The organism is Faecalibacterium prausnitzii (assembly GCF_003287405.1).
GTDB lineage: Bacteria > Bacillota > Clostridia > Oscillospirales > Ruminococcaceae > Faecalibacterium > Faecalibacterium intestinale.
In genome coordinates this window covers 1-57,133 of record NZ_PRLD01000009.1, presented here as the reverse complement: position 1 = coordinate 57,133, position 57,133 = coordinate 1, and the positions used below count along the sequence as shown (strand labels likewise).

51 protein-coding genes and 4 pseudogenes are annotated in these 57,133 nt (G+C 55.2%); 23 read left to right on the top strand and 32 right to left on the bottom strand.

Translation table 11 applies throughout. The features are described from left to right. Window positions 1-147 precede the first annotated feature (147 nt). The 4 genes from C4N24_RS09860 to C4N24_RS09845 all read right to left on the bottom strand — a co-directional run bounded on the left by C4N24_RS09860 (window position 148) and on the right by C4N24_RS09845 (window position 7,470). Window positions 148-1,173: a hypothetical protein gene (locus C4N24_RS09860; protein ID WP_112091270.1), complete on the bottom strand. Its 1,026-nt coding sequence runs from the start codon at window positions 1,171-1,173 to the stop codon at window positions 148-150. 350 nt (window positions 1,174-1,523) lie between these two features. Then, window positions 1,524-4,472 (bottom strand): response regulator, encoded by a 2,949-nt coding sequence (locus C4N24_RS09855; RefSeq protein ID WP_112091269.1) that lies wholly within the window; start codon window positions 4,470-4,472, stop codon window positions 1,524-1,526. A gap of 5 nt (window positions 4,473-4,477) precedes the next feature. Further along, window positions 4,478-6,346: an ABC transporter substrate-binding protein gene (locus C4N24_RS09850; RefSeq protein ID WP_242983236.1), complete on the bottom strand. Its 1,869-nt coding sequence runs from the start codon at window positions 6,344-6,346 to the stop codon at window positions 4,478-4,480. Between the two features lie 317 nt (window positions 6,347-6,663). After that, window positions 6,664-7,470, bottom strand: coding sequence for an AAC(3) family N-acetyltransferase (locus C4N24_RS09845; protein ID WP_112091267.1), 807 nt, complete (start codon window positions 7,468-7,470; stop codon window positions 6,664-6,666). Window positions 7,471-7,964: 494 nt separating this feature from the next. On the opposite strand from C4N24_RS09845, the gene C4N24_RS09840 reads away from it, so the two are divergent. From C4N24_RS09840 to C4N24_RS15860, 6 genes and pseudogenes are all read left to right on the top strand, one after another. Continuing rightward, window positions 7,965-8,666: a GntR family transcriptional regulator gene (locus C4N24_RS09840; protein WP_112091266.1), complete on the top strand. Its 702-nt coding sequence runs from the start codon at window positions 7,965-7,967 to the stop codon at window positions 8,664-8,666. Window positions 8,667-8,784: 118 nt separating this feature from the next. Then, window positions 8,785-9,357: pseudogene (locus tag C4N24_RS15820) on the top strand (beta-galactosidase); the annotation flags it as partial. A 44-nt stretch (window positions 9,358-9,401) separates the two neighbouring features. Beyond that, window positions 9,402-9,797, top strand: coding sequence for a beta-galactosidase trimerization domain-containing protein (locus C4N24_RS09830; RefSeq protein WP_112091265.1), 396 nt, complete (start codon window positions 9,402-9,404; stop codon window positions 9,795-9,797). A 142-nt stretch (window positions 9,798-9,939) separates the two neighbouring features. After that, on the top strand, window positions 9,940-10,971 hold the full coding sequence (locus C4N24_RS09825; RefSeq protein ID WP_112091264.1) for a LacI family DNA-binding transcriptional regulator: 1,032 nt from the start codon (window positions 9,940-9,942) through the stop codon (window positions 10,969-10,971). Between the two features lie 84 nt (window positions 10,972-11,055). Next, entirely contained in the window at window positions 11,056-11,790 is a 735-nt protein-coding gene (locus C4N24_RS09820; RefSeq protein ID WP_112091263.1) for an extracellular solute-binding protein, read from the top strand. A gap of 371 nt (window positions 11,791-12,161) precedes the next feature. Next, window positions 12,162-12,299 (top strand): annotated as a pseudogene (locus tag C4N24_RS15860) (rhamnulokinase); the annotation flags it as partial. 250 nt (window positions 12,300-12,549) lie between these two features. Here C4N24_RS15860 and C4N24_RS09810 read toward each other — a convergent pair. After that, window positions 12,550-13,332 carry a ZIP family metal transporter gene (locus C4N24_RS09810; protein WP_097770701.1) on the bottom strand — a complete coding sequence of 261 codons (783 nt, stop codon included), beginning with the start codon at window positions 13,330-13,332 and terminating at the stop codon, window positions 12,550-12,552. Between the two features lie 306 nt (window positions 13,333-13,638). Between C4N24_RS09810 and C4N24_RS09805 the strand changes: the two genes are divergently transcribed. The 4 genes from C4N24_RS09805 (at window position 13,639) to C4N24_RS09790 (ending at window position 17,496) form a co-directional block, all read left to right on the top strand. Next, window positions 13,639-14,955, top strand: coding sequence for a penicillin-binding Tp47 domain C-containing protein (locus tag C4N24_RS09805; RefSeq protein ID WP_112091262.1), 1,317 nt, complete (start codon window positions 13,639-13,641; stop codon window positions 14,953-14,955). An 80-nt stretch (window positions 14,956-15,035) separates the two neighbouring features. Continuing rightward, window positions 15,036-16,139, top strand: a complete 1,104-nt coding sequence (locus tag C4N24_RS09800) for an FMN-binding protein (RefSeq protein ID WP_112091261.1) — start codon at window positions 15,036-15,038, stop codon at window positions 16,137-16,139. Then, the gene (locus C4N24_RS09795) at window positions 16,136-16,600 is read left to right on the top strand and encodes an FMN-binding protein (RefSeq protein WP_112091260.1); all 465 of its coding nucleotides are present in this window, start codon (window positions 16,136-16,138) and stop codon (window positions 16,598-16,600) included. Before C4N24_RS09800 ends, C4N24_RS09795 begins: the two co-directional genes overlap by 4 nt. Then, window positions 16,597-17,496 carry a 4Fe-4S binding protein gene (locus tag C4N24_RS09790; RefSeq protein ID WP_112091259.1) on the top strand — a complete coding sequence of 300 codons (900 nt, stop codon included), beginning with the start codon at window positions 16,597-16,599 and terminating at the stop codon, window positions 17,494-17,496. Before C4N24_RS09795 ends, C4N24_RS09790 begins: the two co-directional genes overlap by 4 nt. A 159-nt stretch (window positions 17,497-17,655) precedes the next feature. Here C4N24_RS09790 and C4N24_RS09785 read toward each other — a convergent pair whose 3' ends face one another. The 12 genes from C4N24_RS09785 to C4N24_RS09730 all read right to left on the bottom strand — a co-directional run bounded on the left by C4N24_RS09785 (window position 17,656) and on the right by C4N24_RS09730 (window position 31,228). Continuing rightward, complete coding sequence (locus tag C4N24_RS09785; RefSeq protein WP_242983235.1) at window positions 17,656-19,746, bottom strand: heavy metal translocating P-type ATPase; 2,091 nt, start codon at window positions 19,744-19,746, stop codon at window positions 17,656-17,658. A gap of 61 nt (window positions 19,747-19,807) precedes the next feature. Then, window positions 19,808-20,098: a DUF6110 family protein gene (locus tag C4N24_RS09780; RefSeq protein WP_112091257.1), complete on the bottom strand. Its 291-nt coding sequence runs from the start codon at window positions 20,096-20,098 to the stop codon at window positions 19,808-19,810. Between the two features lie 134 nt (window positions 20,099-20,232). After that, entirely contained in the window at window positions 20,233-20,370 is a 138-nt protein-coding gene (locus tag C4N24_RS09775; protein WP_242983234.1) for a hypothetical protein, read from the bottom strand. Between the two features lie 220 nt (window positions 20,371-20,590). Next, window positions 20,591-21,301 carry a response regulator gene (locus tag C4N24_RS09770; protein ID WP_005926942.1) on the bottom strand — a complete coding sequence of 237 codons (711 nt, stop codon included), beginning with the start codon at window positions 21,299-21,301 and terminating at the stop codon, window positions 20,591-20,593. Beyond that, complete coding sequence (locus tag C4N24_RS09765; protein WP_242983233.1) at window positions 21,294-23,072, bottom strand: DUF4118 domain-containing protein; 1,779 nt, start codon at window positions 23,070-23,072, stop codon at window positions 21,294-21,296. The genes C4N24_RS09770 and C4N24_RS09765 overlap by 8 nt, the downstream gene beginning before the upstream one ends. A gap of 384 nt (window positions 23,073-23,456) precedes the next feature. After that, the gene (locus tag C4N24_RS09760) at window positions 23,457-24,104 is read right to left on the bottom strand and encodes a potassium channel family protein (protein ID WP_005943335.1); all 648 of its coding nucleotides are present in this window, start codon (window positions 24,102-24,104) and stop codon (window positions 23,457-23,459) included. Between the two features lie 11 nt (window positions 24,105-24,115). Beyond that, window positions 24,116-25,453 (bottom strand): TrkH family potassium uptake protein, encoded by a 1,338-nt coding sequence (locus tag C4N24_RS09755; protein ID WP_112091255.1) that lies wholly within the window; start codon window positions 25,451-25,453, stop codon window positions 24,116-24,118. A 175-nt stretch (window positions 25,454-25,628) separates the two neighbouring features. Beyond that, a complete protein-coding gene (locus tag C4N24_RS09750) occupies window positions 25,629-25,865 on the bottom strand; it encodes a DUF6061 family protein (RefSeq protein ID WP_112091254.1) in 237 nt (78 codons plus the stop codon). A gap of 246 nt (window positions 25,866-26,111) precedes the next feature. Continuing rightward, on the bottom strand, window positions 26,112-27,587 hold the full coding sequence (locus C4N24_RS09745; protein ID WP_112091253.1) for a glycoside hydrolase family 32 protein: 1,476 nt from the start codon (window positions 27,585-27,587) through the stop codon (window positions 26,112-26,114). A 24-nt stretch (window positions 27,588-27,611) separates the two neighbouring features. Next, window positions 27,612-29,285, bottom strand: a complete 1,674-nt coding sequence (locus C4N24_RS09740) for an extracellular solute-binding protein (RefSeq protein WP_112091252.1) — start codon at window positions 29,283-29,285, stop codon at window positions 27,612-27,614. 76 nt (window positions 29,286-29,361) lie between these two features. After that, window positions 29,362-30,297, bottom strand: coding sequence for a carbohydrate ABC transporter permease (locus C4N24_RS09735; protein ID WP_112091251.1), 936 nt, complete (start codon window positions 30,295-30,297; stop codon window positions 29,362-29,364). After that, window positions 30,281-31,228 (bottom strand): ABC transporter permease, encoded by a 948-nt coding sequence (locus C4N24_RS09730; protein WP_112091250.1) that lies wholly within the window; start codon window positions 31,226-31,228, stop codon window positions 30,281-30,283. Before C4N24_RS09730 ends, C4N24_RS09735 begins: the two co-directional genes overlap by 17 nt. Before the next feature lie 333 nt (window positions 31,229-31,561). On the opposite strand from C4N24_RS09730, the gene C4N24_RS09725 reads away from it, so the two are divergent. From C4N24_RS09725 to C4N24_RS09705, 5 genes are read left to right on the top strand one after another with little or no spacing between them, the layout of a single operon-like run. Continuing rightward, window positions 31,562-32,617: a LacI family DNA-binding transcriptional regulator gene (locus C4N24_RS09725; RefSeq protein WP_112091249.1), complete on the top strand. Its 1,056-nt coding sequence runs from the start codon at window positions 31,562-31,564 to the stop codon at window positions 32,615-32,617. A gap of 18 nt (window positions 32,618-32,635) precedes the next feature. Beyond that, a complete protein-coding gene (locus C4N24_RS09720; RefSeq protein WP_112091248.1) occupies window positions 32,636-33,286 on the top strand; it encodes a YesL family protein in 651 nt (216 codons plus the stop codon). Continuing rightward, window positions 33,273-33,890 carry a hypothetical protein gene (locus tag C4N24_RS09715; protein ID WP_112091247.1) on the top strand — a complete coding sequence of 206 codons (618 nt, stop codon included), beginning with the start codon at window positions 33,273-33,275 and terminating at the stop codon, window positions 33,888-33,890. The genes C4N24_RS09720 and C4N24_RS09715 overlap by 14 nt, the downstream gene beginning before the upstream one ends. A gap of 36 nt (window positions 33,891-33,926) precedes the next feature. Then, window positions 33,927-34,859, top strand: coding sequence for a carbohydrate kinase family protein (locus tag C4N24_RS09710; protein WP_112091246.1), 933 nt, complete (start codon window positions 33,927-33,929; stop codon window positions 34,857-34,859). A gap of 3 nt (window positions 34,860-34,862) precedes the next feature. Further along, window positions 34,863-36,692: an amylosucrase gene (locus C4N24_RS09705; protein ID WP_112091245.1), complete on the top strand. Its 1,830-nt coding sequence runs from the start codon at window positions 34,863-34,865 to the stop codon at window positions 36,690-36,692. A 182-nt stretch (window positions 36,693-36,874) separates the two neighbouring features. Here the strand turns inward: C4N24_RS09705 and tnpA are convergent. The 7 genes and pseudogenes from tnpA to C4N24_RS09665 form a co-directional block, all read right to left on the bottom strand. After that, a pseudogene (tnpA, locus tag C4N24_RS09700) lies at window positions 36,875-37,381 on the bottom strand (IS200/IS605 family transposase). 248 nt (window positions 37,382-37,629) lie between these two features. Next, window positions 37,630-38,970, bottom strand: a complete 1,341-nt coding sequence (locus tag C4N24_RS09690) for an MATE family efflux transporter (protein WP_112091244.1) — start codon at window positions 38,968-38,970, stop codon at window positions 37,630-37,632. Between the two features lie 153 nt (window positions 38,971-39,123). Then, entirely contained in the window at window positions 39,124-40,152 is a 1,029-nt protein-coding gene (locus C4N24_RS09685; RefSeq protein WP_112091243.1) for a siderophore ABC transporter substrate-binding protein, read from the bottom strand. 29 nt (window positions 40,153-40,181) lie between these two features. Continuing rightward, complete coding sequence (locus C4N24_RS09680) at window positions 40,182-40,934, bottom strand: iron ABC transporter ATP-binding protein (RefSeq protein ID WP_112091242.1); 753 nt, start codon at window positions 40,932-40,934, stop codon at window positions 40,182-40,184. Between the two features lie 4 nt (window positions 40,935-40,938). Next, the gene (locus tag C4N24_RS09675; RefSeq protein WP_112091241.1) at window positions 40,939-41,907 is read right to left on the bottom strand and encodes an iron chelate uptake ABC transporter family permease subunit; all 969 of its coding nucleotides are present in this window, start codon (window positions 41,905-41,907) and stop codon (window positions 40,939-40,941) included. Beyond that, window positions 41,904-42,875, bottom strand: coding sequence for an ABC transporter permease (locus C4N24_RS09670; RefSeq protein WP_112091240.1), 972 nt, complete (start codon window positions 42,873-42,875; stop codon window positions 41,904-41,906). The genes C4N24_RS09675 and C4N24_RS09670 overlap by 4 nt, the downstream gene beginning before the upstream one ends. A gap of 387 nt (window positions 42,876-43,262) precedes the next feature. After that, window positions 43,263-43,766 carry a CarD family transcriptional regulator gene (locus C4N24_RS09665; protein WP_112091334.1) on the bottom strand — a complete coding sequence of 168 codons (504 nt, stop codon included), beginning with the start codon at window positions 43,764-43,766 and terminating at the stop codon, window positions 43,263-43,265. A gap of 400 nt (window positions 43,767-44,166) precedes the next feature. Between C4N24_RS09665 and C4N24_RS09660 the strand changes: the two genes are divergently transcribed. Next, window positions 44,167-45,567, top strand: coding sequence for an MATE family efflux transporter (locus C4N24_RS09660; RefSeq protein ID WP_112091239.1), 1,401 nt, complete (start codon window positions 44,167-44,169; stop codon window positions 45,565-45,567). Beyond that, window positions 45,567-46,145, top strand: a complete 579-nt coding sequence (locus C4N24_RS09655) for an AAA family ATPase (RefSeq protein WP_112091238.1) — start codon at window positions 45,567-45,569, stop codon at window positions 46,143-46,145. Before C4N24_RS09660 ends, C4N24_RS09655 begins: the two co-directional genes overlap by 1 nt. 268 nt (window positions 46,146-46,413) lie before the next feature. Here C4N24_RS09655 and C4N24_RS09650 read toward each other — a convergent pair whose 3' ends face one another. The 4 genes and pseudogenes from C4N24_RS09650 to C4N24_RS09630 form a co-directional block, all read right to left on the bottom strand. Further along, window positions 46,414-46,764 (bottom strand): hypothetical protein, encoded by a 351-nt coding sequence (locus C4N24_RS09650; RefSeq protein ID WP_112091237.1) that lies wholly within the window; start codon window positions 46,762-46,764, stop codon window positions 46,414-46,416. Next, on the bottom strand, window positions 46,761-47,015 hold the full coding sequence (locus tag C4N24_RS09645) for a flavoprotein (protein ID WP_347475219.1): 255 nt from the start codon (window positions 47,013-47,015) through the stop codon (window positions 46,761-46,763). The genes C4N24_RS09650 and C4N24_RS09645 overlap by 4 nt, the downstream gene beginning before the upstream one ends. 229 nt (window positions 47,016-47,244) lie before the next feature. After that, window positions 47,245-47,997: a carboxymuconolactone decarboxylase family protein gene (locus C4N24_RS09635; protein ID WP_112091235.1), complete on the bottom strand. Its 753-nt coding sequence runs from the start codon at window positions 47,995-47,997 to the stop codon at window positions 47,245-47,247. A gap of 2 nt (window positions 47,998-47,999) precedes the next feature. Further along, window positions 48,000-48,140: pseudogene (locus C4N24_RS09630) on the bottom strand (flavodoxin family protein); the annotation flags it as partial. Window positions 48,141-48,230: 90 nt separating this feature from the next. On the opposite strand from C4N24_RS09630, the gene C4N24_RS09625 reads away from it, so the two are divergent. Then, window positions 48,231-48,698 carry a MerR family transcriptional regulator gene (locus C4N24_RS09625; RefSeq protein ID WP_112091234.1) on the top strand — a complete coding sequence of 156 codons (468 nt, stop codon included), beginning with the start codon at window positions 48,231-48,233 and terminating at the stop codon, window positions 48,696-48,698. Between the two features lie 38 nt (window positions 48,699-48,736). Here the strand turns inward: C4N24_RS09625 and C4N24_RS09620 are convergent, their stop codons facing one another. From C4N24_RS09620 to C4N24_RS09605, 3 genes are all read right to left on the bottom strand, one after another. Then, window positions 48,737-48,988 carry a DUF6061 family protein gene (locus tag C4N24_RS09620; RefSeq protein ID WP_112091233.1) on the bottom strand — a complete coding sequence of 84 codons (252 nt, stop codon included), beginning with the start codon at window positions 48,986-48,988 and terminating at the stop codon, window positions 48,737-48,739. 606 nt (window positions 48,989-49,594) lie between these two features. Further along, window positions 49,595-50,959: a sensor histidine kinase gene (locus tag C4N24_RS09610; protein WP_112091231.1), complete on the bottom strand. Its 1,365-nt coding sequence runs from the start codon at window positions 50,957-50,959 to the stop codon at window positions 49,595-49,597. Beyond that, complete coding sequence (locus tag C4N24_RS09605) at window positions 50,956-51,675, bottom strand: response regulator transcription factor (protein ID WP_112091230.1); 720 nt, start codon at window positions 51,673-51,675, stop codon at window positions 50,956-50,958. The genes C4N24_RS09610 and C4N24_RS09605 overlap by 4 nt, the downstream gene beginning before the upstream one ends. A 166-nt stretch (window positions 51,676-51,841) precedes the next feature. On the opposite strand from C4N24_RS09605, the gene C4N24_RS09600 reads away from it, so the two are divergent. The 5 genes from C4N24_RS09600 to C4N24_RS09580 all read left to right on the top strand — a co-directional run bounded on the left by C4N24_RS09600 (window position 51,842) and on the right by C4N24_RS09580 (window position 56,349). Continuing rightward, the gene (locus tag C4N24_RS09600) at window positions 51,842-52,768 is read left to right on the top strand and encodes an ABC transporter ATP-binding protein (RefSeq protein ID WP_112091229.1); all 927 of its coding nucleotides are present in this window, start codon (window positions 51,842-51,844) and stop codon (window positions 52,766-52,768) included. Between the two features lies 1 nt (window position 52,769). Beyond that, window positions 52,770-53,519, top strand: coding sequence for an ABC transporter permease (locus C4N24_RS09595; protein ID WP_112091228.1), 750 nt, complete (start codon window positions 52,770-52,772; stop codon window positions 53,517-53,519). A gap of 4 nt (window positions 53,520-53,523) precedes the next feature. Beyond that, entirely contained in the window at window positions 53,524-54,258 is a 735-nt protein-coding gene (locus C4N24_RS09590; protein WP_112091227.1) for an ABC transporter permease, read from the top strand. A gap of 388 nt (window positions 54,259-54,646) precedes the next feature. Further along, on the top strand, window positions 54,647-55,630 hold the full coding sequence (locus C4N24_RS09585; RefSeq protein ID WP_242983232.1) for a site-specific integrase: 984 nt from the start codon (window positions 54,647-54,649) through the stop codon (window positions 55,628-55,630). Between the two features lie 470 nt (window positions 55,631-56,100). Further along, window positions 56,101-56,349, top strand: coding sequence for a DUF6061 family protein (locus tag C4N24_RS09580; protein ID WP_097783552.1), 249 nt, complete (start codon window positions 56,101-56,103; stop codon window positions 56,347-56,349). Between the two features lie 83 nt (window positions 56,350-56,432). Here C4N24_RS09580 and C4N24_RS09575 read toward each other — a convergent pair whose 3' ends face one another. Beyond that, entirely contained in the window at window positions 56,433-56,972 is a 540-nt protein-coding gene (locus C4N24_RS09575) for a hypothetical protein (RefSeq protein ID WP_112091226.1), read from the bottom strand. Window positions 56,973-57,133 lie beyond the last annotated feature (161 nt).

The following is a 57,133-nucleotide window of genomic DNA, read 5'->3' as shown; positions in this document are numbered from 1 at the left end:
TTCACGGAAAGGGGTCGCAGCAAAAAGCGGCATCTGCAGCAGTGAATTTCTGATTTTATAAAGTTCAAAAACAGGTGTTGCTGTAATGCAAATAGGGCTGCTGCACATCGCTTTGTGCAGCAGCCCCGAATTATGTTCAGATTTTTATCAGCCGAACAGCTTTGCAAACCAGCTTACTGTGGTCTCGGCGGCGGTCTCTACCGTGGTCTCCACCTGCTGGACCGTCTGCTGCAGCTTGGTGCCCTCGGCGTCCTTGAGCGACCAGTAGGTCTGGGTGCTGCTTGCACTGCCGGATACCGTGAAGTCCGATGCAAAGCACAGGCTCTCGCCCGCAGAGTCGGTCACCAGCACCATATAGGTGTAGCTGCCCTCCGGCAGCTCCCCGAAGCGGATCTGGCTGTCCAGCATGTTCAGAGAGAAAGCGGCGGCGTTCACCTGTGCCGCCGCGCTCTGCACAGTCTGGTCAGCTGCGTCCAGAACCGCCACCTGCACACTGGTCAGGGTAGTACCGGTAGCGCTGTTGGCTGTACCGGTCAGCGTCATGCCGCTGCCGGTGCGAAGGTTTACCGGGTAGCGCACCCCTTCCAGCCGCAGGCCGTCGGCCTGTGCCGCCACGCTGTTATGATCTGCGGTGACGTACCAGTAGCAGGAAGATCTTGCAATGGACACGCTGGAGCTTGTAATAGGGATGCGGCCGTAGCCGATGTTCCCCGCCGGGTCGGAGCAATAGAAAATACCGTTGGTGTAGTCGGTCAGCAGCACCGCATGGGGCTGGGTACGGTCGTAAAGGACGATGCCCTCCGGGTGCTGCTCCAGCAGAGAGATCAGCACCGCCGTTTTGCTTTGCAGGCTGGAGGGCAGGGTGGCGTAGCCCACCTGCATTTCCTTATATGTAAAGCTGTGCGCAAGGCCGTTGGCCCATGCTGTGGAGCGCACACTGTTCTCGGTCACGTTCGTCCAATCGGTCAGCCCGTCAAAGTAGGCACGGCGGCGCAGCATCATGGCTGCGGAAGCCAGCGTGCAGGTGCCGCCCCGGCTCTGCTTGAAGTAGAAGCCTGCGTCCACGTTCAGATCCACTGCCAGTGCAGCGGGCAGACAGGTAAGCAGAAAGGCAAAGCTCAGTATCAGGGTCAGCAATCGTTTTCTCAGGGTGTGCGGTGCGGTGGTATTCACGGTTCGGTATTTCCTTTCTTGTTTCTTTGCGGATCTCATAGGGATCTACCGCTAAAAAGTATACCAGCTTGTAATCCTTTTGTAAACAATCTTCCGTCTATTTTCTCAATATCAACACGTTTTGGGGATATCCGTTGGCTGCTTTTCACAAATTTTTCTGCAATATTCCACGCATCTGACAAAATTTCGTCCTACCCACCGCACAAATATGAAAAGATATTTCTTTTTTCGCCCGTTTTTCGGGTGCCAAACTGCAAAAAGCACCCGCAGCATTCTCCCTGCATTTCATTGCAAAAAACGGGAAACTGCTGCGGGTGCTTTATTATTTATGCTTCTGACAGGCGTTCGGGTCACAAAATTTTATGCAGCTCCTGCACAAGGTCGCCGATCACGATGGGCTTTGACAAAAAGCCGTTCATGCCGCTTTCCAAGGCGTTGCGGCGGTCCTCGTCAAAGGCGTTGGCGGTCATGGCAATGATCGGGAGCGTTGCCCGGGCAGGGTCGTCCAGCGCGCGGATCTTCCGGGTGGCGGTATAGCCGTCCATGATCGGCATCTGCACATCCATCAGCACCAGATCATAGCTGCCCGGCGCTGCGGTGCTTACCTTTTCCACCGCCACAACACCGTTTTCAGCCGTATCGACAAGGAAGCCGTACTCCCGCAGGATCTCCTGTGCGATCTCACGGTTCAGCTCATTGTCCTCTACCAGCAGGATCTGCTTGCCCTTGAAGTCGGCGTTCTTTTCCGGCAGAAGCCCCTGCGCCGCATCCGTCTGTTTCTGGCCGAGTGCGCTCATCAGGGTCTCGCGCAGGTCGGACATGAACATGGGCTTGGAGCAGAAGGCGGTCACACCGGCGGCCTTTGCTTCCACCTCAATGTCAGACCAGTCGTAGGCAGTCAGGATGATAATGGGCGTATCATCGTTCAGGCTGCGGATGCGGCGGGTGACCTCGATGCCGTTCATATCCGGCAGGCGCCAGTCGATGATATAGGCGTGGTAGGCATCGCTCATCTCGATAGACTGCCGTGCACGCAGCACCGCTTCCTTGCCGGAAAGGGTCCACTCGGCGCGCATACCCACCTTGACCAGCATCTTTGTCACGCTGTCGCAGGTGTTGAAGTCGTCATCCACCACCAGTGCTTTCAGGCCTTCCAGCTCGGTGATCTTTTCCACCGGGCGCTGCTCAGTCTGTGCGCGCATGGGCACGCAGACGGTAAACTCGGTGCCCTTGCCCTGCGCTGTCTGCACCTCGACGGTTCCGCCCATCATATCTACGATGTTTTTGGTAATGGCCATGCCAAGGCCGGTGCCTTGAATTCGGCTTACCGTGGAGGTGCGCTCCCGCTCGAAGGGCTCAAAGATCTTTTTGGCAAACTCCGGGCTCATGCCGATGCCGTTATCCTTGATGCGGAACTCGTACTGCCCGCAGCCGCGCACCTTACCGGCAAGCTGCCGCACCCGCACCGAGACTGTGCCGCCCGCCGGGGTAAACTTGATGGCGTTGGACAGCAGGTTCAGCAAAATCTGGTTCAGCCGGGTCTTGTCGCAGTAGACGTCCTCGTCGGTCACGTCCATGACGTCCATATAAAGCTCCAGCTGCTTTGCGTAGATCTGCCCGCTGACGATGGTTTTCAAATCGTGCAGCACATCCGAAAGGTTGACCTCCACCTCTTCCAGATGGATCTTTCCGCTTTCAATGCGGCTCATATCCAGCACATCATTGATGAGGGAAAGCAGATGGTTGCTGGATGCAAGGGTCTTGCCAAGATAATCCTTCACCCGCTCGGTATCGTTGATATTGCTGAGCGCCAGCGTAGTAAAGCCGATGATGGCGTTCATGGGGGTGCGGATATCGTGGGACATATTGGAAAGGAAGGTGCTCTTGGCGCGGTTGGCGGTCTCGGCAGCAGCAACGGCATCGGAAAGCGCCTGATTCACCTGCCTGTCGGCGGTGCGGTCGGACAAGACAAGGATATACTTGGCTCTGCCCTCCACCTCGCTGCCTATGGCGATGACGTGGAACCAGCGGCGCTCCTTGGTCTCCCGATGCTCAAACTCGAAATCCCATTCGCGCTGCTGCCCGCTGAGCAGCCCTTTCAGATAGTTTTTGTCGCGCTCCGGGAAACCATTCGGGTGCAGCGCTGCCAGAACACGGGCATCCTGCCGGACTTCTCTCCACGGGATTCCCAGCAGCCGCTCAACGTTCGGGCTGACGTAATCCACCTTGGAAGTCTCTGCGTCCAGCATCAGGAAAACATCATCCACGTTACGCGAAAGCTTCTGGAACAGCTCATCCCGGTACAAGATCTCGGTATTCTTCCGGCGCAGGGTTGTATGGCTTATGCGCACGATGAGCAGAATGACCAGCAGCGCAAGACCTGCAACGATGCCCGCCACGATCTGCACCGTATGGAACCACAGTTCGTCCAGACTGGCATTGACGATCTTGGTCGGCACAAGCCCCACCATCGTCCAGTTCTGGACCGCAGTGCCCTCGTAGACCAGATAATAGCTGGTGTCGCTCAGTTTGACCCTCAGGTTTCCGCTGCTGCCCTGCGCAAAGGCATTGGACAGCTCCGTGATCTGTTCCTCGGAAAGGTCGGAATGGTCGCGCAGCATCGCAATGAAATTGTAAATGGTCTCCTTGCGGTTTACGGAGTTGTCGATGACCACCCGCCCATCCGGGTAGATGACATAGTTGCTGGCATTGCCCTCAAAGGCAGAGTTGTCCAGCAATCTAAGCACCGCATCATTATAATAAGAGATGGCAATGGCATCGTAGGCAAAGCCCCGGTAGCTGCCCTGCGTTTCGGGACAGATGAACGCAAGCATCTGGGGCTTGCCGGGCAGCGCCGTGTTCACAACGACATCCTCATCGTGGGCAAGCTTTTCGTCCAGATTGGTCTGCAAGCCAAGATAGCCGGTTTCCCCGGTCACGGTGATGTAGTTGCCGTCGTAGGTAAGAAAGTAAAAGTTGGCAAATCCGGTATTCTTCTGTGCTTGCTCGATATACGCCTGAATTTCATCCTCGTCCGAGGTATTTTCCAGAAAGCCGTTGTACAAATGCAGATAGGTCACATTTTTGCGCACCATCTCTTTTAGCATATTGTTGGATTTATGCAGCACTTCTTCCAGATGCGAGGTGCTTTCCTGATAGATGGTCTGCGACACAAACGAGATGTACCGCACGCTGAGCCCAACTGCCAGCAAGACCAGCAGAAGGATAGCGGCAGCAGCCGGGAGCCACTTTTGCCGGGGATGGCAGCTCCGTTTTGGTTTACGCTTTTCGTCTGCCATTCCGCTCACCTCAGTGTCATGTAGTTTTCAGGCTCTGCAAGCGCTGCGCCGCCGCCGGAAACATGATCGCGCCATGTGTTTTTCACCCACGCGTCTCCGTCCTCAGACGTGCCGCTCTTGCTCGCAAGCAGCGCTTCCATCTGCTTTGACGTTGCCAGACAGGTCACAGTAATGGTGTCGTCATCCCGCAGCGGCTGCCCGTTGCGGGTGATACCGGTCAGGGTATAGCTGCCGTTATTCTCCTTTACCTCCACGGCAATACCGCTGACTATCGGCAGAGAGCCACGATTGAAGGGCACAAAGCCGCCCTCGCAGCCTTCCACATAAGCGCGGACAGTTTCCTTCAGCTCAGCACCGGTCATGGTGCGTTGGCGGGATATCAGGCCGTTGGGCATGATCATGGAATCTACCATTTTGGGGGTATAGTCTGCTTTCAGCACACTGCCGGTAAAGCTGTTTGCGGTGGCAAGCAGCACATCCGTACCGTAAACGCCGCGCAGCGTGTTTGCCATAACCGAGAAGGCAGCGTTGCCGCCGTTTGCGTGGAACACGTTGGAATAGCCCTTCCCGCTGGTCAACACGATCTCGTCCGCAGCAGGCTCCTCTTCGGCGAGAAGCTGCGCATTGAACGCCCGGTAAGCCTGTTTTGCCGTGTACTCGCCCGCGATCATTTTGGAGACCACATCCTTAGAGATGGCAAAGAAATCGTTGGAAGCAATGCGGATATACATATGGTTTTCTTCCACCACATCGCGCACGTCCTTCATGTACTCGGTCAGGCGCAGGGGGACGTTCTGGCTGTAGCTCAGCACGTCCTGTCCGTCGGCAACGATGCGGTTCTGCGCCTCCTCAGAGAGCATGACGTTCAGCACCTTCATGGCTTTTTCGCGGCGCGCGGTGTCCTGCTCGAGATCTCGGTTCAGGGCAACTTGGAAATACGGGGTGGTCATGATCCACTTTTCGCCGTTCTGGCAGAAGAAGGGCATAAAAATGGTGTCGATGCCCTCATCCTGAAACATCTTCACGCCGGCAGAGCTGCCAAAGTACATGGCAACTTCCCCGTCCCGGAACATCCCGGTCACGTCGTCGTAGGTCAGGGCAAGGTCGTCCGCCGTAAGGTGGGTATCCTGAATGAACTGCTCCATCCGCTCAAAGGCCCCCGGCCACACGGCATCGTCCAGACCCACCCGCACGGTGCTGGCGGGGTCGCTGTAAGCGGTGCGCCACTTGCGCCCTTCCGTAGTGGTAAGCTCGGCGGCGGAAAGCCCCTGCAGCGTTTCCATGCAGTTGTAATCGTAGGCATAGTCAGCGGTAAAGCCCCGGATGCCTACCGCTTCAAACGCCTGACAGGCCGCCACAAAGCTTGCGTAATCGGTAGGCAGCGGGATATCGTACTGCTCAAAAAGGCTGCGGTTGACCACAAAGCCGTGGGCATCCGCACACACCGGCAGCCAGTTCACACTGCCGTCCTCGTTTTTAAAGCTGTTGAGGTAGGTGTTGTACACAGCGCCCGCCTCGTTGGTCAGGGCAAGGTTCATCAGACTGTCTTTCAGCGGGGCAGCATCGTGCAGCGAGAACCGGCAGCAGGTGATGATATCCGGCAGGCCGCCGTTCTGCTGCAAAAACTTGTAAAAATCCAGATCGTTGTTGCCTACGATGAACTCAATATTCACGTCCGGCAGCTGCGCTTGGACATAGGGAGCATAGCTTTCGTACAGGCTATTGCTCCACAGATACACCTTAATGGTCTGGGCATCCTCCTGCTCCTGTACCTGTTCCGGGCTTTTTGTGCCGCAGCCGGTCAGCAGGGACAGCCCCAGCGCCAGTACCGCAAGCACGGAAATAAGGCGGCGCAATGTTCTTTTGTTCGTCAAATTCATTCTCCTCACAACTCTTGGGCAGCTGCCGTTTTTGCGGCAAAGCTGCTATGGCTTACCAATCGTACATCACCGCCCGCAAGAGTGTGCGCTTTAAAACCCGCCCACGGAAATGATGCCGCAATTTTTTGTGTGCTTCCTGTTTTGCACTTTTCCTTTCCCGCGAAAAGGCACAGCGCAATAGAGACATACAATTATTTTACCATTATCAGGAAGTTTTTTCAACAAATTTTCACATATTTATCCATAAAAACCACGCGCATCCGATTTCTTTGCGGCAGCTCCGGCATCGTGCTGCAATGACCGGGAGGGTTTTAGGTTTTGCCGGTGCAAAGCGCCTGCCAGCGCCCCGCCGGGATGACAGGCTCTGTGACAAAGGCTTCGGGATTTGGGGCAAGAACATGGCGGGTGACCCGGAAAAGCCCCTCAGCATCGCACAAAATGCAGACTGCATCGCCGAATTTCGTGTTCCGGGCTGCGCCGCAGTCCAGATACGCCTGCTCCAGCTTGACGAAATCCTCCGAGATGTGCGGCTGCTGCGCGTTATAGTGGCGGCGCATATAGACGGTGTGCTGCGCCCCGGCTTCGTCCGCCACGGTCAGCTGCAGGGGCTTGTCGGTCAGGCGGTTCGGGACGTTCAGCACCTCCTCCACGCTGTGGATAAAGGTGTTGCGGGCGTGGGTCACCCCCAGCAGCAGCACCTTGCCGTGAGCTGCCCGCAACCGGTCGTAGCAGCCGCCGGGGGTGCAGGGGGTGTTGGCGTCCAGCTCCCCTTCTATGTAAGCAGCCGCGTCCTTGCCGTAAGCCGCCATGCTGTGGGTGGGGTGCAGCGAGCGCACCACCCCGGGGCGCTGCCGGAACAGCTCCGGCAGAATGCCCACACAGCACGGGCTGCGGCACACATCGAACATCCGGTTCTCCTCATTGATAAACCGCCATGTGTGGGTGGGCAGCAGCAGCAAGCCCTCCGCAAAAAACTCCATCAGCGCGTCCAGAACTGTGTCCGCACCGCCCTCCACCGGGCCGATGGACTTCATGGAAGAATGGATCAGGATGGTCTCGTTTCCTGTCAGCCCCATTGCCGCAAGGTCGTGCTTGAGGTCAGCCTTTGTATATGCCATGTCGTCTCTCCTTTTCGGGCGTTTTGCCTACCCTCAGTTTACCGCCTTTGGGGCAGCAAAGCAAGCCCGCAGCAGTACGGTACCCCCGTAATGCACAAAAAAGCACATTTCCTACTGTATTTTCCGGCAACGATCCGGTGTCTGCGGGGTATTTGTCCCTTTCAGCCTTTTTAGCGAAACCTTGTATACAGCATTTCATCCCGCAGTGCTGGCGCAAAACAAGCGCATTGCCTTGCAATTATAGCATTTGACCGTTATTTTCTGTTTTCTTTGTATATTCCGTACAGTATCCGCTTGATCACGGCATTCTATCAGCAATTTTCCCGTATCATAAAGTGATATATCAATTTTCTTGTTTCGTGAGCAGCTCCGTGTGCAAGTACAAAAACTTGTATACAAGTAGCTGAATAAAGTTCCGTTCCAGCATTGACATTCGTTTGCCGGGACGGTACAATGATATTAAGCTTAATTTACCGGATAAATGGAGAACGACTATGGCTACATTACAGCACACGGATGAGCTTTATCATATTCTCGAGGACGAGATCTGTGCCCTGAAGATCCTGCCCGGGGAAGCGCTGAGCGAAAACCAGCTGTGCAAGCGGTTCGGTGTTTCGCGCACCCCCATCCGCAGCGTTTTGCAGCGGCTGGAGCAGAACCGCTTTGTGCAGATCATCCCCTGCAAGGGCACCATCGTTACCGCCATCGACATCGGCGTGGTGGATCAGCTCATCTTCCAGCGTGTTGCCGTGGAGGGCATGGTGTTCCGGGATTTTGTGCAGAGCTGCTCGCCCATGGAGATCCTTGCTGTGGAGCACCTTTATAATATGCTGCTGGAGGCCGCTGCGGGGCGCAGTGACCCGGAAAATTTTGATTTCAACCACTTCCTCAGCTGCGACCTTGCCATGCACGCGTACTGGTTCCGCAAAACCAGCAAGGAGTACCTTTGGGAGCAGATGACCCGCCCGCAGGCAGATTACTCCCGCTTTATCCGTCTGGACATCGTGGGCGCACGCAACGTGTCCAGCGTTGTCAGCGAGCACGCCGAGATGCTGCGTATTCTGCGGGAGAAAGACCTGGACGCCATTGAGCCGCTGATGCGCACCCACTTGTACGGCGGCGTGAGCCGCATGGGCAGCAAGATCTACTCGGACGAATACCGCGTCTACTTCAAGCTGCCGGAAAGCAATAAATAAAGGCAGCTGCACAAAACGGTTTTCAATGCCCTCCGCTTGCGCTCTGGGCCTATTTAAAGGAATATTATTTTATCGCAATTTTCAGAAATAGTGTCTATCAAAACAGCATATTTGCGATATGCAGTTTGCGGATGTTGCTTGTGCATTAAAAACGCAAACTGCTATAAAATTTGTGGTTCAGAAACGCCTACGGGCGTTTCTGAACCACTTTTTTCACGAGAGGGGTCATTGCAGAAAACGGCAGCCGCCGCAAAAAGACCGTTTTGACGATTTGCCCATAAAACGTGCGCTGACATTGTGGAATCTTCCAGAGCAGCGGCGAGAAGTTTTTTGCATTGCATCAAATATTCAGATTGTTTCAACAAAACGCCATAAAGCCGCATTGCATCTTACGGGCGTTCTTGCTATACTCAGTATCGAACGCAACTTTATTCCGCAAAAATGTTGCGCAATTTGCGCAATCGAAAGAGGAACGATGATGCAACGCTTCCAATTACTTCATGGCGGCGACTATAACCCGGAGCAGTGGCTCGACCGGCCGGACATTCTGGCGCAGGATATTGCGCTGATGAAAAAAGCCCATGTCAACACGGTAACGCTGGGGGTGTTCTCCTGGTCGGCGCTGGAGCCGCAGGAGGGTGTGTTTGCGCTGGACTGGCTGGCCGACATCATCCACAACCTGTATGACAACGGCATTTCCACCATTCTGGCCACCCCCAGTGCGGCGCGCCCCGCATGGATGGCGCAACGCTGCCGGAAGCACAAGCCTCTGTGCTCTGCGAGGTGGCAGCGCTGCAGGATACCGACCCGGCAACGCCGCTCAGCGTCTACACCGAGGACTACTTTGCCGGCTGCCCTGCCGTGGCGATTCATTCTTACGGCGCAGGCCGCGCATACTATCTGGCAAGCCGCTTTGATGCTGCGTTTTATCGCGCATTTTACCGCAACACAGCGCAGGAGGCCGGTCTGACCCCGGCATGGCCGGAGACGCTGCCGGACGGTGTTCTGGCGGCGCGGCGCGGTACGTTCGTCTTTGTACAGAACTGCAATGAGCACCCGGTCGAAGTGGGTGGTGTTGCGCTGAACCGTTACGGAACGGCTGTCTGGAAAAACGGCGAGCAGATCTTATAAGAAGTAAAAATACCGGATTTCAGCGTTCTGCCGAAAAAGCAGGACGCTTTTTGTTTGCTTTCATACTTGACAAAGCGGGCTTATCCCGGTATGCTGGGGTGGCGCTCTGTTGCGCAGTTCTGTGAAAAGGAGAGGATATTCCGTGGCTGCAAAGGAAACCGAAAAAATGACGATCGAGCAGGTGGCCGATGCGCTTGGCGTTTCTAAAACAACGGTATCACGCGCACTTTCCGGCAAAGGGCGCATCAGCGAGGAGACCCGCGCCAAGATATACGCCTATATGGGACGCACCCGTTCCGAGCCGACTTTGGCACAGAGCGGTGAAAAGCTGCGCACCAACAACATCGCCATGATCGTGCCGCAGCGTTTTATTGCGCTGGATCTGCCCTTTTTGCGCAAGTGTATGGGCGGCATCTGCACCATGGCAGACCAGCGCGGCTATGACCTGATGCTCTGCTACTCCTCCAATACCGAGTACCCGCAGCTGCAGCGGCAGCTGGCCAACCACAAGGTGGACGGCGTGATCCTGACCTACGCCATGGCAGACGACCCCTGCATCGACCTTTTGCGGCAATACGAGACGCCTTTCGTGCTTATCGGACGCAGCGAGGACAAGACCATCCCGCAGGCAGACAACGATCAGGTCGCTGCCGCCTGCGAGATGACCCGCATTCTTTTGCAGCTGGGCGCCAAGCGCATCGCGCTGCTGGTGGGCAGCACCATCTACGCGGTCAACACCGACCGCACACGCGGTTATCTGCGTGGATTCGCAGAATTTGGCGTTCCGGTAGACCAGCGGCTCGTTCATTCCGGCGTGGAATCTTCCGGGCAGACCATTGATGCACTGGAGGCGGCGCTGGAGCAGAAAGCAGATTGCATCCTCTGCGGTGATGACGAGATCGCTTTTGAGGTCATGCGGGAGCTGCGGATGCGGCATATCCTCGTGCCCAACGATATGCGGGTCGCCAGTCTGTACGACAGCTCCATGCTCGCCAGCATTACACCCTCGGTCTCGGCAGTGCAGTATGATGCCGAGCAGCTGGGCAAGACCGCCTGCCGGATGCTGCTGGATCGTCTGGCTGGAAAGGAAACGGTCATGCGGCAGCTGGAAGGCTATCAGGTCATCCTGCGGGATTCTACCAAGTGGATGGAACGCTCCCGCAACATCAAATAACGCGTTTTCTGTGCCTGCTCCTTCCCTGGGAGCGGGCATTTTTGTTCTTTGTGCGGCGGAGGTTGCGCTAAAGTTGCGCAGACCATGGACACCATGCTGGAAAAGGCTGCCGCCGCCGGGAAGAAGTTCATGATGAGCGTGAACGACGCATGGTACATTTACAGCTTCTACGCCGGTGCCGGTCTGGTGGCAACGCTGGCAGACGACGGCATCAACACCGTCTGCAACTGGAATGAGGCTCCCGGTGCAGATGTCACGCAGGCCATTTTGGATATCACTGCAAACCCCGGCTTCAAGTCCGGCGCGGATGCTGACATCGCTTCCGCCATCAAGGACGGCAGCTGCTGTGCTGCCATCTCCGGCACTTGGAACGCCAGCACCGCCGAGGGCGCATGGGGCGAGGGCTACGCCGCCACCAAACTGCCCACCTACACCCTGAACGGCGAGCAGGTCCAGATGGGCTCCTTCTCCGGCTACAAGCTGGTGGGCGTCAACCCCCACAGCGCTAACGTGGGCGTGGCTATGATGCTGGCCGACTTCATCACCAACGAGGACAATCAGGTCAAGCGCTTCAACGACCGCAAGCTGGGTCCCTCCAACATCAACGCAAACGCCACTGAGGCTGTGCAGTCCGCACCCGCCATTGCCGCACTGGCTGAGCAGAGTTCTTACGCTACTCTGCAGCGGGTAGGTGCAAACTACTGGAATTCCGCTGCAAGTCTGGGCGAGATCCTTGTCTCCGGCGATACGCAGGGCAAGACCACCCAGCAGCTGGTGGACAACACTGTGGCCGGTATCACCGCACCTGTGGCACAGTAAGCTTTGGTTTTTCCGGCGGGCACGCGGCAGAATGCGGTGTGCCCGCCTTTTATCGCAAGAAAAAGCAGCATACTAAAATTGAGAATTATTTGTCAAATTTCGGAAGATGCGGATAGTGTGTACTCATAAGAACTGCACATACCGCATCTGATCCATGCATCCAGCGTTTCGCCCCTTTCTTTTTTCTGGTTTTCATACGTAAAACAGCCTATTATCTGCAGATTTTTCAGGGCAGTTCCCTGTTTATCTTTGCGCTGCGCTTTGCAGCGCAAGAGTAGACTTTTCACAAAGAATGTGTCACCTTTGCGGACAGAATCGGCAGCATTCTACCGCTATACTGGTAGCAGTCAAAGCCGCACAGGAGACGCATTATGCAAAAAAACTATCTTGCCATCGACATTGGTGCGTCCAGCGGGCGGCACATTGTGGGATGGATGGAGAACGGCGTTCTCCGCACCGAGGAAGTGTACCGTTTTCCCAATAGCGTCCAGCGGACGGACGGTCATCTGGTTAGTTTTGCAGTTGGCAGACCACATCTCTATTATAACAGAGGTTTTTCTTTTCTTCGTCATCCTTTAATGATTCACCGATAAAATCTTTATCGAACCACTCGCCTAGCGAGTGGTTTTAGAAATACAAAAAGCCGCTTCTCAGCGGTCCTTCTGGCAAAAGAATACGCCCTGCTGTTGCCTCTATCAAGAAGTTTAGGCATTTTCGGAGATTTCGAAAAAGATTTCGCTTTCGGGAGCCCTCAAACCGTCACCCCAGTGCCACATCCAGCACCATCATCACGCTGAAGCCTACCGCAAAAAACACCGTGCCAACGTTGGAGTGCTGTCCCTGCGACATTTCCGGGATCAGTTCCTCCACCACCACATACAGCATGGCTCCGGCGGCAAAGCTGAGCAGATAGGGCAAAGCGGGCACCACGATGCCTGCTGCCAGAATCGTCAGCACTGCCCCGATGGGCTCTACGATGCCGGACAGCACGCCGCCCCAGAACGCCCGGCCTTTCTTCATTCCTTCCGCCCGCAGCGGCATGGAGATGATGGCACCCTCCGGGAAGTTCTGGATGGCAATGCCAAGGGAAAGCGCCAGCGCCCCGGCGGCGGTGATCTGAGCAGTTCCGGCAAGATATCCGGCATAGACCACGCCCACCGCCATGCCCTCCGGGATGTTGTGCAGTGTTACCGCCAGAACCATCATGGTGGTGCGCTGGAGCTGGCTTTTTGGCCCTTCGGCCTGCAAACTGTTCTGGTGCAGATGCGGGATGAGATGATCCAGCAGCAGCAAAAACAGGATGCCCAGCCAGAAGCCCACCGCCGCCGGGAAAAACGCCAGTCTGCCCAGATCTGCGGCCTGCTCCATGGCCGGGATCAGCAAGCTCCATACCGATGCCGCCACCATGACCCCGGCGGCAAAGCCGGTGAGGGCGCGCTGGATACCGTCACGCAAAGAGTTTTTTAAAAAGAATACACAGCCTGCTCCAAGGCTTGTGCCCAGAAACGGGATCAAGATCCCCCAGAATGCGTCTTGTATCATGTAGTACCTCCTTGCGGTTATTCATAACTAACCATATGAAAAGTATACTGCGCTCCGGCAAAAAGGTCAAGGGCTTGCAGCATAAAGAGCGTAAACGGCACCTTTTGCCCACAAATTAACCTCTGTAAACATCCCCGTTTTTTCTTGACAACGCTTTGCAGGCGTGCTATTTTAGGTCTCGTCAATTAGCTTATCCTAACCATCTGAGGGGCTTTGCCCCGCGGGTTTTTCTTTGCGCGCAATGTTAGGTGATGCTAACTACATGATCCCTATCCCTTGCCAGTGTGATGAAAGGAGCATTTTTTCATGAGAACAAAGAAATTTCTTTCCCTGCTGCTGTCGGCGGCTATGGCGCTCAGCCTGCTGACCGCTACCGCCTTTGCAGCAGCCCCCGCCGAGGAGGAAAACGGCTTTTTCGATTTTCTGCTGGGCAAAAAGTACACCTACCTTTACGCTGCCCTGACTTGGGACGAGTACTGGGCAAACGAGAAGGTCTATGCTGCCGGCAGCACTGCCGCTTCTGCGCAGCTGGACAGCCACGAGGAGCACGACCTTGGCGCATTTGACGCCGTTTCCCGCGCTACCGCCAACCATGGTCTGCACCGCGGCAGCTTCCAGAGCACTGCTGTCATCTACGCCAAGGACGGCAGCACCTACACCGTTTCCCACTGGTCGGACGATGGCAAGACCATCTATCTGGCCGATGGCACTACCGTAGGCTGGAACCGCGGCACCATCACTAAGGCCGATGGCTCTACCGTGCAGATGGACCATTACGAGGTGCTGGGCACCAAGTATGTGCCGGTGCGCGTGGCTACCAGCGACCTTGCAGATTTCTGCTCCAAGTACACCGTTGTGGAAAACGGCGGCCAGCTGGTGGGCGGCTACTCTGAAAAGAACCTGACCGCCTACACCCTGACGGCTGCGGTGGACAAGAACACCAACGGCCTGAAGTATGCAACCAAGAGCGGCGATGGCTACACCTTCTCCGCCGCACACACCGGCACCGGTTCCGGCGTGGCTGAAGCCGCCCAGAAAGCTGCTGATGGTCTTACCGTGAACCTGCGCAGCGGCAGCGATGTGGGCAGCTTTGGCGAGTTCATCCGTGTGGACCTGAACGGCAACTACGGCGAGCTGGGCTCCCGGATGCAGTCCGTGGTGTGGACTTACTACGGCAATGACAGCACCTACACCCACGCCAAGGCCTCCTACGGCACTAAGTTTGCAGCCGACAACTGGATGCACAAGTCCATGGGCATCCAGCTGGGTCTGAGCGATTCCGCCCGCTGCCAGCTGCCGGAAGGCACCGATGGCACCGGCTACTGGACCATCACCATCCGCGCACTGGGCTACGCCGACACGGTGGTCAAGTTCCAGACCACTGCCGAGAACCTTGCCAAGCACGAGCTGGCAAGCGATGCCGACCGCGCCGCCCTGCAGGCTGTAGTTGCCGAAGCACAGGGCAAGGCAAAGGCCGCTTACACCGCCGACAGCTACGCCAATCTGGAGACTGAACTGGCCGAAAGCGTGGAGCTGCTGAGCCGCGAGACCTTGTATAAGGCCGCTGCACTGGAGCAGGTGACCCACCTGACCGATGCCGTGCAGAACCTGAAAGCTGCCTGATCCGGCAAAAAACAGAATACCCAAAAAGCAAGGTCGCTCTATGCAGGCGGCCTTGCTTTTCCGTGTCAGGAGGAGTTGGAATGAACAAAAAACGAAGCAACACGCTGCTGCCGCTGGTGCAGCTGCTCCCGGCGGTGGCGGCAGCGGCAGCGGTGCTTTTTGCCCTGCCGCGCACTGTGCCGGTGCTGGCTGCCGTGCCGGAAAGGCTGACAGCCGTGGTGGAGCAGCCGGTGGAAGCCGCTTCCTCCGAAGCGGAGGAAGAAGCGCTGCCCAAGCTGCCCTATGCTGACGGCGTTTACGTCGGCTCTTCCCGGGGCTACGGCGGTACCGTCCGGGTGCAGGTCACCATGGAAAACGGCAGCATCACGGAGGTTGAAATTCTGGATGCTTCCCACGAGACCAAGCAGTTTCTGCGGCGTGCAAAGCGGCTTTTGACTACTGTAGTGGATGCCCAGAGCTGGGAGGTGGATGCCGTTTCCGAAGCCACCTACACCAGCCGGGGCATTCTGGGCGCGGTGCAGAACGCCCTGACCGGCGAGGTGGTCAACAATCCCCTGCCGCCGCAGCCCAAGCCCGCCGCACCGCTGGTGGTGGAGGAATTTACAGCGCCATCCACCTACCGTGACGGCATCTACACTGCCGAAGCCATAGGCTTTGAGGGCAAAATTACGGTACAGATCACGGTGGCAGAGGATAAGATCACCGATATCACGATTCTGAGCGCTGAGGACGAGGAGGAATATCTTTCCCGGGCAAAGCGGGTCATTCCCGCCATTCTGGAAGGACAAAACCCCAATGTGGATGCTGTTTCCGGTGCCACCTACTCTTCCACCGGTATCCTGAACGCCGTCAAGCTGGCGCTGGCAAAGGCCGCTGTCGCCCCGGCAGAGGAAGCCGACCCGGAGCAGGCTGCATCGGAAGAAGTGGTGGAAGAAGTCGCACCGTCCGAAGCGGCAGAACCCGAGGAAACGCCGGTCACCGCGCCCACCGTGGAGGTGGTGCAGCCGGAGGAAAAGAGCGCTGTTTCCACGTGGTTCAAGGAAGTATGGCAGCAGCTTTTCCCGGCAGATGCACCGGACGATTCTGAACCGGCATCTTCTGAGGAAGTGCTGCCGGCATCCGAGACGGCGCTTCCGCCGGAAGAGACCGAAACCGAACCTGAAACGGAAGGAGCAGCGGAATGAAATACAAGAATTTTCTTCTCCGGGCAGTGAACCTGCTGCTGTTCCTTGGCATCCTGTGGCAATACCAGCAGGTAGCGCTGGTCCGGGCGGCGGCGGTAAGTCAGCGCAAGCAGGAAATTGCCGAGGTGGAAGCCTACAACGCTTCCGTTTTGCAGGCGCAGAGCGCAGCGCAGGCGGAGCAGAGCCAGAGCGGCTACCGGGACGGCACCTACGAGGGCAGCGCCTTTGGTTTTGGCGATGTCATCCGGGTGTCGGTAACCATTCAGAACGGAAAAATGACCGATATATCGGTGCTGGATGCTTCCGGTGAGGATAAGCCCTACTATAAGCAGGCGCTGCCTTTGCTGGACGAGATGCTGGCGGTGCAGTCTGCCGAGGTGGATACCGTTTCCGGCGCTACCCTCACGGCAGAAGGACTTATCGGTGCAGTAGCGGACGCACTGGGAAAGGCGGCAGGATGATGGAAAAAACACAGGCAAAGCCTTTAACTGCGGCGCAGCAGCGTCAGCGGGACAAAAAGCGCCGCATATGGCTGCGCGCCGGGGTGCAGCTGTTCTTCTTTGTGACCATGCCGGGCGCATTCGTGGCCGGGTTTTCCGGGGTAAAACAGATTTTTCTGCACATCGGTGCGGGCGAGGTGCTCTCGGCGGACAGCTTTACGCTTTCCCTGCTGGGGCTGTGCGGCTTCACGTTGCTGTTCGACCGGTTTTTCTGCGGGTACGCCTGCGCCTTTGGCAGCTTGGGCGATGCCGTCTGGGCGCTGTCCGGGCTACTCCAGAAAAAGCTGTTTCACCGCAAAAAGCAGCTCCGTCTGCCGGAGCGGGCGGTGCTTTGGGGGCAGAAGGTCAAATATCTGCTGCTGGCAGGGCTGGTAGCGCTGTATGTGACCCGGCAGGAAAAGCTGTTGACCGGCGCAAGCCCGTGGGAGGTATTTTCCCGCCTGACGGCTCTGCGTCTGCCGCCGGAGGGCTTCGGTGTGGGCATTGCGCTGCTTGTGCTCATTTTGCTGGGCATGGCGGTGCAGCCCCGGTTCTTCTGTCAGTTTCTCTGCCCCATGGGTGCGGTGTTCGCCCTGCTGCCGGTGCTGCCCTTTGCACGGCTGCACCGGCAGAGTGAGGGCTGCATTCCGGGCTGCAACGCCTGCAAGCAGCAGTGCCCGGTGTGCCTGAAGCTGGAGGAAAGCAGCCTGCGCAGCGGGGAGTGCATCGCCTGTGAAGCCTGCGTGGGCACCTGCCCCAAACAGAACATCCACCGGTGGGATACCGCCTTGTGTAAGCACCAGTGGCTGCCGGTGCTGGGTAAGGCGCTGCTCTTCTTCCTGCTGGGCTGCTGGCTGGGCTTCTGCCGGTTTATCTGAAACAAAAAGGAAGCCGCTGCGCAGTATTTGTGCATCAGTCTCCTTTTTTGACTAGGACGATTTTGAATGCCCTCCGCTATGCTCTGGGCATTTTCAGCGGAAAAACTATTTATAATTTCGGTACGCCGGAGCGTCTGCGGACGCTCCGGCGTACCATTTTCACGGTAAAGGCTTCTGCTCCAGCAGGTCTGTCATGCTGCGCAGGCTGATGCCAAGGGTGGAAAGGTTATGCAGCATCGCGCTGGTGGCAGGGGGCAGGATGCCCAGTGCGCCCAGAAGGATGAGCGCGGAGTTGAAGCTGAGGACAAAGCGGTAATTGCTGCCCACCCGCTTTTGCAGGGCGTTGGCAATGGCTTTTAAAGTCACCAGTTCTTCCAGACTGTCTGCACGGATGGTCACATCGGCAATTTCCCGGGCGATGGCGGCACCGGAATGGATGGCGATGCCGATATCTGCCGCCGACAAGGCGGGCGAATCGTTGATGCCGTCACCGATCATCACCACCGTATGTCCTTCGGCCTTGGCGTCACGGACAAAGGCGGCTTTATCCTCCGGCAACACCTCCGCAAAGCAGCGGTCCACCCCCACCTGCGCCGCAATGGCGCGGGCGGTGCGGTCGCTGTCGCCGGTCATCATGACCGTCTGGGCAATGCCCAGCTTCCGGAGCTTATGCAGCACCTGTGCCGCCTCCGGGCGCAGGGGGTCTGCGATGCAGATGACCCCCGCCAGCACCCCGGAAGCCGCCAGATACAGGTGGGAGTACTGCGGGTCCAGTGCATCGAACTTTGCCTGTTCCCCCGCCGGGATGGTGCAGCCCTCGTCCTCAAAAATGAAGTGGGCACTGCCGATGACCACCCGCGTGCCGCCCACCCGGCTGGCAATGCCGTGCGCCACGATGTACTCCACCTCGGAGTGCATCTCCTCGTGGGAGATACCCCGCTCTCTGGCAGCACGGACAACGGCGTTTGCCATGGAATGGGGGAAATGCTCTTCCAGACAGGCGGCAAGCTGCAATACCTCCTGCTCCTCACAGCCGGAGAAAGGCACTACCTGCACCACCTGCGGGGTGGCACGGGTGAGGGTGCCGGTCTTATCGAACACGATGGTGTCCGCCTTTGCCAGCGCTTCCAGATACTTGCCGCCCTTTACGGTGATGTGGTATTCCCCGCACTCCCGCATGGCAGAAAGCACCGCCAGCGGCATGGAAAGCTTCAGTGCACAGGAGAAGTCCACCATCAAAATGGAGATGGCGCGGGTGACATTGCGGGTAAAGGCGTAGGTAGCCACCGTACCGGCAAGGCACCACGGCACCAGACGGTCGGCCAGCTGCAAAGCCCGGTTCTCAGTGCCGGACTTGAGCTTTTCCGATTCCTCGATCATCGCCACGATCTTATCGTAGCGGTTGGCACCGCCTTCGGCTTTGGCCACAAGGACGCATTCGCCCTCTTCCACCACCGTGCCTGCGTAGACGGTGGCACCGGTGGTCTTGCGCACCGGCATGGACTCGCCGGTCAGGGCGGCTTGGTTCACCATGGCTTCGCCCTCCAGTACCATGCCGTCCAGCGGGATCATGTTGCCGGAGCGCACCACTACTTCGTCCCCTGCGTGGACGCGGGTCAACGGCACCAGCACCTCGCCCTGCGGGGTACGCACCCAGACCTTATCCACGTTCAGTGCCATGCTGCGGGCAAGGTCGTCCAAACTCTTTTTCCGCGTCCACTCTTCCAGCAGGCTGCCCACCGTCAGCAGGAACATCACCGAGCCTGCGGTGCTGTAATCGCCCCGCAGGAGGGAGGCGGTGATGCTGAGCGCATCCAGCACCTCTACTTCCAGCTTGCGGTGCAGCAGGCAGCGGATCCCCTTCCAGATAAAGGCGATGGAGCGCCACACCGTATAGGCCGCTGCGATGGGCGCGGGCAGGAACACCTTGCGGAACACCCGGCCCGCCACAAGGCTGACCATCTTTTCCTGATATTCCTGATTGATCTTCCGGCTGTCGTGAGAGGTGACCAGCACCTCCAGTTCTTCGTTGTCAAAGCGGTAGGCCGCCAGCAGGGCGGCGGCGTCCTTCCGGCTGCCCCGGTAGGTCAGCACCACATCTCCGGTGCGCTCGTAGACGGTGGCTTTCTGGATGTTGTCCTGCCCGTTCAGGTAGGCTTCCAGCACGTCTGCCCGGTGCAGGGTCATGCGCACAGCGCAGACGTGCACCCGCATCCGTCCCTTCCCTTCATGTAGGATCGTACATTTCATTGCTTTTCTTACCCCTCTGTGCAAAAAGAGCCGCCCAAAGCGGCGGCTCTGCTGCGCTATATCACTGTGCGGTCTGCTCTTCGGCCTGTTCTTCTTCAGCCGTATCCTCGATGACCTCCTGTGCAGCCTCGGCGGCGCGGCTCTCGTTGATGGCCTTTGCATCGGCAAGGATGTCCCCTGCTTCCTCCTGCACCTTATTCACGGTCTGCATGGTGCAGTCCTTCATCCGCAGCACCGCAGCGGTGGTCTGGGTGTAGACCTTTTTGGCATCCTTGCTGGACAGCACCTTGAAGCCGGCAGAGCCGAACACCACACCGCCCAAAAACAGTGCAAGCTTTTTTGCATCAAACATATTTACCCCTCGTTTCTGTATTTCCTATCTGTGTGCCCATCCCCTTGAGTGGGGCAGGCTCTTTATCTTTATATTGTAGCACGCTTTCGGGGTTTTTCAATATTTTTCGACGATGTTAGGACGTATTAACATTGTTAGCGGCTATGTTCAAGCCCCGGCAAGATGAAAAGCCAGCGGCTGCTCAGCATCCGCTGAATCGTGTTATATGCCATCTCCCCGCCCATAGAATTTTTGATGTTGTACGCCTTTAACCAATCCCGAAGGTCGGTCATGGCAGGCACCTCCTATTTATACATCATTGAACGGTGGAGCAGCCGGTTCAGCAGCCCTTCCCGGGGGTGCCGTCGTCCGGGACGCTGTTGCCACCGGAATTCAGGATCGCCGCGAACTGCTGCAACTGCTTGAGGGAGCTTACACCCAGTTTTTCGTAGATATCGCTATCGTCCGTAGCTTTTGGCAGGGTGCGTTCGCAGGACGCACCCTGTTTTTTTACTATGCTTCATCATTTTCTGCGCGCAGCATCCGGTATCCGACACCAACATGGGTCTGGATCAGATGCGGCGCATCCGGGTATCGTTCCAATTTTTTGCGCAGGGATGCCATGTAAACGCGCAAGGAAGCAATGTCATTTTCCTGCGTACTGCCCCATACTTTCTGCGTGAGGGAGGTATGCGTCAGCACTTTGCCCACATTATGCGCCAGCACACACAGCAGTTTGTACTCGATGGGGGTCAAATGCAATTCATTCTCGCTCAGCCAGACGCAGCCTGCCGAGAAGTCGATCTTCAAAGGACCATTGACAAAAACCGGGCTATTGATGCCGTCAGAAGCCAGCAGATTCAATCGGCGCTGCGTTACACGCAGTCTTGCCAGCAGCTCATCCACGGAAAACGGCTTTGTCAGATAATCGTCTGCGCCGTTGTCCAGTGCCTCGATCTTATCAGAATCTTCGCTCCGGGCACTCAGGACGATGATGGGCAGGTTCGACCATGTGCGGACGCTGCGGATGACCTCGATGCCGTCTATATCGGGCAGCCCAAGATCCAGCAGCATGATGTCCGGATTGTGGCTGGTAGTCATCATGATCGCCGTTTCCCCATTGGAAGCAGTCAGATATTTATAGCCGTGGGTTTTCAGGGTCGTTGTGATCAGACACCGTACAGGAACATCATCCTCTACGACCAGAATGGACGGCTTATTCATGAATGTTCACCTCGCTTTGCGGCAATGCAAAGGAAAAGACACTGCCGTTGGGAATGTTGTCACGCAGGGTCAATGTTCCGCCGTGAGCCGTCAGGATCGCTCGGCAGAGGGGCAAACCCAAGCCAAGGCTGCGGTGGCTGTCTGCGATGCGGCTCTGCCCGGTATAAAACATCTCGAACACCTGTGCTTTTGCGCGATCTGGAATGCCGGGACCGTTATCTGCAACCTCCACTACGACCTGATGGTCTTTCCGGTAAGCCGAAATCTGAATAACCGAGCCCACGGGGGTGTATTTGATGGCGTTATCCACCAGATTGACAACGACCTGCATGATCAGCCGTGCATCCACATTGACCAGGAGGATCTCGTCCCCATACTGTGTTGTGATGGTGTGTTCGCAGCTTTTCCGGTTGACATGATGCAGTGCTTCTTCGATCATTTCGTCCATCAGCTGCGGTGAGATCTGCAGATTCATCCGCCCATCTTCAATGCGGGTGATGGAAAGCAGATTTTCCACCAGACCGATCAGCCATTGTGCATCGTCAAAAATATCGGTGCAGATCTTGTTCCGGGTCTCTGTATCCAGCGTTTCTCCGTTGGAAAGCAGATTGCTGGCATTGCCGGAAATGGAGGTCAGCGGGGTGCGCAGGTCATGGGAGATCGTGCGCAGCAGGTTTGCCCGCAGTTCTTCATTCCTTGCCTGCAATGCAGCTTGCTCTTTTTCCAGCGCGTTTCTGCGGTTTTCGATGGCCAGCGCACCTTCGCCCAGAATGGAAAGCAGCACACTGTTTTCAAAGGCATCCAGCGGTTTTTCGGACAGATCGATTCCGATCACTCCAAACACGCCGCCTCCGGTCCGAAGCGCAAGATAAAGCCCCTTTGCATCCGGGTAGCTATCCGTGCCTGCGCCGGAACGCTTTTTGTTGGCAAACGTCCAGTTTGCTGCATCTCGTTCTTCCGGTGCAGAAAAGATGTTACACGGCACTTCCCCATCAATCCCAAAAACCTGTTCTGACCCAAGATCTCCGTTTTGTTCCGGGTAAACGATCAAACTCCGGTTCAGCAGCTTCATCAGCTGGGACGCTGTCTGAGAGAGGATTTCTTCCTCGTTTTTTGCTCTCTGTAAAAGCTGATTCGTATCAAACAGTACCTTTGTCCGGAATGCTGCCTGCGCAGACATTTTTGCATGATCCTTCAGCCGTGTTGTCAACGCACAGGTAATGATTGCAGAGGTCAGCATCAGGGCAAATGTAACCTGATAACCGGGGTCATACGCATGGAATGTCAGGCGCGGTTCCGTCAGAAAAAAATTGTACAGCGCAACACCGGCAACAGAGCCCAGCACACCGCAGGTGTAACCGCTGGTACACAATGCGGTGAACAGCACCCCCAGCATATAGAGCATGATAATATTATAGCGTGCAAAGTCCAGTTGTAAGAAAAAGAAGCCGATGAGCGTGATGCAGCTCAGGATGCCTGCGGTGATCAGCAGATCACGGACAGACGGCAGAAGCGGACGGGTGAACAGCTTCCGTCCTGAACCGTAGCCGTTCTCTGCAGAAGCATCCGGGATGATATAAATATCCAGATTAGGCGCAGTCAGCGTCAATTTTTCAGTCAGTGACGGTCCACTCCAGAAATGGCGGCGATGTACGCTGGAGCGCCCCAACACGATTTTTGTAATGCCGGAGATGCGGGCAAACTCCGCGATCTGCTGCGGAATGTCATCTCCGTAGATCGTAGAAATGTCGGCACCTGCCTGCTCTGCCATACGAATGTGCTGCTGCAAGCGCCGACAGTCTTCTTTTCCCATCTGATCCGAATCAGGAGTCCGGACATACAGAGCTGTAAAGGTCCCTCCAAACGCCTTTGCCATCGTTGCTGCCGTCCGCACGATCTTTGCATTGGAGGGAGAGGACGACAGACACGCCAGAATATGTTCAGTGGGTGGGTCGTTCTGATTCATAAAAATCACCTGCCTTGCCCACAGTATAGCACAATTTGATGGTCACGACCACCAGCCGCGTCTTTTTCCTTCCTGTCGAAGGATCTCCTTCCGCATATGATCCAGCGCATCTGCTGCCCGGAAACCACTCAACATGACTCCAAGAACCATCAATAACAAAGCGACATCCATACGATCCGTCCTATCTTTTTAGAGCCGGAAACACTTCTGGATCGATGCGTATTTTCCCAAAACCAGCATACTTTCATCCCGGCACAGCTGCGTATCCGGCGTAATGCTCATATCGAGCTTTCCGTCTTTTTTCAGTGCAAGAATGTTGATGTTATACTTTTTTCGAATATTGATCTCGCCGATCGTGCGATCCACCCATTCCGGCGGAATCGTCACTTCCATGATGGCGTGGTCGTCCTGCAGCTCGATATAATCGAGAATGTGTTCGGAGCTGTATCGGATCGCTGCCCACTTTGCCAGCTGCTTTTCCGGGTAGACCACTTCATCCGCACCGTTGCGCAGCAGAAACTTGGCTTGTACATCCCGCTCTGCACGCGAGACCACAAGCTTTGCCCCCAGCTCCTTGAGCAGTGATGTTGTTTCCAACGAGCTTTGAAAATTACCGCCGATGGTTACGATACACACATCAAAATTGCCAACGCCAAGGGAACGCAGAAAGTATTCGCTGGTGCTGTCACCGATCTGTGCATTCGTCACATAGGAAAGCACGGCGTTCACACGGTCCTCATTGCTGTCGATTGCCATGACCTGATGACCCAGCTCATTCAGTTCCTGCGCAATATGGCGGCCAAAACGGCCAAGCCCAATCAAAAGAATCGATTTCATACTTGTCTCCTTTATCCGATTGCGATTTTCTCCTGCGGCAGACGAGAGTGGGCAGGGCTGCTGCCAAATGCCGCATAGATCAATGTCAATCCGCCAACACGTCCTAAAAACATCAGTGCGATCAGCACCCCCTGCGAAAGGATGCCCAACTGCGGCGTGATACCCAATGTCAGACCTACCGTTGCCACAGCCGAAGCAGTCTCATACAAACAGACCGACATCGGCAGCTGCTCTGCCGTAGCAATGACAAAGGCTCCGAGGAAGAATAGCGTCAAATACATCCCTGCAATCGTGGCAGCATTCTTGACCGCGGAACCATCTATGCGCCGCCCGAAAAATTCGGCATCTTCTCTGCGGCGGAAGGTCGCCCACATATTGGCCAGCAAAACGGCGAATGTTGTGGTTTTCATGCCGCCTGCCGTGGAGCCGGGCGAACCGCCCAACAGCATCAGAACCACCATCAATGCCTGTGAAGTGCTGCCCATCGCAGCAAGATCAGCGGTGTTAAAGCCGGCAGTACGGGGGGTAACAGATTGGAACATCGACAATAAAATGCGCTGCCGGGCAGAGCCTGCCGTGAACTCGAAGCAATAAAAGTACAGCGCCGGCAGTACCAGAAGAAACGCCGTTGTAACAAGGATCACCTTGCTCTGCATCCGATAGCGGTGAAAGTCAAGGCGATATGTACAAATGTCCTCCCATGTCAGAAAGCCAAGGCCGCCAAAGACGATCAGGGCCGCGATCACTGTGGTAAGCAATGGGTCACCTGCATACCGTGTCAGCGAAACAAATTTTGCACCCTCTGTTCCCAGCAGGTCAAAGCCGGCATTGCAGAACGCCGAAATGGAATGAAACAGCGCGTACCAGATCCCGCGCAAACCATAATCGGCGCAAAACGTCGGAAGCAGCAGTGCAGCACCGACCAATTCAAACAGGGCGGTGATCCGCAGAATAAAGCCTGTCAGCCGAACGATGCCGCCCATCTGTGGGGCAGCCGTGGCTTCCTGCATCGTGCTGCGCTGCTTGAGGGAGATCTTTCGCCCGGAAAGCAGCGCAAAGGCAGCACCCACTGTAATGACACCCAATCCTCCGATCTGGATCAGAAGAAGGATCACACTCTGCCCGAATGCCGACCAGTAGCTGCCGGTATCCTGAACCACAAGCCCGGTCACGCAAAGGGCAGAGGTGGAGGTAAATAGTGCCTCATGGAACGGTGTAACGCACCGCTGCTGTGCAGCGATCGGGAGCATCAGAAGCAATGCGCCCACCAGATCAACTGCCGCAAAACCTGCAATAATGACCTGAAAAGAAGAAAAACGGTGCTGCCTGTAACGAGGATATTGAATCATAAAAGCTCCTTTACCTATCCGTGTGCATAAAGATTAGCATGGAATAGATAAAAGAGCCGTAAAGAAAATTGTAGAAGTATAAAGATTCCATTAAAATTGATCGGGCAACACCAAATAACAAATGCTGGACATCACCAGCTCAAAAAACGGTAATGTCCAGCATTCATTCAGATTTCTAACCCATGGCTCCATTCTCCAAATACTCCTCCGGGTCACCATTCAGAATCAAATCCGCATAGCCCAGTGGGTCATTGTAAATAAGGTAATCTAACTCTGACCTCTGCGCCATGGTCACATCCAGCGCATCCTCGACCCCAGTGCAGTCAATGGAGATTTTCCTCCCATCCCGGAACTGCAGCTCCACGCACCCGGTGTCCATGTTGAACTTGCAGGCTCTTGCATCGTACTTCATGTTTGTGTTCCTTCCGCCTTACGGCACTCTCACAGTGGTCTGTCGTGCTTTCTTATGATAAGGTCTAGGACGTTTTTGGATGGAAGCAAGGGATTCGTTCTGTTTTCCGAAGAGTCAAAATCACCGGCGGAACTGGTGGTTGTCGTTCGCTCAAGCTACCCAATACAAAAGCACAGCCCCGCTTTGGCGAAGGAGAAGCCAAAGCGGGGCTGTATTCAATGAAGGAGAAATGAAGGGAATATCAGGTTACAGATTCAGTTCAAACTGTTCTGCCGTGATGGTTGCTTTGCCATCGGCAGCAAAGGTGATATCCTCGGCGGACTGGGGCGTGTAGATCCATGCGGTCATGGTCTGCTCGCCATCGTTGGCGAAAACTTCGATGCTGTTCTTATCCAGCAGGATGCGGAGCTTGAGCGCACCGTTCTGGCTGCGAACCTTGCAGCTGCGGGTATGCACGATGTCGGCACGGGAACCGGCATAGCTGCGATCCAGCGTCAGCTGCGAGGTGTAGGGGTCGTAGGTCAGGCTGGTGTGATGGTCTGCGTCAGCAGCCAGCTTCAGGGTAAAGGAGCGGTACTCGCCGGGCTGCACCGTGACGGTCAGATCCGCCACACGGCCCTTGATGCCCTCCAGCGTTGTTTCGCTTTGCACCGTCACATTTTCGTGGAAGGTGCGCTTACCGTGGACGGCATCCAGCTCCCGCACGGGGGTCTGAATAATGCGTCCATTCTTAATGTGCAGCTCGCGGGGGCAGATGGTCTGCCCGAACCACTTGCAGCCCTGGGGCTTATCCTCGGTGTCCGACCATGTTTGCAGCCATGCGGTCATGATGCGGCGGCCATCCGGGGCAAGGGTGGTCTGGGTGGCGTAGAAGTCGATGCCGCCGTCCATCAGCTGCACGTTTTCCTTGGTGAAGGTGTGGGTGGCTTCGTCATAGCTGCCGATGAAGGCAATGACGTTGTGACCATTGTGGAACTCGCCCTTGGGCAGCATCTCCATGGGGCCGAGCATCAGGACCTGCTTGCCATCCAGCGGGAAGAAGTCCGGGCACTCCCACATTTTGCCGTACTGATTGTTGCAGCGTTCCAGCACCGTGACAAAGTGCCAGTCGAAGCCGTCCTTGCTTTGGAATAGTGCCGCTGCGCCGCTGTCGTCCTCGGCCCGGCAGACGGTGACGGCGGAGTAAGTGCCGTCGGCCTCACGCCAGATCTTGGGATCCCGGAAGTCAAACTTACTGAAGCCTTCCGGCAGGTCTTTCTGGGTCAGCACCGGGTTGCAGGCAGGCTTTTCGTAGTCGAGACCGTCACCGATGGCAATGCTCTGGGTCTGGATATCCCGCATCTCCCCATTGGGCTGCTTTTCTGCAATCACGCTGGTGTACATCAGCAGCTGCCTGCCGTCATCCATCTCGGTGGCAGAGCCGGAGAAGCAGCCGGGGCCGTTGTCCACCGGGGAATCCGGGGCAAGCGCACAGGGCAGATACTCCCAGTGCAGCAGGTCGGTGCTGACCGCGTGACCCCAGTGCATGGGCGCCCACCGCACATCGTAGGGGTTATACTGATAGAACTGGTGATACTTCCCTTTATAATAAGAGAAGCCGTTGGGGTCGTTCAGCCAGCCCACATAAGGGGTCATGTGGTAGGCAGGGCGTTCCGCCGGGGAAATGGCAGCGCCATGCTCGGCCTCGTAGGCACGGGCTTTTTGTAAAGTCAAATCGTTCATGGAATCCTCCAAAGGAAAGAATTCTTATGCGTAGTAAGCATCCAGATATTTCTGCATAATACCCAGATAGTCGGACAGGCCGTAGGCTTCCAGCTTGCTCAGATAGTCGTTCCACTCTGCATCCTTAGTGCCGTTCATGATCCAGTTCGCCTTCTGGGTATTCATGTAGGTCTGCAGATCTGCCTGCAGGTTAGAGACCTGCTCGGTGTCCTCGCTGCTCATAAAGACATTAGGATAGACATAATCGTTGTTCATATCCGGGGTGTAGATGTCCTTGATCCAGTCCAGACGGTACTGTGCATCGTCCGGGCAGGTAACGTATACACCATAGTACTCATCCAGAACCGCCAGAGGCCCGCTGACACACTGCGCTTCACGGACTTCCACGGGAGAAGCATCGCCCAGAGGAGCGTGCTTCAGCATGGGCTCGCCCTTATCGTTGGTGGACAGTTCAAAAATGTTAAAGCCTTCCGCATCGCCGTAGGTACCCCAGTTGTTCTGCGGAGACTGGAGGGGTGCGTACATCTGATCCAGCCATGCGCAAACCAATGCGGGGTTATCCGCCTTTGCGGTGACAACGCATCTGCCGCGGGCAAAGCCGCTGGTGAAAGAGCCGTTCTGCGGGGTGATATTGCGGGTATCGGCGGTCAGGGCAGGCAGCGGCTCCCAGTCGGTCAGGTTGTCAATGTTGGCAACATCCCAGCTGAAGCAGACACCATAGCGGCCAGCCTTGCCCTTGGAAACATAGGTGGACCACTCCTGCGTGAAGCACTCCGGGTCGATGAGCTTCTCGGCATACAGCTTGTGCAGCCAGTCCAGACCATCACGGTAGCCCTGCTGGGTGGCGGCACAGATAACTTTCCGGTCGTTGGTAACGGCGATATGGCGGTCTTTGTCTGCATCGCCGTAGCCTTCGCCAAAGCCATTGATGAGGATGCTGGGGTCCTGATCGCCGTTGTTGACGATGCAGGACATGGGGATGATGTCGCCGTCAATGCCATACTCTGCCTTGATAGAAGCGGCGTTATCACGGAATGCCATCAGCACCTGCTCAAACTCGTCCACCGTGGTGGGCATCGACAGACCGAGGAAGTTCAGCCACTTGGTATTGATGAAGCTCATGTTGCCAACGGTCTGGATGGCGGTCTTTTCTGCGCCGAGCTGCTCGATCCAGGGCAGTGCCCAGATGTGGCCATCGCTGTCGGTGCACATGGTACGGTACTCCGGGTACTTCTCAAAGACCTTCTGGAGATTCGGCATATTGTTGTCAATGTAGTCTTCCAGATTGAGGATGACACCCTGATCTGCGTAGCGCAGCAGATTGCTGTCGGTAAAATCAGCAGTAAAAACAAAATCCGTCAGGGTGTTGGGGTTGGACATATTCAGGGTGATCTTATCGCTCCACTGGTCGGACTGGATGGCGGTCCAGTCGATGTGCACATTGGTCTGCTCTTCCAGACGCTTGAAGATGGTGCGGTTGTTCGGCTCGGGTTCGCTGCCCACAGGGAAGCTGGTCATACCGGTAAAGGTAACCTTTTCGGACAGCGGAAATGTAACGGCACCGGTCGTGTCCACAGCTGCGGCAGCAGAATTACCGCTGCCGGTGGATTTGCCGCCGCCACAGGCAGACAGAGCAGCGGCAGAGCCTGCCAGAGCGCAGACCTTGAGGAAGTTGCGGCGAGAGATCAGCTTTTTCATGGTATTTTCTCCTTTTTTAAGTTTCTTTTTTCGTGTAACAGATGAGCGTACCTGCTTATAAAATTCTGGAATATCCTCAGCCTTTAATGGAACCAGCCATGATGCCGGCATCAAAATACTTCTGGAAGAAGGGATACATCACCAGCAGCGGCAGACTGGAAATAATAATGGTTGCATATTTGAGCAGCTCTGCCATCTTCGCACGTTCGGCAGTGCTCTGGATATCTGCGATCATGCCGGATTCCGGCTGGCTCTGGATCAGGATGGAACGCAGCACCAGCTGCAGCGGCTGCTTCGATGCGCTGTTCAGGTAGATCATGGCGTCAAAGTAGCTGTTCCACATTGCCACGAACTGCCACAGAGCCAGAACTGCCACAACCGGCATACAGACGGGCAGCAGGATCTTGAAGAAGTAAAGCATCTCGCTGGCTCCATCCACATCCGCAGCTTCACGCAGCTCACGCGGGATGCCTTGATAATAGGTGCGGGCAATGATCATGTTCCACACGCTGAATGCTCCCGGCAGAATGACCGCCCACATGGAATCCAGCAGACCCAGATTGTTGATGAGCAGGTAGGTGGGGATCAGACCGCCGCTGAAAAACATCGTGATCACAAACAAGGCGTTGAAGATTGCTTTGCCTTTGAAGTCCGGCAGCGACATGGGATAAGCGGCAAGCATCGTCACAGCTACCGAGATGATGGTGAAGATGATGGAGTAAAGTACCGCGTTCTTGAAGCCGACCCAGATCTGCTTGTCCGAAACGACACGCTGGTAAGCATCCAGACTCCACTTGCTGAAATCAAAGGAGATGCCCTTGTTTTGCAGAGTGACCGGGTCCATAAAGGACGCGATGACGATGTAGATCATCGGAACGATGATCGCCAGCAGAAACAAACCCAGAAGTGCGTAGCCGCAGTACAGGATGATCTTATCTTGTCTGGTGTAGAGGGCCATTTTTGATTTTTTCTGTTTTGCCATGGTAAACCCCTCCTTACAAGCCCTTGCCATCGTTCATTTTGGCAACGATCTTATTCACTGCGATCAGCAGGATGACGTTGACAACGGTGTTGAACAGACCGACTGCCGTGGAAAAGCTGTAATCGCCGTCCAACAGACCTTTTTTATAAACGTACGTTGCAATGATCTCGGCAGTGTTCAGGTTCAGGTCAGTTTGCAGGGCATAGGCCTTTTCAAAACCGATGCTCATGATGTTGCCTGCCTGCAGGATGAACTGAATAACGACCATATCCTTAATGGCGGGCCACTCCACTGTCATGATCTGCTGGATCAGGTTTGCGCCGTCGATCATAGCAGCTTCCTTCAGATCTTTGCTGGCGTTAGAAAGGGATGCGGTGTACATGATGGATGCCCAGCCGGCACCCTGCCAGATGCCGCTGATGATGTAGATGGGGCGGAACGCTTCCGGCAGCGTCATGAAGTTGATGCTGGTGTGAAGCAGGCCGTTCACCGGACCGGTGACACTCAGCAGCACCCGGACGATACCGCACAGCACGATGACCGAGATGAAGTTGGGCATATACAGCACCAGCTGCACCTTCTGCTTGATCTTCTTGCTCTCGATACGGTTGAGCAGGAATGCCAGCAGGATGGGGATCGGGAAGCCCCACAGCAGACCGTAGACGCTCAGCTTCAGGGTGTTGATCAGGTAGCGCTGGAAGTCCGGTGAGGACATGAAGCGGGTAAAGTTTTTGAAGCCTACCCACTCGCTGCCCCAGATGCCCTTGAAGGGATTGTACTTCTGGAACGCGATCAGCACACCGCCCATGGGAGCGTACTTGAACACCAGCGTCAGCACCACAGCAGGCAGCAGGAACAACAGGTAAAGCTGCCAATGCCGTTTGATGTAGACCCATGTGTTGTGCAGCTTGCGTTCTGCTGTCAGCACAGCCGTTTCCGGCGAGGCCGTCTTTGCTTTCATGAATCATTCTCCTCCTTTTTGATTTGCTTGCCGTTTGATTTGTGTTTTACATTTGCACCCTTGAATTTTACGTTTTCTTCGCTTCGATTGTGCAAATGTAAAACTCTGTAATTCATTTATACCACGCACACAAGCGAATGTCAACGATAATTCATGGTATACATCAAAAATTATTGTGGATTTGTACAGATGCACAAATTCGAAAGTTCGCAGATATGCAAAATGCTGATTTGCATTTTTGCATTTGACTAATTTGTGCATTTGCACTATACTGGAATCGCAAAGAATAAGATCCGTCGCCAGACTTTATCTATAAAAGAAAGAGGATGACTTATGGCAACCAAAGTCACCATTCAGGATATTGCAAACGAACTGCAGCTTTCCCGCAACACCGTTTCAAAGGCCATCAACAACACCGGTGTGCTGGCAGATGCCACACGGGAGAAGATCCTGCGCAAAGCCGCCGAAATGGGCTATAAGCAGTTTGCCTATCTGCCGCTGTTTCAGGAAAACACTGCAAAAACAGCAGAGCCTTTCATTCTGCCGAGTGACAAACGGGAGATCGCCATGCTGACGACCCAGTTTCTGAGCAGCTCTCACTTTTCCTCCATGATGCTGGATCGTTTCCAGTCGGAAATCAATCATCTGCACAGCGGCATGACCATTCATCGCATTTCTCCCATAGAGCTGAAAGAGAAAAAACTTCCATCTTCTCTCAACATCCAGTGCACAGCCGGCATTATCTGCATTGAAGTATTCGACTATGACTACGCACAGATGCTGTGCGATCTGGATGTTCCGCTGCTGTTTGTAGATACCCCTATGATGGATATGCGTCCTCCCCTTAAAGCCGACCGCCTTTATATGGAAAACCGCCTTGAGATCCAGAATGCGGTGACTCACATGGTCCAGCGCGGCAAAAAACGCATCAGCTTTGCGGGGGATAAAAACCACTGTCAGTCCTTCTTTGAGCGTTATATGGCTTATAAGGATGCCGTGGAGCACTTTGGTCTGACAGAGGGCCTGAGCACCTGTGCGATGCCATCTGGACAGCAGGACTATCCGGTATCCCTGTACGAAACCATACGTCGGTTCAAAACGATGCCGGATGCCTTTGTCTGCGCCAATGACTTTGTTGCCATGGATCTGATCAAGGCATTGAATGAGCTGGGGTATTCGGTTCCCGATGATATCTGGGTCTGCGGCTTCGATGACAGTCAGGAGGCTTCCTACTTTGCCCCCCGTCTGACTTCGATCCATATCCATGGACAGATCATGGGCTACACCGCTGCCAATCTGCTTATGACCCGCATCGAAGAGCCATCGCTGAACTATCGCACCGTCTATACGGAAACCAACCTGATCCTGCGCGAATCCACAGGAGATTGAGCGAAAGGAGAACCTCCCATGCGTGATCTGTTCAATACGGACAAGCCGCTGTTTGCTGTGCTGACGAAATTGACTTACAGTGCTTACCTGAACATCTTATGGCTCGTGTGCAGCCTGCCCATCGTTACCATAGGGGCTTCTACGACCGCATTGTTCTACGTCACGCTCAAAATGGCGGAAGATCGGGACGATGGTCTGACCCGGATGTTTTTTAAGGCGTTCCGGGAAAATTTTAAGCCCGCCACAAAACTCTGGCTTATCCTGCTGGCAGTCGGCAGTTTTCTGGCTGTGGATGGCTTTGTGCTGCGCCGAATGTGGAGCGAAAACATTTTCTGGACGCTGCTCACTGCAGTGCTTATTGGTGCGGCAGTTCTGTACGGCATCGTTCTGCTGTATGCCTTTCCTCTGCTGGCACGGTTTGAAAACACCACCTTCGGCATCCTGAAAACAGCGCTTCTCGTGGGTGTCCGGTATCTGTTTTGCACCCTGCTGATGGCGGCGATCTATGGCATCATGGGGTACGTCATTGTGTTTGTGTTCACGCCTGCATTCCTGCTGGGCATGGGCTTGTGCGCCATGCTCTGCTCCTTTCTGATGCTTCGGATCCTCTATCTGATCGGTGGAGACCCTGATGCAGTACACGAGGAATACGACCATGACAAAAACTGACCGGGATACGCTCCGCTCCCTCCATGGGTGCAAAAAGTGGGAGCACATCTGGGCATATTACAAGCTGCCCATTGCGATCGTGCTCATCATCGTCTATATCCTTGGCTATGCAGCCTACCGTCATGTGACGAAAAAAGAGGATGTGCTTTACCTTGGTCTGGTAAATATCACTGCCGGGTCTGATCTGACGGAACAGCTTACCACCGGCTTTGCCGAGGCGCAGGGTCTGACCAAAAAGCAACAGGTCGATCTGCTGTCCGGCTTGCTGCTCAGCGAAAGCGAACGCGCAGAGGAGCAGTATGTATATGCTTCGGAGATGAAGCTGCTGGGTGCAGTCAGTGCCCAGCGGTTAGATGTTGTTCTGATGGACGAATATGCACGGGATCGACTGTTGGCAGATGATTATTTTCTCGATCTGCGGACGCTGGATGCGTCTTTCAGTGCACTGTCGGGTCTGAACGCCGGTGGGACCGTGCTGGATATTTCGGACACGCCGTTTGTCAGGCAGGCAGGTTTTTCTGGCAGGGTCTATCTTGGGGTGGTGCAGAATGCACCGCACCCGGAGCGTGCAGCCGCTTACATTCATTATCTGTTCCAGCGGTAATCGTTGGGTTTCACATCATGAATAAGGAGAAGTATCATGGACATTTTAACGATTGGTGAAGTTTTGATCGACCTGACCCAGACCGGCAAGGATGCGCGCGGCATTCCTCAGTTTGCCGCAAACCCCGGCGGTGCACCGGCCAATCTGGCGGTGGCTGCTTCCAGACTGGGCGCACAGACCGCCTTTATCGGCAAGGTGGGTGCGGACGCCTTTGGCCGCTACCTGAAAGAGGTTCTGGCAGAAAACAAGGTGGACGTTTCCGGCATGGCGGTGGATGCAGACCACCCCACCACCATGGCAGTCGTGTCGGTGGATGCCACCGGCGAGCGGGATTTCAGCTTCTACCGCAGTGCTAACGCTGACGTGATGCTGAGCAAAGAGGACATTTCGGACGAGGCTCTGAAAGCTGCCAAAATCGTCCACTTCGGCTCTGTCAGCCTGACCGCCGACCCCTCCCGCACCGCTACGCTGGACGCTGCCGCCCGTGCCAAAAAGCTGGGTGCTGTCATTACTTATGACCCCAACTACCGTGCCAACCTCTGGAAGAACAAAGAGGACGCCATTGCCCAGATGAAAGCTCCCCTGCCGCTGGTGGATATCCTGAAAGTGTCCGATGAGGAGCTGCCCCTGCTCACCGGCACCACCGACTGCGAAAGCGGCACGGCACAGCTGGCACAGAACGGCATCCGGCTGATTTTTGTCACCTTGGGTGCAAACGGCGTATTCTACCGCTTTGGGGACAAGACCGGTCATGTGGCTGGCGTTCCCTGCAAGGTGGGCGACACCAACGGCGCAGGCGATACCTTCTTTGGGGCTGCTCTGTCCAAGCTCTGCAAGGAGGAGCTGGACACCCTGACCGTGGACAAGCTGGAAGGCATTCTGGCTTTTGCCAACAAAGCGGCCAGCATCACCACCAGCCGCCATGGTGCTATCCCCGCCATGCCCACCCTTGCAGAAGTGGAGGGCTGAACCATGGCAGCAAAACAGGAATTTGCGTCCCGGTTTGCCAAGCACAAGGACGAGCTGGAATGGTTGTTTATGGAGCTGTACCACAACCGGGAAGGGCTGGAAGTTCTGGAGCGGGAGATGGCAGAAGCCTACAATGCCCGCAGCGCCGAGCTGAAAGCACTGGACAAGGCACGCTCTGCCGACCCGGAGTGGTACAAGCGGGGCAATATGTTCGGCATGACCATGTACACCGACCTCTTTGCCGGAAATTTGAAAGAGTTGGCAAAGAAGCTGCCCTACCTGAAGGAGCAGAAGCTGACTTATCTGCACCTGATGCCCCTTTTGCAGATGCCCCACCCCCACAACGACGGCGGCTATGCGGTGGAGGATTTTGACACCGTAGACTCTGCCCTTGGCACCAACAAGGATCTGGAAAACCTGACCCGGGAGCTGCGCAAGGCAGGCATCAGCCTGTGTCTGGATTTTGTCATGAACCATACCGCCAGCACCCACCGCTGGGCCATGGCGGCAAAGGCGGGCGACCCGTGGTTTCAGGCCTATTACCACCTCTACGAGGACCGCACCATCCCCGACCAGTACGAGCAGACCGTGCCGCAGGTGTTCCCCAACACCGCGCCCGGCAACTTTACATGGTGTGAGGAGATGCACAAGTGGGTGCTGACCACCTTCCACGATTATCAGTGGGATCTGAATTATGCAAACCCGGCGGTGTTCGTGGACATGACCAAGAGCATCCTGCATCTCGCCAACCTTGGCGTGGAGGTGTTCCGCATTGACGCGGTGCCCTACATCTGGAAGCAGCTGGGCACCACCTGCCGCAATCTGCCCCAGGTGCACACCATCGTGCGGATGCTGCGCATGGTATTGGAATGCGTCTGCCCCGCTGTCGTGCTCAAGGGCGAGGTGGTCATGGCTCCCAAGGAGCTGGCTGCCTACTTCGGCACGCCCGAAAAGCCGGAATGCCATATGCTCTACAACGTGTCCACCATGGTCAACCTGTGGGGTGCCCTTGCCAGCCGGGACACCCGGCTGTTGAAGGCACAGCTGGATGCCCTCCACGCCCTGCCGGACAACTGCTGGTTCGTGAACTATCTGCGCTGCCACGATGACATCGGCTGGGGTCTGGACGAAGCGGTGGAAAACCGGCTGGGCATCGACCCGCAGAAGCACAAGGAATACCTGTACCACTTCTACGAGGGCAATTTCCCCGGCAGCTGGGCAAAGGGCGAGCTGTACAACTACGACCCCGCCACCGGCGATGCCCGGAGCTGCGGCACCACCGCCAGCCTGTGCGGCGTGGAGCAGGCACTGGAAAAGGACGACAAAACCGCTCTGGATTATGCCGTGAAGCGCGACCTGCTGCTGCATACTGCTATGGCGTTTTTGCAGGGCTTCCCCATGCTGAACTGCGGGGATGAAATTGCTCAGCGCAACGGCTGGGATTACAAAAACGACCCTGACCGTGTGGAGGATAGCCGCAATCTGCATCGCAGCAAATTCAACTGGGAGGACGCCAAGCAGCGCACCCGGAAGGGCACGCTGCAAAACGCCTTGTGGCAGGGCATGGAGCAGCTGCGCCAAATGCGGGCAGACCCCTGTTTTGCCCCGGATGCGTGGGTGACCACATGGGACAGCCACAACCCCGGTGTGCTGGCACTGGTGCGCAAGCGCGGCGAGGAGACGCTGGTGGGACTGTTCAACTTTACCGAGTACCCGGCAGGGGCCAGTCTGGACGCTCTGGGCGGCGAGTATCACACCCCGGAGGGTACTTCCGTCTGGCTGGCGGATGTGGAGCTGGAGCCCTATCAGGCGCTGCTGGTAAAAAACAAATAAGTAAAACGAGCCCACCTAGCTCTCTCTTTTCGCCAAAGTTTTCAGCGTGTTTTCTTGCATCCTGCCAAATCATAACCCCGCGTGAAAACGCGGGGTTTGCAGAACGGCCCCATAGGGGCCATAATACCAGCCGCGCCTAAAGGCGCACAATGAGCGACGTCAACCGCACACTGACGTCGCTTTTACTTTCTCATACTATCTGTAGGCACTTCTGGCGAATCGTCGTCATCGAAGTCAGCTACATTCTTGAATGGATCTTCGTATTCCTTGAATCTCAACTGGTCGCACATTTGATCGTTGAACTCTTGTTCCTGAATGTATTTGCGAATCTTGGCTTCATTTCCACCTACTGTATTTACGTAATATCCTTTCGCCCAGAACACTCTCCTTCCGTATTTCTATTTTAGGTTTGCACGTCGCTCGAATATCATGAGCGTACTCTTCCCTTTGAGATACCCCATGAAATCTGCTACGGCAAGTTTGGGCGGTATCGACACAAGCATATGGATATGGTCTGGCATCGCGTGTGCTTCTATTATCTCTACATACTTGTAATCGCATAGTGTCCTTAGTATTTTTCCAATATCTTTTCTTAGCTTTCCGTATATCACTTTCCTGCGATATTTCGGTACTAGCACTATGTGATATTTGCAATTCCAGCTCGTATGTGATAAACTTTTCTCGTCCATATGGATGAACCTCCTTTTGCTTTAGTATGCGGTTGACGTTACCCGCTTCTAATTATAGCAAAAGGAGGTTCTTTTTCTACCGTTTCAACGCTACGGCTCTTTTCTTCCACAAGCATAGCTTGTGGTTTTCTATATGAAGAGAAACAGAGCGTTCCCGACGGGGAACGCCCTGTTATACATATCGCTATCGCATGTGGATTTTTCAGGGTGCGTCCTATTCAGGGGTGCACCCTGTTTTTTGTTTTGCCTTATTTTCCCTTGTTTCGCAGTTCTTTTTTCGTTGCCCACAGGCTGTAAGCACAGGCCACAATCTCAGACATCCAGAACGCAAACCATGCCTTGTCGATGCCCATAGTGCGGATAAGCAGCCACAGGCAGGGCACCAATACCACCAGCTGCCGCAGCGCACCGCCGATCATGTTGACCACGCCGTTGCCAAGACCGGAGACAAAGTAGCCGCACAAAATCGTGAGGACCGCAAACAGAAAGGTCACCGAGATGATGCGCAGAGCGGGCACACCGAAAGCCAGCATCTCGTCACTGGCAGAGAACAGCCCCAGCAGCTGCGCCGGGAACAGCAGGAACACCGCTGTGCCGCACAGGGCAAACACCACGCCGGTGGGCAGCAGCACCTTCCATGCCTGCTTTACCCGGTCGGACTGGCCGCTGCCGTAGTTGAAGCCTACCACCGGGATGGCCGCTTGTCCCAAGCCGTTCACCGGCATCATCAGGAAGTTTTGCAGCTTATAGTAGATGCCAAAGAATGCCACTGCTGTGGAGGATACGCCCAGCAGAATGCCGTTGACTGCAAAGGTCATCACGCTGCCAATGGCCTGCATCACGATGGTAGGCAGCCCCACCCGGTAGATGTCGGCCACATCCTGCCACAAAAAGCGATAGTCCTTCAGCCGGACGTGAATGACCGGATTTTTGACCCGGTTGAACCATAGCGCCGCCGCTGCGCCGATGAGCTGCCCGATGACGGTGGCAATGGCTGCGCCCCGGATTCCCATGGCCGGGCAGCCCAGCAGACCAAAGATCATCATGGGGTCGAGAATAATGTTGGCCACTGCGCCGATGATGAGAGAGACCATAGACAGCACCGTGTCACCCACAGCTTGCAAGAGCCGCTGTCCGTAAGTCTGCAAAAAGATGCCCCAGCAGAACACAAGGTTCACCGAGAGGTATTCCCGGCACAGCTTCTGCAATTCGGGATCGTTGGTCAAGGCGGCAGCGATCTGGTTCGAGAACAGCAGCCCCACCAGCGTAAACACCAATGAAGTACCCAGCATCAGAAACAGCCCGGTGGTGGCGGCACGGCAGGCTTCCTCCGGCTTTTTCTGCCCCAGTTTGCGAGAGAGCAGGGCGTTCAGACCAACGGCAGTGCCCACGCCAATGGCGATCATCAAAAACTGGATGGCATATACAAGAGAGGCGGCAGTCAAGGCCGTTTCCGACAGACGCGCCACAAAAATGCTATCCACGATGTTGTACAGCGATTGGATGAGCAGCGACAGCATCAGCGGTACCGCCATAGTGTATAGCAGGGGCCGGACGGGCATTTCCGCCAGTTTGTTTTTCGGGTTCATAGGTCCTCCTTTTCGGGCAAACAAAAAAGCGTGAAATCGTTGAGGGATAGCTTTCCCTCAGGATTTCACGCTTTGTAAGCCGGCTTTTTGTATTCTTAACGGAAGGTATTATACCGGAGTTTTTTCAAAATTGCAAGAAGAATTTTGAAAAAATCACAGCAGTGCGTTTTCCAGATCGCTCAGCATTTCGCTCAGTGCCTGAATGCCGCCCTCTGCGGTGTACCAGACATTCGGGTGTGCCAGATAAACGACGTGGCCGTTCTTGTAAGCATCCGTGCTCTTGACCAGCTCGTTTTCCAGGATCTCCTGTGCCATCTGTGCGCCATCGGTGCCAATGGCTGCATCGCGGTCCATTGCGAAGATGTAGTCGGGGTTCTTGTCCACAATGAACTCGAAGGAAGCCTCGTTGCCGTGGGTCGAGGTGTCGATATTGGCATCCACACCGATATTCTCAAAGCCGATCTCCTTGCCGATGATGGAGCAGCGGCCATCGTTGCCCAGAACATTGAAGCTGCCGCTGGTGGTCATGCCGACGATGGCAGTCTTGCCCTCTGCAAAGGTTTTCAGGGCGTCAATGCGGCTGTCAAAATCCGCCATCAAAGCTTCCACGTGGTCTTCCAGACCAAAGATAGAAGCGATGGTCATGGCGTTTTCACGGGTGCTTTCCACAACGCCCTTTTCGGCGTCGGTCGCAAGGAAAACAACGGGTGCGATCTCGCACAGAGCATCATAGGATTTGGACAGGCGTCCGCCGATAAAGATGATGTCCGGCTCACAGGCCATGACTGCTTCCATATCGGCTTCCTTGATGTTGCCAAGGTTCACAATGCTGTCATTGGTGACATAGCTCTGAAGATAGTCCAGAGAGGTGGATGCCGTGCCGACCACACGGTCGCCAACGCCCAGTTCATCCAGAATGTCCAGAGAAGCAAGGTCGAGGATCGCAATGCGCTGCGGGTCAAAGGGCACTTCCACGTCCACTAACTCCTTTGCACCGTTGAACGCCTTGATGGTCACCGATTCCGGTGCAGCTTCCGAGGAAGTGGCAGCTTCGCTGGATGCTGCCACAGAGGATGCCACGGAGCTTGCCGTGGAGGAGGAAGCGCCGCAGGCGGCGAGAACACCCGCTGCACTCACAGCGGCCATAGCGGTCAAAAACGAACGACGAGAAATTTTCTTCATAAGAATGCTCCTTTTAAAAAGTACTGAAATCAATAATATATCGACAAAGGCTTGCCTTCGATCTGCATGATCTCAAAGTCTACCTTGTAGATATCGGACAGGTTTTCTTTGGTGATCACTTCCTGCACGGTGCCAAACTTTGCGATTTTTCCATCCACGAAGGCGCAGATGTAGTCGGAATAAAACGCAGCATAGTTGATCTCGTGCAGAACAAGGATCACCGTTTTGCCCAGCTCATCGCACAGGCGGCGGACGATACGCATGAGGTTGGTTGCGTGGTAAATATCCAGATTGTTGGTCGGTTCATCCAGCAGGATATACTCGGTGTCCTGCGCAATGACCATGGCAATATAGGCACGCTGCCGCTGACCACCGGACAGTTCATCGATGAACTGCTCCTCAAAATCGTCCAGTTCCATGTAGGCGATAGCGCGGTCAATGATCTCGTTGTCCTCTTGGGTCAGCCGCCCGCCGGAATACGGAAAGCGGCCAAATGCAACCAGCTCCCGGACGGTCAGCTTCATCTGGACATTGTTGGCTTGGGTCAGGATGGCAAGCCGCTTGCTCAGCTCCCGGCTTTTCCAGCGCGTGATCTCCGTCCCCTCAAAATCCACAAGACCGCTGTCCCGTGCGATCAGGCGGGACAGCATTCCCATCACGGTGGATTTTCCCGCACCGTTCGGACCGATGAGGGAAAGGACTTTGCCTTTCGGAATTTCAAAACTCACGCCATCGACAACGGCTTTGCCATCGTAGCGTTTGGTGATCTCTTTTACAAACATGGTGTTATGCCTTTCTCTGGGTGAGCAGCAGATACAGGAAATACACGCCGCCGCCCACGGTGATGAACACGCTGACCGGAACCGAGTAAACGAACACCCGCTCCACCAGAAGCTGTCCGCCGATCAGAACAGCCATACCGAACAAAACAGAACCGGTGATGAGCTGGCTGTGCCGGTAGGTACGCAGGAACTGCCGGGAAAGGTTAGCAATGATAAGCCCCAGAAATGCCAGCGGGCCGACCATAGCGGTGGCTGTTGCAATGTACAGCGTGACCCCTAGCAGCAGCCGGCGGATGCAGCGGTCATAGTCCACGCCCAGATTGATGGCCTGATCTTTGCCCAGTGTCAGAACGTCCAGCAGCGCAAGCTCTTTCCGAAAGGCAAAGGCGACCAGCGCCAGAACCGCAACGGACAGTACCAGAATCGCCGAATTGACATTGGAAAAGCTGGCAACCAGATCCGTCAGCAGCGTGTCGTACTCATTGGGGTCCATCACACGGGTCAAGGTCGTCTGGATGCTGGAAAAGAACGAGGTCAGCACCGTGCCGATAAGCAGGACGTACAGAACATTGTGGTTCGTTTTCTGGAACAGATAGCTATAGATCACGGTGGCAACAGCCCCCATGATGGCGAGGTCTACCGCAAAGGCTGCGTTGGCATTGACCGCCAGAAAGCTGCCCGAACCCGCCACAAAGAACACCGCTGTGTGGATCAGCGAGTAAAGCTGATCCATACCCAACAGGCAGGGCGTGACGATGGTGTTGTTGATGATGGACTGAAACACGATGGATGCACTTCCAATGGCAAATGCCGTGATGAGCATGGCGATCAGCTTGGGCGTGCGGATGCGCATGGCGTAGGCAAATAATTTTTGGTTTTCAAAGTGGACACCCACTGTCATATAGCCCGCGCAGGCCAGCAGAACAAGAAGCAGAAGGATCAGCAGGCGCAGATGATTTTTGTGCGTTTTCATGCTGCACCTCCGGTTTTCTTGGCAGCTTTGTCCCGCCGGACTGCCTTGCGTCCATGCCGAAGCCGATACAACAGCAGCCCGACAAACAGGATACTGCCGATAACGCCAACGATCAGCTCGATGGGCAGCTCGTAGGGATAGATCACAACCCGTCCGATCATATCGCAGACCAGCACGAACACAGCGCCAAACAGAGCGGTATCCACCAGCGTTCCGCGGATCTGATCACCCTTGAACATTGCTACGATATTGGGCACGATGAGACCGATGTAGGAGATCGAGCCGACCACGACAACAACGGATGCCGTGATCATGGCAGCAATGGTCAGACCTATAAACAGTACCAGATCATACGGAACGCCGAGGTTCTGAGAAAAATCCTTTCCCATACCCACGATATTGAAGTGGTTGGCAAATACAAATGCCAGAACCACCAGCGGCACCGTCAGCCAGACAAGCTCATACCGCCCACGAATGACGGTGGAAAAATGACCGACCAGCCAGCTGGAAAGAGCCTGTGTCATTTCATATTTGTAGGCAAGATAATTGGTAACGCCCATTACGATGTTGGAGAACATGATGCCGACCAGCGGGACCATGACAACATCCTTGAACTGGATGCGCTGGATGAACCAGACAAAGACCCATGTACCCAGAACAGCACAAACGAAGGAAAAGGCAGCACGTCCCCACAGGGTAGAACCCGGTGCAAACAGCAGTGCCAGCAGAATGCCAAACTGCGCAGAAGAGATCGTTGCGCCTGTGGTGGGCGAAACAAACTTGTTCATACAGAGCTGCTGCATGATAAGCCCCGCCACACTCATGCCGATGCCTGTGCAGAGGATGGCAAGCAGACGCGGCAGGCGGGAGATCAGAAAGATCTCCCATGTTTCCACGCTGCCTGTAAGCAGGTCAGAAGGCCGGATGTCCAGCACCCCGACAAACAAAGAACAAACCGAAAGAATCATCAGCAGAACGCCGAGAAAAACAGTGGAACGATGATTACGAATGAAAAGCCCTCCTCGAGATTAGTGTAAACTAACTTTTTTTAAAAATAAAAAGAGAACGCCTGCGTGTGAAGAAACTGGTCTTACGTGTTCACACACAGCGCGTTCTGTTGAAGGGATTATATCATAAGGCATCGATGGGTTTCAAGTGGCAAACTCGCACGAAGGTTTTTCATGGCAAACTGCCATGCTTTGTTAATTCCTACAAAGTTGCTCCGATTTATATCCGCACCAAAAAGGATAGGATCGAATTTTAAAATATACGATAAAAAATGCAAAAAATAAATGCAAAGGCGATTCTTCACAAAAAGAGCCCTTGCATTTGTTGGTAAAAATCACCATGCGGCTTTAGCGCAAAACCTCCAGCAGCCGTCTGCCGGCTTCCTGCTGCGATTCCCCAAACGCCACCGCCAGCTCCTCCCGCAGGACACGCTCTACCATCTGGTAAAAGTAGGTATCCATAGCGTTGATCTTTCGGCCGCGGCTTTGCTGCTGGGTCTGTTTTTGCCCCAGCTCCTTGAACAGGGTCAGGTACTGGTAAAAATCATTGGTGTGCAGCAGCGCCTGATAGTGTTCTGCCAGCGCTGTCTGTACCCCCGCCGGGATAGCCAGCTTCTCCGCTTTGATGCGTGCAAGGTCGGCTTCTGCCTGCTGTGCCGGGGTCACTGGGCGCAGCGCCGCTTCCTTTTCCGTGGGGATATAGCTGCGGTCGTGGGAATCCGAAAAATAGGGCCGGAGGGTGTAATACTCTCTGGCAGACTCATCGCAAAAGCGCCGCAGCCCGACCCCTTCCACCTCGTGCACTCCCAGATTTCCGTAAACCACCAGCGCTCCCGCCTGAAACCGTGACATGGTATTTTCCTCGTTTCCTTGTATGGAAGGATTGCAAAAAAACAGACCTTCCAGCGTACTTTCGTTCTCTACAATATTGTACCACGGCCGGGCGGCTGGCTTCAAAGGGCATCTTCCACAAAGTTTGCCTCGTGCAATCTGCGCAGAATGCCCAGTACAATTCTTGTGCAAAATTGCCTTTGCAAATTCCCGGCGGGCAGGCTATAATAATTTCGTACAACGAGTAGCACTCATGCGTAAAACCGGTTGCATAAGGGCTGCCCGTTTTTTTATCGCAATTTTTTGCAGAAATGACTTACAAAACTGCATATTTGCGATATGCAGTTTGCGGATGTTGTCCGGGCATTGAAAGCGCAAACTGCAATGTTTGCCCCAAAATGGAAAGGTAAAGGTGAATCCCATGGAAAGTTCCAATCAGTTCCTCGGCACGGAACGCATCGGCAAGCTGATGCGGAAATACGCGATCCCGTGCATTATTTCACTGCTGGTGGGCGCGTTGTACAACATCGTGGACCAGATCTTTATTGCAAACGCCAGCTATCTGGGCTCCTACGGCAACGCCGCCAACACCGTTGTGTTCCCGCTGACGGTGGTGGCGCTGGCTATTGCGGTGATGATCGGTGACGGCTGCTGCGCTTTCGTCAGCATCAGCCTTGGTCAGAACGAAGTTCTCAAGGCAAAGCGGAGCGTCGGCAACGCAGTGGTGATGTGTCTGGTCAGCAGCATTGTGCTGGCGGCTCTCTATCTGGTTTTTGCGGATACCATTCTCGCCCTGTTCGGCGGAACGGTGAACGCCGAGACCTATCACCACTCGCAGGAATATTTCTTCTATATCACGCTGGGCGTGCCCTTTTATATGTTCGGGCAGACCATGAACCCCATTATCCGCGCGGATGGCAATCCCCGGTTTGCCATGATCTCCACTCTTGCGGGTGCGGTGCTGAACATCATTCTGGACCCTGTTTTCATTTTCAGCTTCCGCTGGGGCATGATGGGCGCGGCAGTGGCTACCGTCATCGGTCAGCTGGTCACGGCAGCGCTGGCAGTGTGGTATCTGCTGCACATGAAGATCATTCGCCCTGAAAAGAGCGACTACCGGCTGAAGGGCTCCATCTGCGGCCGTACCCTGACCCTTGGCATGACCAGCTTTCTATCCCAGATCAGCCTTGTAGCGGCAATGGCAGCCATCAACAACATGATCCGCAAATACGGCGCACTGGATGCCGTGTTCGGGCAGGAGCAGTACGCCCAGATCCCTATGGCAGTTGTTGGCATCGTGATGAAGTTCTTCCAAATCGTCATCTCCATCGTGGTGGGCATGGCGGCTGGCTGCATCCCCGTGGTGGGCTTCAACATGGGCGCCAAAAAGCCCACCCGTGTGAAGGAGCTGTTCACGAAACTGCTGCTGGCAGAAGCCACCGTGGGTGCCGTTGCACTGGTGTTGGTGGAGCTGCTTCCCCGGCAGCTCATCGCCCTGTTCGGTGCCGCCAACGAGAGCGTTTACTACACCGATTTTGCCGTGAAGTCCTTCCGCATCTACCTGTGCATGATCATTCTTGCTTGTGTCAATAAGGCGTGCTTCATCTTTTTGCAGGCCATGGGCAAGGCAGCGGAATCCACCGCCCTGTCCATGGTGCGTGAGGTGGTGTTCGGCGTGGGCTTTGCCCTGCTGCTGCCCCGGTTCTTCGGGCTGGACGGTGTGCTGTACTCCATGCCCATGTCGGATATCCTCACCTTCCTGATTGCAGGCTATCTGATCTGCAAAACCTACCGTGAACTGAGCACGAAAGGAGAAGTCTAATGGAAAAACGCATCATCACCATCAGCCGCGAGTTTGGCAGCGGCGGCAGAACCATCGGCAAGCTGGTGGCAGAACATCTGGGCATCCGGTGCTACGACGCTGAACTGATCCAGAAACTGGCTGCTGAAAGCGGCTTTGACGAAAGCTACGTCAAGGAGGCCGGAGAGTACACCCCCGGCGGCTTCCTCGCCTCTGCCTTCACCGACCGCAGCTTTGGCCCCACCAACGAGGACCTGCTCTGGAAGCTGCAGTACCGGATCATCCGGGAGCTGGCGGAAAAGGAGCCTTGCGTCATCGTGGGACGCTGCGCCGATTTTATCCTACAGGACCGCACCGACTGCCTGAAAGTCTTTGTCCACGCGGACATGAAGTTCCGGGCTGACCGCATCGTGCGGGTCTACGGGGAGCGGGAGAAATCTCCCGAAGCCCGACTGAAGGAAAAAGATAAACGCCGTGCCGCCTATTACCGCTTCTATACCGATATGAAATGGGGCGATGCCGCTAACTATCATGTCGCGCTGGATAGCGGGGTCATCGGCATTGAAAAGAGTGCGGAGATCATTGAAAGTCTTTCATAAGCTGTAATTTCCGGCAGTCTCTGAGCCGATAGCGCAAAACGCCGCCCACCTGCGTTTGATTACGCAGATGGGCGGTGTTTTTTCAATACGATTTTATGGGAAGATCCATTGTTCTCGTTTCCAAAGAAAACAAAAAATCCGAACCATTTTCCTCGGATGCAACTTCCGTCGCTTTCGCCAAACATCAGCGCCCCACAGTAGCCGCAGAACGGCTTGGTGGCAAGCATATACCCTATACGCAAGCACCTGAAAGAACATTTTGAAATTATTATATAGATTGTAGCTTTCGGATTCCAATCCCTAAAAGTACGTTGCTGATCTCCACCACCTGCAAAATTTCTTCTTTGCTGGCATTATCATAGTGTATTCCCGCTGACACGACAACCGGACAATTCACAGCCTTAAACAGTTCTTCACACCAGTGCTGACAAAGGATTCCTTCCTTGTGTCCCTCAAACTGCGTAACAGTGATATTTCCATCCGGGGCTGCGATTCCAACCGCTCCGATATGGGGCTTGTCGCCGCCATACAGACCAACCTGCACCCCGCAGTCTGTCACTGTGATTTCTGCCGTGATGGGTTTTCCACGGAACATCTGCTCATGGGTAAAATGTTTCATGGATTCATGCCCTCCCACTCATAGCTTTCCTCGTCCAGATCAAACTGACTCAGGATCCGGTTGACGGTGTGACGGGGCATATCCGCAACAGATGCCGGATGGTTATAGTAGGTCTGCATGGGCGGCAGGATGACTGCACCGTACTGACTGGCTTTACACAGGTTTTCCAGATGCAGGGTGGACAGTGGGCTTTCCCGTGACACCAACACCAGCTTGCGGCGCTCTTTCAGCATACAGTCTGCGGTTCGCAAAAGCAGGTTACGCTTTGCAAATGCGGTCCCACCCCAAACCCTGCTTAAAACGGACGAGGAGGAATTGTGTCAATTTGACACAATTCCTCCCACTATAGAGAAAACAGAGCGATCCCGACGGGGAACGCCCTGTTGTACATATCTCTGTCGTATGTGGATTTTTCAGGGTGCGTCCGCAGGGGCGCACCCTATTTTTGTTTCATCATGGTTGGGTGTACATCAAACCGCATCACTGCAACTCCTTATAGGTTTCTTCCGGCATCGGCTCGCACCACTCGTTGGAGGTGCCCTCACCGGGTACTTCCACTGCCAGATGAGAGAACCAGCAATCGGGTGCAGCACCGTGCCAGTGCTTGACCTCCGGGGGAATGTTTACCACATCGCCCGGATGCAGCTCCAGCGGCGCTTTGCCCCATTCCTGATAGTAGCCCCGGCCTGCCACGCAGACAAGGATCTGCCCGCCACCCTTTGCGGCATGGTGGATGTGCCAGTTGTTCCGGCAGCCCGGCTCAAAGGTGACGTTGTAAATGCCAACCTGTGCGGTGGACAAGGGTGCCAGATAGCTTTTTCCGCTGAAATATTGTGCAAAACCGTCGTTGGATGCACCGATGGGGAACACCATTTCACTCTGGTGCTTTGCCTTGGCATCCTCTGCTGCGTCCTCTGCCCAGACTTCCTTGGCCATGCGGAAAGCCGCCCACGCCTTGGGCCAACCTACATAAAACGCCGCATGGGTCAGGATCTCTGCAATCTCAGTCCGGGTAATACCGTTGTTTTTCGCTGCCGTCAGGTGATACCGAAACGAGGAGTCCGTCAGTCCCTGCGCCATCAGTGCCACCACCGTCACAAGGCTGCGGTCCCGGAGGGAGAGTTTATCCTCTCGGCTCCACACCTGCCCGAATAGTACCTCATCGTTAAGTTCTGCAAACTTTGGCGCAAATTCGCCCAGAGCATCCCGCCCTGCGGTCTGTTTCACTGCCATTATACATTCCTCCCCATCTCGTAAGCCTGTGCTCCACGCAGAAATTCATCGCATAGAATATCAGAGTTACCGCCCTTCCGTGGACTGCCAGACAAAATCAATACCTTCTTGCTCATAGGAACCTCCTTGACAGCGGAGTGCATCCGCATTATGATGTTGATAAAGATTGATTTTATCATACAACTTAAAGCGTACTTTAAGTCAAGGGCTTTTTGAAAAACCGGAGGTTTCAGATGATCTATACCGTAGGTGAAATGGCACAAAAGCTGGGCGTACCTGCCTCCACCCTGCGCTACTATGACAAAGAAGGGTTACTTCCCTTTGTGGAGCGTTCCTCCGGCGGCATTCGGATGTTCCGGGAAAACGACTTCGAGTGGCTGCAGGTCATCCGCTGCATGAAAAAAGCCGGAATGTCCATCAAGGATATCCGGCAGTATATTGAGCTTTCCATGCAGGGAGACGACACCATTGACACCCGGCTGGAAATGTTCCGGCATCAGCGGGAGGTGCTCACCCAGCAGATCCAGCAGTTACAGCATACGCTGGAGACCGTGGAGTATAAATGCTGGTTCTATGAAGCCGCCAAAGCCGCTGGGACAGTGGATGTTCCCGGTGCGATGACCGATGCGGATGTACCTGATCAGTTCCGTGCCATCCGGCAGGAGCTTCGGGGACAGAAGATGCCGAATATCGAAAGATAAGAAATGCCGTTCCAGTTGCTTTTGGAACGGCATTTCTCTTAATCTTCTAACCCATGGCTCCCGGTCACGGTTTTCAAGTATTTCTCCGGGTCACCGTTCAGAATCAAATCCGCATAGCCCAGCGGGTCATTGTAGATAAGGTAATCCAACTCTGATTTCTGCGACATGGTCACATCCGGTGCATCCTCGACCCCAGTGCAGTTAATGGAGATCATTCTCCCATCCCGGAGCAGCAGTTCCACACAGCCGGTGTCCATGTTGAACTTGCAGGCTCTTTCATCGTACTTCATGTTTGTGTCCTTTCCGCCTTACGGCACTCTCACAGTGGTCTGTCGTGCTTTCTTATGATAAGGTCTAGGACGTTTTTCGATGGAAGCAAGGGATTCGTCCTGTTTTCCGAAGAATACAAAAAATCCGAACCCTTCTCCTATCGGAAAAAAGTTCGGATTTTGTTGTTGTGGTGCACCTCCAGGGACTCGAACCCTGGGCCCACTGATTAAGAGAGACCAACGTGCAACAATCGTCAATTTCCAGAATTACGCAGATTCGTTACTTTTATCGTTTCACCGTAAATTTGTGTTTTGCATCCGCTGCATTCTTTGCATCCGCCATCCCCTCTTGCATCCGTTATCCAGCCGTTCCGGTGTGCAAAAATGTGCAGAGCCAAAATCAGCCCCTTAAAGCAGGCATCGGATTTTTATGCAAAGCCGGGAAAATGGCCGGGTTCGAACCCGATACGGCAGCTACGATATTATCTGTTTAGGCCAAGCATCAAATGTACATCAACAACTACGATTCATGGCAGGGATTTGGACAACTGCGATCTCTTATAAATCCGAAGCAGCTCTTTCTATGTGGACTTTTCTGGGTGGAAACACCTAAAAGGTTCACATTTTTTATTTTACCGGCAGCCAGACCGTTGCTTTTGCTCCGCGGGGGGTATTCTGCCCAAACACTGCCGTGCCGCCATGGGCGGCGGCGATCTGCTGCACTACATACAGGCCAAGGATATGGGGCGCATTTTCGGCAGGCTCCGCAGCGTTCAGTGCCACCAGAACGGCAGCTGGATAGCCGATACCGTCATCTGCCACGGTCAGGCAGAAGCGCTCCCCTACCTGCCGGGTGTGCACGGTAATGTTCACCGGCTTTGGGTTATGCCGGACGCTGTTGTTCAGCAGATTTTCCAGCAGCCGTGCCAGCAGCGCCTCATCCACCGAAAGCACTGTCTGCTCTGCTGGCTCTTCCTGTTCCAGTGTGATCTCGCAGCGCTCTGCCAGCGGGCTTTCGCAAAACTGCGCCACCAGCTGCCGGAACAGCGGCCCTGCCCGGAGGTCTTTCCGGCGCAGGGGTTGGGCACCGTATTCCAGCTTACTGGTCAGGTTCAGGTCATCAATGAGGGTGCGCAGCTTTTCGCACTGGGTACGGATGCCGGTCGCTTTCTGCCGGGAGCTGTCCGGCAAAAGTGCATCCTGTTCCAACTGCTCTGCCCAGCCTAAGATCAGCGCCAGCGGGGTGCGCACGTCATGGCTGACTCCTGCGATCCACTGGGTGCGGGCGTTGTCCCGCCGGGAAAGCATCTCATTTTTGGCTTGCAGCTGCGCCCCGGTCTGGTTCAGCTTTTCTGCCAGTTCCCCGGCAAAACCGTCGGTAGGCAGCCGGACGGTCTGCCCCTGCGCCAGTGCTTCCAGACCGTTTGCCACGGTCTCCAGCCGCTTTGCCCCCCGCCAGCTCAGCCAGAAGCAGAGAACCAGACCCAGCAGCAGCATTCCCAACGCTGCTGCCGGGAGCACCCGCACCATGCTCAGGGCAAAGTCCGGTGAGCTGTAAATGCTGTACTTCCACAGGCTCCCCTTTGGCAACCCGATGACGAACAGTCCGTAAGGTTCTGTCCAACAGAACACCGGGTAATCCGCCAGATACCAGCGGGCAAATTTGGCGATATCGCCGGGAGTGTAGGCATGGTTCAGTTCCTGCGGCAGGCCGTAGCTCCAGCGGATGTTTCCCACATCGTCCAGCACCATCGCCCACTCGTAGCCGTTCATCCATTCCTGCGGGGTGCGTTCTGCCCCAAAGGCAAGCCCTTCGGCGGTCTCCACCATGGAATCCGCGATCTCGCTGGAGGAGTATTCCCGCTGCGGCAGGCGGCAGCCCTCCTGCCAACCCAGCCAGCCCAGCACCGCAACACCGGAAAACAACAGCAGCAAAACAATGCCCACCGCCGCCAGCACATACCGCCGGATCAGGCGCACAAAGGTTTTCATGCTTCTTCCCCCTTTGTCAGCTTATAGCCAATGCCCCGCACCGTCCGCAGAAACTGCGGCGCACCGGGTTCGGCTTCCAGCTTCTCCCGCAGATGCCGGATATGTACACCCAGACTGTTCTCGTAGCCATAGTAATCTGCGCCCCAGACCGCCGCACAAAGGGCATCGTAGGTAACGATGTGTCCCCGGTTCTCTGCCAATTTCCGCAGCAGCGCCAGTTCGGTGGCGGTCAGTGCCAGCGTTTTGCCCTCTGGCAGGGTAACAATGGCATCATTCAGGTCTACGCACCGCTCCCCCAGCTGCAAAGGTGCCGGTTTTGTACGGGACAGCTCTGCCCGGTACGCCCGCTGCAAAATATGCTGCACCCGCAGCAGCAGCTCCTGCATCAGAAAGGGCTTGGTCAGGTAGTCATCTGCGCCAAGACCCAGCCCAAACAGACGGTCGGCATCCGCGTCCCGTGCAGAGAGGAACAATGCCGGGACATCCGCTTTTGCCCGCAGCGCCCGGAACAGCGAAAATCCATCCCCATCCGGCAGGTTGATATCCAGGATCATCAACTCCGGCTGTTCTGCCGCAAAGCAGGCGCGGGCAGCGGCGCAGCTTTGGGCAGTTCTGATATGGCCATATCCTGCGCCCCGCAGCTGCTCACATAGCAGTGCCAGCAGCTCGGCGTTGTCGTCCACAAGCAGGAGCTTTGCATCATAAATGGTATCCATAAGGGCAGTTCTCCTTTCCTGCCTTTACTATACCACACTTTTTTGCGCCGCAGCGGAAAACGCCTGCAAATTTAAGGGTAAATTAAGCTGCGCTTCCGGTCAGTTTAAGGCAGCGGGTGTATTCTGGCATCGTTCCGAAATCCATGAATGCGAAAGGAGACCCTTTATGAAACCTGTGATCGAGACCCATGCCCTTTGCAAAAGCTACCATGGCCGTCCGGTGGTGGATCATTTGAACCTGACTGTCCCGGAAGGCTGTGTTTACGGCTTTTTAGGCCCCAACGGTGCGGGCAAATCCACCACCATGAAGATGCTGCTGGGGCTTGTACACCCCACCGGTGGCAGTGTGGAACTGCTGGGGCACACCCTGAACGAAGCAAACCGCATTGCCCTGCTGCGGCAGACCGGCAGCCTGATCGAATCCCCCTCCGGTTATCTGCACCTGACCGCCCGAGAAAACCTTTCCATCGTGGCTGACTTGAAAGACGTGGATCGGAAGGACATCAGCCGGGTGCTGGAGATCGTGCACCTGACCAAAGACGCTGACCGGAAGGTGGGGCAGTATTCCCTTGGCATGAAGCAGCGGCTGGGCATTGCCATGGCGCTGCTGGGCAGCCCCAAACTGCTGATTTTAGATGAACCCACCAACGGTCTGGACCCGGCAGGTATTCAGGAGATGCGCAGTCTGATTGCTTCCATGCCGCAGACCACCGGAGCCACCGTGCTGATTTCCAGCCACCTGCTGGGAGAGATCGAGCAGATGGTGGATCAGGTGGGCATCCTGAACCACGGCAAACTGCTGTTCGAGGGCTCCTTGCAGCAGCTGCAAAAGCACAGCCGGGGCGGCATTCTGCTGCGGGTGCTGGACGCCCCCAAAGCCGCAGCCGTCCTGCAGCAGCAGGGAGTAAAAGCCGCTGCACCGGCAGACCAGCCGGACACCCTGCAGCTGCCCCCGCTGCCGGACGAAGCGTTGGCGGCGCTGGTCTGTACTCTTGCCGAAAGCGGCGTGGGCGTAGTTGGACTGACTGCGCAGACAAAGAGCCTTGAGGACATCTTCCTCAGCCTGACCCAGACCAGCGGGGAGGTGGCGTAAGATGGCAGCTTTCCGTGCAGAACTGCAAAAAGCCCACCGTAGGCATGACCTTGCTCTCTGCCTGCTCATCCCCGGCATTGTCGTGCTGTGGGTGGGCGGCCTTGCTCCGGCAGACCCGGAGGAGCTTGCCAACGGTTACAGCGCCCTGCTTTACAGCCTGCCCGTCATTGAAGCTATTCTGATGCCAGTGATGATGGCAGTGCTGGCCTCCCGGCTGTGGGATATGGAGATCAAAGGCAACACCGCAAAGCTGCTCTACACCCTGCAGAGCCGCCGCAGCCTGTTTGCAGGCAAAGCTGTCTTTGGGGTGCTGGAGGTGCTGTTGGTCACGGTGCTGGAGCTGGCCTGCGTTCCGGTGCTGGGGCGTGTCCATGGTTATACCGAAGCCTTTCCCACTGGGCAGCTGGTCTACCTATTCATCTGCACGCTGGCGGTGGACACAATGCTCTTCTTTGGAGAATTTCTGCTGATGCTGTGGGTGGGCAATCCCCTGCCGGCGCTCTGCGTGGGCATCGTAGGGGCGCTGGTGGGGCTGTTTTCGGCTTTTATGCCACCGCTTGCCAGTTACTTTGTGCCTTTTGGGTACTACATCCCTCTGAGCGCCTACGAAGTGGCGAACTGGGACAAGGCCACCCACACCGTCACCTACGGCACCCGCCCCTTTAACTGGGTGCTGCTGGCCTTCACCCTTGCGCTGGGCGCTGTGCTGTTTGCCCTTGCGTGGCGCAAGGTACAGGACGAGGAGGTATAAAACCATGCTGAAACGCTGTATTCTTGCGGAGAACCGCAAACTCCACGCATCCCCCATCTGGGCAATGTTCTTTGTGCTGCCCATTCTTTCGGCCACCTACGGTACTTTCAATTATCTGCAAAATCTTGAGATCCTCACCGACGGCTGGTATAGCCTGTGGACCCAGCACACCCTGTTTTATTCCATGCTCTTCTTCCCTGCCATGGTAGCCACCTATGCTGCCTACTTGTGGCGGCTGGAACATCTGGGGCACAACTGGAACCTGATCATGGCAAGCCCCGTACCGCCGCTGGACCTGTTTGCCGCAAAGTTTGCGGTGGTGACAAAGCTTGCGCTGCTGACCCACGGCTTTGTATTTGCGCTGTTCGTGTTCTGCGGCAAGGTATTTGCCCATCTGCCCGGGCTGCCGCCGGTCACCTTACCGCTGTTTTTACTGCGGGGACTGCTGGGTGCGCTGGCTGTCATTGCCGCACAGCTGGTGCTGGCCATGGTCATCCGCAGCTTTGCCGTGCCCATTTTTCTGGGGCTGCTGGGCGGCATTACCGGCATCTTTATCAGCTCCAAGGGTCATGGGCTGTTGTGGCCCTATTCCCTGATGCAACTCGGAATGAACTCCAACAGAAGTGCGGATGCTCTGGCGGGCAGCTACGGGCTGTTTGCCTTCAGCTGCATCTTCTGGCTGGGGACGATGTTCCTTCTGGCATGGCTGCTTTTACGCCGGAAGGATGTGCGGGCATAAAGCAGAAATCTGCGTATCTGCTCCTGTCAAGAGGGCTGGCACCGTCCGGCCCTCTCTCTTTTTGCCAAAGTTTCCATCGCTTTTTCTTGCAAGCTGCCGAAAACAACGCGTTCTCAAAAGTTCGCGTTCGCGAAACGTATGGTGCGTTTCCGGTCTTTCGCTGCGTATGTGCGTACATAGAAAGCCACCTGCTGCGTACGCACATACGCAGCGAAACGCCCAAGTTCTCCCTTATAGGGGGTATTGGCAAAGTGTCAGGTTGACAGTTTGCCCGGAGCAGGAGTGCAGAGAGCGCAGCCCTTTGCCCCAGTGATATGATGGGTATTATCTGACGCAAAATGGCGGCAGATCCAGCAGCTCCGCTGCTGCGCACTCTCCCGGCAAGCTGTTGAAACGGAGATTAGAAAAATCATTTATCCACGAAGTCTACACGCTGCTCAAGACCGCATTTTCCTATGCTGTGGAGTGGGACCTCATCCACAAGATTCCCCTGCCCCGTGATGCCCCCAAGGTCAATATCGAGGAGCGCACCATCTGGGACGAGAAAACCATGCTGGCAGCCTTGCAGACCATCGAGAATCCTGCCCTGCATCTGGCGGTGCACATGAGCATGATCCTTTCGCTCCGTGAGGGCGAAATCCTCGGCTTACAGCCGAGTGATCTGGACTTTGATGCCGCCGATGGGCGTGGCACCATCTCGGTCAGCAAGACCATGCAGAGAGCCAACAAGGACGCTCTGAAAAAGCTCGACCCCAAACAGGTCTACTACACCTTCCCGGACAGGCGTGAGGGCAGCAAGTCCTCCCTTATCCTGAAAAAGCCCAAGACCAAGAAATCCAACCGTGTCCTGTATATGACAAAGCCCTTAAAGGAAGAACTGCTGGCATGGCTTGAAAAGCTCAAGCAGGACGAGCAGAACGCCCCGGAGAAATACAGCAATTGCGGGCAACTGTTCCGGCTCCCGGATGGTCTGCCCATCGCGCCGGAGCTGCTGACAAAGTGGTACCGCCTGTGGAGAGCCGAGCACCCGGAGTTTGAGCAGATCGTGTTCCACGGCCTGCGGCACTCCAGTGCCACCTACCAGCTCTTGCAGTCGGACGGTGACTTCAAGTCGGTGCAGGGCAACACAGGTCATGCAACGGCATCTGTCCTGATGGACACCTACGCCCACACGCAGGACAAGCCCCGGTTGGAGCTGACCGAGAAGATCGAAGCAAACTTCTACTCCCAAGACCTGACCCCGGCAGCATCCCAGCCCCGGCAAAACGAAAAGCCGGCGGCAACAAAAATCTCCGGTAAGGAGATCCTTGAAGCCATCCGGCTGATGGACGCAGACGAACGCAGAGAATTGACGAGAGCCTTGTTCGCTTAACCTCTCTTCTTTTTATGCAAAGGAAAGCAGGCTGTGCAAGCCATGCACAGAAAAGCCCCTGATTTGGGCAAATGTGCAAACGGTGTGCAGAAAGTGTGCAGCCGCTTTCTTACATAAAGAAAGAACGTCAAATCTTACGATTTGACGTTCAATATCTAGTGCACCTCCAGGGACTCGAACCCTGGGCCCACTGATTAAGAGAGCAAGCCGCCGGTTCGTCTCAATTTATGGAAGTTTCGAGTCATCGTTATTTTCAATCAAAGCAACGTGATTTTTCACCCGGTAATTTCTGCACCCTTTGTCGAATTTTGCAGCGAAAAGCACCTTCTGCACGTTTTGAAACCGTGCAAAATCCGTGCAGAAACCGTGCACTTACTCTCTGACAAACAAAATCGACCTATCCCCCATCGACTTGACGGCATTGGTTTGAGTGGCCGCACACCAAAAATCAAGTCTAGGAGGACACTACTATGATGAAACTACTTTCCTGCCGCTACAATATGGACACCAACCGGGTGGAAGCCCGGTTTGAGGATGGCACTGTCCTTTCCCTTGACTGCATCGCCATTGAGGACGAGTACGGCAACACCCCGGCACAGCGGGCAGAACTGGATTGGCTGCTCTACAATAAGCCATTGGAGTACGCCCAGCTTGTGCTGAGTGGTGAGATTGAACACTACCTTTCACTTGGCTGCGACCATGGCAGACTGGAAGATTGACCTTTAATTAAAATATCCAAGGCAAAACAACAGCCCTCTACTTGCAGTCGTTGCAAATAGAGGGCTCATGATTAGTTAGTAGTTCAACCTATTATGGTAACCATCTGAAAATACTGATACTGGTATTCATCTTCTAATACCGCCTGCATTTCTTCCATGTATAGCGGGTCTTTCAACAGTTTGGGATGAAATGCTCGCTCTCTCCAGAGTCGGACTCCAATTTCGGGAAAAAAATATTCCGTTCCCAGTTGCAAGTCCTTTTCGTTGCAAATAACGTTGTCCTTTTTCATTAAGCTATCAATAATACACTCGGCGGCTGTATTAAACATATCCATCCCGAACAATTTTATTGATGCCACTTTAGACAAATCACGCTGGATGCCGATTTCAGCAGCTTTTCCGTTCCGATACTGCACAAGAAAGAACGAATCATTATCCATATATCGTCCGGTTATCAAATTAGGGTCATCGGTTTCCGCACAACATTCCATTTGCATTGCTTCATCAGAAGAATTCGACCACTGTTTCTTCATTTGTAGAAGAGCATTTTCTAATTCATCTGATGTCATGCCTAATTTTAATTGTCCAATTCCAATATGTGGTTCAATAATTATCTCTTTCATAACAAAACCTTATACCAAAAAGTGAGCCATACAAATGCAGCAGTTGCACATATCATCAGAACCAGTAGTATCGTACTTGCAAGTTTTTTCTCAATGGAAACTTTCTGATTTTCGCACAAGACAATTTGCTGAAGATTGTGAAATTCGGCTTCGCTGACATT

Excerpts from the sequence above, each read along its gene's own strand:
- C4N24_RS09610 (WP_112091231.1), bottom strand. The coding sequence starts at position 50,959 with ATGAAAACCTTTGTGCGCCTGATCCGGCGGTATGTGCTGGCGGCGGTG.
- C4N24_RS09800 (WP_112091261.1), top strand. The coding sequence starts at position 15,036 with ATGAACAAAAAACGAAGCAACACGCTGCTGCCGCTGGTGCAGCTGCTC.
- C4N24_RS09655 (WP_112091238.1), top strand. The coding sequence starts at position 45,567 with ATGGAAAAACGCATCATCACCATCAGCCGCGAGTTTGGCAGCGGCGGC.
- C4N24_RS09780 (WP_112091257.1), bottom strand. The coding sequence starts at position 20,098 with ATGTTTGATGCAAAAAAGCTTGCACTGTTTTTGGGCGGTGTGGTGTTC.
- C4N24_RS09805 (WP_112091262.1), top strand. The coding sequence starts at position 13,639 with ATGAGAACAAAGAAATTTCTTTCCCTGCTGCTGTCGGCGGCTATGGCG.
- C4N24_RS09795 (WP_112091260.1), top strand. The coding sequence starts at position 16,136 with ATGAAATACAAGAATTTTCTTCTCCGGGCAGTGAACCTGCTGCTGTTC.
- C4N24_RS09810 (WP_097770701.1), bottom strand. The coding sequence starts at position 13,332 with ATGATACAAGACGCATTCTGGGGGATCTTGATCCCGTTTCTGGGCACA.
- C4N24_RS09715 (WP_112091247.1), top strand. The coding sequence starts at position 33,273 with ATGACAAAAACTGACCGGGATACGCTCCGCTCCCTCCATGGGTGCAAA.
- C4N24_RS09770 (WP_005926942.1), bottom strand. The coding sequence starts at position 21,301 with ATGAATAAGCCGTCCATTCTGGTCGTAGAGGATGATGTTCCTGTACGG.
- C4N24_RS09575 (WP_112091226.1), bottom strand. The coding sequence starts at position 56,972 with ATGAAAGAGATAATTATTGAACCACATATTGGAATTGGACAATTAAAA.
- C4N24_RS09580 (WP_097783552.1), top strand. The coding sequence starts at position 56,101 with ATGATGAAACTACTTTCCTGCCGCTACAATATGGACACCAACCGGGTG.
- C4N24_RS09620 (WP_112091233.1), bottom strand. The coding sequence starts at position 48,988 with ATGAAGTACGATGAAAGAGCCTGCAAGTTCAACATGGACACCGGCTGT.
- C4N24_RS09775 (WP_242983234.1), bottom strand. The coding sequence starts at position 20,370 with ATGACCGACCTTCGGGATTGGTTAAAGGCGTACAACATCAAAAATTCT.
- C4N24_RS09595 (WP_112091228.1), top strand. The coding sequence starts at position 52,770 with ATGGCAGCTTTCCGTGCAGAACTGCAAAAAGCCCACCGTAGGCATGAC.
- C4N24_RS09720 (WP_112091248.1), top strand. The coding sequence starts at position 32,636 with ATGCGTGATCTGTTCAATACGGACAAGCCGCTGTTTGCTGTGCTGACG.
- C4N24_RS09840 (WP_112091266.1), top strand. The coding sequence starts at position 7,965 with ATGGCTACATTACAGCACACGGATGAGCTTTATCATATTCTCGAGGAC.
- C4N24_RS09750 (WP_112091254.1), bottom strand. The coding sequence starts at position 25,865 with ATGAAGTACGATGCAAGAGCCTGCAAGTTCAACATGGACACCGGGTGC.
- C4N24_RS09660 (WP_112091239.1), top strand. The coding sequence starts at position 44,167 with ATGGAAAGTTCCAATCAGTTCCTCGGCACGGAACGCATCGGCAAGCTG.
- C4N24_RS09590 (WP_112091227.1), top strand. The coding sequence starts at position 53,524 with ATGCTGAAACGCTGTATTCTTGCGGAGAACCGCAAACTCCACGCATCC.
- C4N24_RS09690 (WP_112091244.1), bottom strand. The coding sequence starts at position 38,970 with ATGAACCCGAAAAACAAACTGGCGGAAATGCCCGTCCGGCCCCTGCTA.
- C4N24_RS09625 (WP_112091234.1), top strand. The coding sequence starts at position 48,231 with ATGATCTATACCGTAGGTGAAATGGCACAAAAGCTGGGCGTACCTGCC.
- C4N24_RS09730 (WP_112091250.1), bottom strand. The coding sequence starts at position 31,228 with ATGAAAGCAAAGACGGCCTCGCCGGAAACGGCTGTGCTGACAGCAGAA.
- C4N24_RS09820 (WP_112091263.1), top strand. The coding sequence starts at position 11,056 with ATGGACACCATGCTGGAAAAGGCTGCCGCCGCCGGGAAGAAGTTCATG.
- C4N24_RS09745 (WP_112091253.1), bottom strand. The coding sequence starts at position 27,587 with ATGAACGATTTGACTTTACAAAAAGCCCGTGCCTACGAGGCCGAGCAT.
- C4N24_RS09635 (WP_112091235.1), bottom strand. The coding sequence starts at position 47,997 with ATGGCAGTGAAACAGACCGCAGGGCGGGATGCTCTGGGCGAATTTGCG.
- C4N24_RS09830 (WP_112091265.1), top strand. The coding sequence starts at position 9,402 with ATGGATGGCGCAACGCTGCCGGAAGCACAAGCCTCTGTGCTCTGCGAG.
- C4N24_RS09760 (WP_005943335.1), bottom strand. The coding sequence starts at position 24,104 with ATGAAATCGATTCTTTTGATTGGGCTTGGCCGTTTTGGCCGCCATATT.
- C4N24_RS09765 (WP_242983233.1), bottom strand. The coding sequence starts at position 23,072 with ATGGCAGAGCAGGCAGGTGCCGACATTTCTACGATCTACGGAGATGAC.
- C4N24_RS09685 (WP_112091243.1), bottom strand. The coding sequence starts at position 40,152 with ATGAAGAAAATTTCTCGTCGTTCGTTTTTGACCGCTATGGCCGCTGTG.
- C4N24_RS09665 (WP_112091334.1), bottom strand. The coding sequence starts at position 43,766 with ATGTCACGGTTTCAGGCGGGAGCGCTGGTGGTTTACGGAAATCTGGGA.
- C4N24_RS09790 (WP_112091259.1), top strand. The coding sequence starts at position 16,597 with ATGATGGAAAAAACACAGGCAAAGCCTTTAACTGCGGCGCAGCAGCGT.
- C4N24_RS09725 (WP_112091249.1), top strand. The coding sequence starts at position 31,562 with ATGGCAACCAAAGTCACCATTCAGGATATTGCAAACGAACTGCAGCTT.
- C4N24_RS09845 (WP_112091267.1), bottom strand. The coding sequence starts at position 7,470 with ATGGCATATACAAAGGCTGACCTCAAGCACGACCTTGCGGCAATGGGG.
- C4N24_RS09710 (WP_112091246.1), top strand. The coding sequence starts at position 33,927 with ATGGACATTTTAACGATTGGTGAAGTTTTGATCGACCTGACCCAGACC.
- C4N24_RS09735 (WP_112091251.1), bottom strand. The coding sequence starts at position 30,297 with ATGGCAAGGGCTTGTAAGGAGGGGTTTACCATGGCAAAACAGAAAAAA.
- C4N24_RS09675 (WP_112091241.1), bottom strand. The coding sequence starts at position 41,907 with ATGAAAACGCACAAAAATCATCTGCGCCTGCTGATCCTTCTGCTTCTT.
- C4N24_RS09855 (WP_112091269.1), bottom strand. The coding sequence starts at position 4,472 with ATGGCAGACGAAAAGCGTAAACCAAAACGGAGCTGCCATCCCCGGCAA.
- C4N24_RS09680 (WP_112091242.1), bottom strand. The coding sequence starts at position 40,934 with ATGTTTGTAAAAGAGATCACCAAACGCTACGATGGCAAAGCCGTTGTC.
- C4N24_RS09650 (WP_112091237.1), bottom strand. The coding sequence starts at position 46,764 with ATGAAACATTTTACCCATGAGCAGATGTTCCGTGGAAAACCCATCACG.
- C4N24_RS09740 (WP_112091252.1), bottom strand. The coding sequence starts at position 29,285 with ATGAAAAAGCTGATCTCTCGCCGCAACTTCCTCAAGGTCTGCGCTCTG.
- C4N24_RS09785 (WP_242983235.1), bottom strand. The coding sequence starts at position 19,746 with ATGAAATGTACGATCCTACATGAAGGGAAGGGACGGATGCGGGTGCAC.
- C4N24_RS09705 (WP_112091245.1), top strand. The coding sequence starts at position 34,863 with ATGGCAGCAAAACAGGAATTTGCGTCCCGGTTTGCCAAGCACAAGGAC.
- C4N24_RS09670 (WP_112091240.1), bottom strand. The coding sequence starts at position 42,875 with ATGATTCTTTCGGTTTGTTCTTTGTTTGTCGGGGTGCTGGACATCCGG.
- C4N24_RS09600 (WP_112091229.1), top strand. The coding sequence starts at position 51,842 with ATGAAACCTGTGATCGAGACCCATGCCCTTTGCAAAAGCTACCATGGC.
- C4N24_RS09605 (WP_112091230.1), bottom strand. The coding sequence starts at position 51,675 with ATGGATACCATTTATGATGCAAAGCTCCTGCTTGTGGACGACAACGCC.
- C4N24_RS09755 (WP_112091255.1), bottom strand. The coding sequence starts at position 25,453 with ATGATTCAATATCCTCGTTACAGGCAGCACCGTTTTTCTTCTTTTCAG.